Below are 56,656 nucleotides of genomic sequence, written 5' to 3'. Positions count from 1 at the left end.
GGGTCGAACATCTAAAGGGCATGAATGGTGTCCTTTTTTGGTGTTCTTAAATGGTTATTACTAATAAATGGTATACAAAAATAAAGTTGATGGCAAAATACCTATCAACTTTATTTATCGTACAGCCGCTTTATCTAATTTATAGAAGGTCAGTGTAATCAATTTTGGTTACACTGACCTTTTTTATCTTATTTTTAAATTAACAGAGTTATTGAAAACTGTTACAAAAAGTGCATACTTATTTTGAATTAGAATTATATGAGGAATAAGTTATTTTTTATCTATTTGATTCTTGAAAAATTCTAGAGGGAGATTTTTAAATGAGCAAAATAGATTATATTGTAGCTGGTTTATTTATTATTGTTGGTGCATGGCAGTTATTTGTTACTGTTGGCTATTTGAAAGAATTGAAGAAAAACGGAAATAAAAAGACCTCACCATTTGCTTTGATGGCGTTTTGGTCATCTCTTGTAATTGGAGTAACTTTAGTCATCTTAGGAATATCAGGTCTTCTTTAAAATAAAAAAAGAGATTCCACCCAGGTAGTTATTAAATGAAGCAATAGAAATTCATCTAACTATTTTGGAGGAATCTTTCTTTATTTATTCAGCACTTTTACGTTTGCAAGACTATTTTTACTTAAACAATAACTTTTGTCATTTCGCTAGTAGCCCCTTGAGTGTCAACATTGAGATGTTGAACATTCCAATCAGGATGAAGTGCTTTGATTTGGTCAACTATTTGCAATCCATTTTCAGTCTGGTCGACGATGCACATCATTGTTGAACCACTGCCACTGATGTACATAGTTCCGTCAAACGATTCACAAATTTCTTTAGTCGTCTGATAATCAGGGATTAAAGTACTACGATAAGGCTCGTGCATTTTATCAACGATACTCTTATGAATCAAAGCTAGATTGCCATCTTCAAGAGCTTTGGCTAAGGCTAATGCGTGTCCGACTTGATAGGTTGCTGTTTGATAAGACATTTCAGAAGGCAAGATTGAGCGTGCTTGATTAGTTGAAACAGCATAGTTAGGAATAATCGTGATAAATTGAAGTTCATCATTAATGTCGAAATGGACGCTTTCGATATTATCATCTGAATCAACAAATGATGAAACCATTTTTCCATAAATAGCAGGGGCAACATTATCGGGATGTCCTTCCATTTTTGTGGCTAGGCTCAACAGTTCTTCTTTTGAAAGTCCAGACTGAAACCACGCATCAGCACCTTTTAGGCCACCAACGATACAAAAAGCGGAGCTGCCTAAGCCTCTAGAGATAGGGATATTATTTTTAATAGTTATTTTTAAATTTGGGACGGGTTGATTAAGGTATTGGCAACCTCTAACAAAGGCTTGATAGATTAAGTTGTTCTCATTTTGAAATTTTTCTGGACAACCGCTGATTGTCAATTTTTGTGAGTTTTCTTCAAAGTAGACTGAGGAATACAACGAAATTGCCAAGCCTAAGCAATCAAAACCAACGCCGATATTAGCGCTAGTTGCTGGCACTTTGATTCTTATCATAAAATTTTTCCTCAACTTTTGCTTTAATGTAGTTTTCCATATTGTTAGTTTCGATAATATCGTGATGCAAAATTGGCAAATCGAACAAATTTTTTAAATTTCTAGGAATTGGAACTTGAGAAATTTCTTCTAGTTGTTGCATAGCTTCTTGATCGTCTTTTGCAGGATGTTTTAGGATTGCTTCACTAACAGCATGAACGAATTTATAAGGACTAGCAGTACTCAATAAAATATTGGGAGTTTGGTCATGAATCTTTTGATAATCACGCATGGCTTTGTAGCCGACTGCTGTATGAGGGTCCATTAAGTAATTGCTCTTTTTAAATAATGAATTGATTGAAGTCTTGATTTCTTCATCAGTACTATAAGCACAGAAAAAATCTTCTTTAATTGCAGAGAGAACTTTATCACAAACCCGATAGCGACCAGTTTGTTCAAGCTCTGTCATTAATTTTTGAACATAAGCAGTATCCTCACCACTTTTGTAATATAGTAGTCGTTCAAAATTGCTAGAGATTTGGATGTCCATACTAGGGGCAATCGTTTGATAAAACGGCATGTTGCGGTCATAAATCCCAGTTTTAAAGAATTTCGTTAAAACGTTATTTTCATTGCTGGCAACGATGAATTTATTGACAGGTAGACCCATTTGTTTGGCATAATAACCAGCCAGAACATCGCCAAAATTACCAGTAGGAACTGTAAAGTTGACTTTTTGTCCTAATTTAAGAGTTTTTTTGTTAACCAACTGAATATAAGAAGCAAAGTAATAAACGACTTGCGGAATCAAGCGACCAATATTGATTGAGTTGGCAGAAGACAAGCTAATTTTGTCACCCAAACTTTTTTTAAATGCTTGATCGTTAAAAATTTGTTTGACGTTTGTTTGAGCATCGTCAAAGTTTCCTTTGATGGCGGTAATGTCAGTATTGTTGCCATCAGTCGTTTCCATTTGTAATTGCTGAATTGGGCTGACTCCTTGATAAGGATAGAAGACCGTGATGCCAGTTTGTTCAACATTTTTAAATCCTACTAAGGCAGCTTTACCAGTATCGCCACTAGTAGCAGTTAAAATCATTACTTTCGTATCGTCGTCTAGAACTCTTTGCATCAATTGGGGCAACATTTGTAGGCCGATATCTTTAAAGGCGCTGGTTGGTCCATGGAATAGTTCTAAAACATGGAAATCATCAACATCAACAACTGGAGTGATGTTTTTGTTGTCAAAGTTATTGCCATATGCATTTAAAATGCTGGAGTGAATCTCAACTTTGGTGAAATCTGGCAACAATTTTTCCAGAATCACCTGTGCAATAGATTGATAACCCATCGTTACAAGTGATTTTAAATCGACTTTAAGCTGGTTTAGTTGCGGATAGACGAAAAGTCCGCCATCATCAGCAAAGCCTTTTTTTATTGCATCCTTAGCTGAAATCTTAATTTTGTCGTCTCTTGTACTTGTATAATTCTTTTCCATAAACGTAGCCCCTTGTTTTTAGAATGTCTATATGGTAACCTGTTTCTCTATAAAAGACAAGTGTTCATGTATCGTGAACACAAAAAAGAAAACGGGAGGTTAAAACCATGAAAATTGCATTATTAGGATTTGGAACAGTTGGAAAAGGCGTTTATGAAATAGTTAAGAAGGTTAATATGCAAACCCAAAACCTCTCAGTAAGTAGAATTCTGATTCGAAAAGGCAAAGAAAGCATTTTACCAGAAATGACAGATAGTGTTGAAGAAATTGTTAATGATCCTGAAGTTGACGTGGTAGTTGAGGTTATGGGAGGAATTGAACCTGCTCATACTTATATTTTGGAAGCCCTAAAGCATCAAAAGCACGTGATTACAGCTAATAAAGCAGTTATTGCAAAATATTTGAAAGAATTTAACGAAACGGCTCAACAAAATAAAGTTAAATTTTATTTTGAAGCTTCAGTCGGAGGTGGGATTCCATGGATTCAAGGATTGGAAAAGGCCTTACGAATCGACAAAGTTAATTCCATTTCAGGCATTTTTAATGGAACTAGCAATTATATCCTCGACCAAATGACAAAGAGTAACGACTCATTCAATAAAGTATTAGAAAATGCTCAAAAATTGGGCTATGCGGAAGCTGATCCTAAAGCTGATATCGATGGTCTCGATGTGGCGAATAAGCTTTGTATCAGCGCTGACATTGCTTATGACATCAATATTTCTAATCGAGATGAGTTGCCAATTTTTGGAATTAGAAATATTGAATTAAAGGATATTAAATACTTTGAAAAGAAAGGCTACGCTGTTAAATTGATGGGCTTTACACACCAGTTTGGCAATCAATATGATTACGTCGTAGAACCAGCGCTAGTAGAAAAGCATACGTTAGAAGCCAACATAGCCGATAACTACAATTTGATTTCGCTCAATGGAGATACAATTGGACGTCTAGACTTCTTTGGTCAAGGTGCAGGGATGTTCCCAACAGCAAATGCGGTCGTTCAAGATGTATTGGATATCAAAGAAGGTAAAGGACATCTTGAACGGGATTTTGATCAAGCTTTGGAATACGATGCTAATCTTTATAAAAAAGATTATATGATTCGAGCTGCTTTTGATTGTAAGGCCTTATTTAAAGATTACGCACCAACTGATAAGGGCGATTTTCTTTATATTCTTCAAATTGCTTCAGGTGAAATGCACCGTTTGATGAAATTGATTTTGAAAAAAGATTCAAAAACTTTTATGGTTGGTTTGCCAGATTCGATTCAAAAAAATGGAATCAGCAGGGTTGTTTCTTCTAGTCAGGAGGCAATTGCCTAATGAAAGTTGCTAAATTCGGTGGAAGTTCAGTTGCTAATGCGCAACAATTCAAAAAAGTTAAAGAAATTGTTTTAGCGGATAAGAAGCGAGAAGTAATCGTTGTCAGTGCGGTCGGGAAGAGTTCAAATGAACCGATAAAAGTTACCGATATGCTATTAGATTTGGAAAAAGCTCGTAATTCAGATCAAGCGACAAGTTTTTTGTTTAAAAAAATCAGCGACAGATTATTGCAAATCAGGGATGATTTAAAAATTGATTTACGCCTAGAAAATGATTTGTTAGAAATCAAGCAAAATTTAGTTGTTTGTTCACATGATTATTTAATCTCTCGAGGAGAATACTTAACTGCAAAATTATTGGCAAAGTACTTGGGTTATCAATTTATTGATGCAAGTTCCATCTTGATTTTTGATGGAGCTGATTTAGATTATCAAGCCTCTAAAAAAGCTTTGATGAAAGTTCGTCAGAAATTTAAAAATATTGTCGTGCCAGGATTTTATGGCAGCAAAAAAGATAATGCAATTCATTTAATGCCAAGAGGTGGCAGTGATATTTCCGGCGCCATTTTGGCTAGTCTATTAAATGCCGAATTGTATGAGAATTGGACAGATGTCTCAGGAATTTTGATGGCAGATCCAAACATTGTTAATCATTCAAAAAGAATCGACTTCTTGTCTTATGAAGAATTACAAGAGCTATCTTATATGGGCTTTGGTATCTTCCAAGAAGAAGCTATCTTGCCAGTTAGAGAAAAGCAGATTCCTACTAAAATTTTGAATACGAATCACCCAGAAGAAGGTGGAACTTTAGTAGGTGATTTTTTGAATCGAAATATTGAAAATAAATTAATTACAGGAATTGCTGGTAAAAAGAATTATACGGTCATTACGATAAAAAAATATCAACTCAATCAGCATATTGAAGTTTTGCAACAAGTTTTAGCAGTCCTGCAAAAATATCAAATTGTTGCTAACTATGTTCCATCTGGAAATGACAGTTTTATTTTCTTATGTCAACAAAATCCTTCAAATACTAATTTAGATGTGGCTATTCATGATTTAAAAGTAAATAAGACTTTGGACGAAGTAAAAGTCGTTCAAGACATTGCCCTAGTTGTGGCAGTTTCTTGGCAATTAAGCAAACGTCCTTCATTGGCTGGTAAAATTCTTGAGTTCCTCGATAATAGTCGAATCAATGTTAAGATGGTTATCCAAGAAGGAAGTAATATGAAAGTTGTTTTTGGCGTTAATAATGGAGATTATGAAAAGACAATAGCCAAAATATATCAGGAAGCGAGTTTTTATAAAATGAAAGTTTCAGCGTAAATCAATAATGTCACAGAGTCTTTAATTTAAGGCTTTGTGACATTATCTTTTTGAAATTAACTGATGTAAAATTTAAAGTTTATTTTCTTTGTTTTATTAATATGTTCACCTTTAAAGAAAAAAATTAAAACATTTTAATTTTCTAACTACATTTTTTGATTAGTCTAATGTTATACTGTTTTTATAAAATCCTTGATGAAAGAATAATTTTGCAAAGCTACAAATAGAAAAGCGGTACCATTAATATTTATTTAAATAGGGTCAATAATTCAAGTTTTTATCAAGAAGGATTTCTTTTATCAATGAATTTAGGGGGAATGCGATGGAAGAAGTGGTTTTTCTTAAATGAATATGTAAGTTTTGACAGAAATGGCAAGGGGGAACTATGAATTTAAGAAATAAAATGCTATTTGCGACTCTTTTAGCATCAAGTGGCTTAATATTAACGACTCAAGGTGTTAAAGCAGAAACAACAAAGACAGATTCACAAATAAATCAATCGATTACACAAAGTTCCAATCAATCGATTCAAGAAAATCCAACGACTCTAAATGGCGTTTCAAGAACTAATAGCGATGTTTCTCAAGAAAGATCACAAACCATTAATTCAGCCGAAGTTTCAACACAAAATCCTCGTCAACAAGAATCTGACGAAAAAAATTAAAATTCACAAAATATGTCTTCTAATGCTGAATCTGCAATACAAAATAATGCAGTAGAAGCTAATAATTCATCGACACAAGCAACACAAAGTCAACCAAAACAAAATCAGCAGACTATTCAAACTCCGCAAACGGTTAAATCAGAACAGTTAGACGGGGTTTATACAGTTGGCGACACTGTTACTTATCTTTATTACGCCGATGGGTCACAAGTTAAAAATAGAGCACTAGCTCCAAAGTCAGCTTGGTATACTGATACTTGCAATACTAAAAATGATGGTTCGACTTATTATCGTGTTTCTACTTTAGAGTTTGCCAGAGGCGATGGTGGAACTTATCAATCATATGTTCAGCCATTTCAAGGGGATGCAACTGTCGTCTATCGAACTGGGTCAAGTATCCATTCATTTACTGGTTACGGGAATAGGGCTGTGTATCAGGGGACTGATTTGCCAACCGGTAGCAATTGGAAAGTGAACAATCATGCCAAAATTGGTGGTAAAGAATGGTATCAAATTGGCAATAATGTTTGGATACCTCAAGACAACGTGGTCATCAATAATGGCCAGTATCAAGATGCAGACTGGGTATATGGAGTACCTTTAATTTCGCAACGACCAGAATTGCCTAATGGTTGCGAAATTACGGCGGTAACAATGATGTTGCATTATGCAGGGGCAAATGTTAATAAGATGCAACTAGCACAAGAAATGCCCAGAAATAGTGATCCTAATTATGGTTATATCGGGCAACCTTGGGATGCAACAGGCATCACGATTTTCCCTTCAGCCTTAATGGGATTAGTTGAGAAATACGCTGGTACGGCCAAAAATCTGACTGGGCAAGGACTTGATGCCATCAAATATCAAATCAACTTGGGACACCCAGTGGTAACTTGGAATACTTTGCATGGTTTTCCATATCATGCCCTAGTTGTTACAGGATATGATAAGAATTATATTTACTACAACGATTGCTGGACTAATCAATCAACACGGATGGGGATTAATCAATTTATCAGCAATTGGAACACGCAAAATAGACGTGCAATAAGTTATTAGGGGAGAAAAAGATGAATAAAAAATCTAAATTAATCTTTGCTTGTGGTTTTACATTATTGATGTTGACAGTTTCAACGCAACAAAATGTTAAAGCTGATACAACTAACGATGCACAAACTAGTACCAATGTTCAATCTAGTGATAATCAGACTGTTACTGGAACAACCAGTAAACAACAGCCAATTTCAGAAGCAACTCAAGAATCTACATCGCAAATAAAACCATCGACTTATCAAGAACAATCAGTTCAATCGAGAACTAATACCCAAACTGATAATCAACCAGATGCATCTAGTGAACAATCTAATGAAAACAATTCTAATGTTCAACAAAATGGTCAAGTAAACGATCAAAATACTATTCAAAAACAAACAAATAATCAAAATAATAATCCGGTAGTTTCAGCTGGAACAGACCAACCAACTGATAATCAAACTTCTGATTCACAGGGAACGATTACGCCAATTAAAGGGGTCGTAACCACTAACAACAATCAGATTACTTATCTTTATCGTCAAGATGGTTCTAGAATTTCTAATCGTGGTTTAGGAGCAAACTCACCTTGGTACACTGATCAAAAATTAGATAATGATGGCGAAACTTATTATCGTGTGGCTACTGGAGAATTCGCAAATGGCAAAGATGTCGTTTTGTCGTTTGGTAGTGCAGCTAATGGAACTGTGCGGGTTCAAAAAAATGGTGCCACTGGCTATGAACGTCAAGAAAGTGGTTTTTCCAAATTAAATAATAGCGTCTTTGATGCTAATTCAACTTGGAAATATAATCGTACAGATTATGTGGATGGCTTAACATATTATCAAATTGCTTCTAATGTTTGGATTAATAGTATTGATGCCACAACTAGTGCTGTTTATCAAAACCCAAGTGGCTGGATTCAAATCCAAAATACTCAAATAAAACCTAATGGCGGCGTTGGTTATTACTTATATAATGGCGTTGAAGGTATCAAGACTTGGTTAGTAAGAAGATACTTCGGTTATTCAAATGCTCACACGATTTATGATGGATCTGTTGCTAATAGTGTCAGAGGAGTTCAAAGAAATGCTGGTTTGCCTGTCACAGGAGTCGTTGATTTGGCTACTTGGCAAGCAATGGGCTTTTCTGAGAGTTCATGGTATGGAATCGACTCTTACATTGCACCGCTTAGAACAAGCATCACAAGTACCAGAGCAGATCACATAGAAGCAATGATCAGTGAAGCATACAAGTATATTGGTAAACCTTGGATTTCAGGAGCATCTAGTTCACCTAATTATGGTGTTGACTGTTCAGGATTAGTCACACAATCGCTTTATGCTTCCGGAATTGATTCAAGTCCAGTTACCTCGATTCAACATGCTCAACCTGGTAACGAATGGAATTGTCAATTATATTGGAGCGATAGTAGGATTCACCAAGTTAACTATGGCAATCGTCAACGTGGAGATTTGATTTTCTTCTCAAATCCTGCAAATGGTTCAATTTGGCATATGGGAATTTTACTTGATGCTAATACGATGATTGAATCATGGCCCTTTGCAGTTCAAGTTCACTCAATTTATTCCGGTCGTGGAAATATTGTTGGTGTAAAACGTGTTTTTGCATAATTAAAATTTAGATATAATTATTCATGTGGGATGAGGATTAAACTTATTCCACTTTTTCTTTTGATTTAAAATATTTTGACTTACTTGTTTAAAAAATAAACTTGTATTAACATAAGAACGTATAATTTAACAGCGTCACGGAATCCTTAGTCCATACCTAGGTCAAGGGATTCGTGACGCTTTTTTTCTAGGAAGTGAATCATGTGTTTCGAATCGTAATGCAACATCTTCAAAATAAAGCTCGCTTGAGTTTCTTTTTGGCACCTTTAATTATGCTCGGCGAAGTCTTTTGCGATTTACAACAGCCAACTTTAATGTCAAAAATCATTGATCAAGGATTAGCTAAAGGGGATTTGAGCTTTGTGTTTCAGCATGCATTATTGATGCTGATGTTTGCCGTGTTAGGCTTAATTTTTGGTGGCAGCTGTGGCGCTTTAGGAAGTTTCGCCTCTTTAAAGATGGGTGAATCTTTAAGAAGCAAAATGTTAAAGATTGCTTTGGACAATCGTGACCCTAATGGGTTAGCACCAGCAACTTTAATTACGCGGACAACTAATGACGTTACGCAGATGCAAAATTTGGTAATGATGGTTACCAGAGGTTTAGTCAGATCACCAATGCTATTATTTGGTGGTATTGTTATGTCAATTATTGTTTGTCCAGATTTGGCACCAATTTTATTAGTAATAATGCCTATTTTAGTTGTTTTCTTATTAATAGTTGTTAAAAGAAGTATTCCAAAATATACTAAAATGCAAAAATCTGTTGACCAAATCAATCAAGTCATGCGTGAAAATCTTCAAGGAGCAAAGACAATTAAGTCGTATGTTCTAGAAAACCATCAACTGGGTCAATTTAGTGGTCAAAATAAAGAATTGCAAAAAAATAGTCAAACTGCTGCGATGGCAACAGTAATTTTATCTCCGATTATTCAATTAATGCTTAATTTTGGGGTAATTATTGCTTTAGGCTATGGTGGAAGTTTAGCTATCAGCAACACTATCAGTGACGGGCAAATCATTGCTTTTGTGAATTATATGATTCAAATCACAACAGCAATGATTCAAACGGTTAATATTATTACAGCTTTTTCAAGAGCTATTACTAGTTCAAAACGGGTGCAAGAAGTATTAGATGAAGAAACATCTGAGAAGCTTACTGCACCAGCAAAAGAAGAACCAGCAGAAAGTGACCTTGTTTTTGAAAATGTCAGTTTTGGTTATCAAAGCAGCAAGCCAATTTTAGATGATATCAATTTTAGAGTACCAGATGGACAGTGGCTAGGAATTATCGGAGCAACTGGTTCAGGTAAGAGTTCTTTGATTAATTTATTGACTCGTCAATTTGACCAATATTCTGGAAAAATAAAAATTGGTGGGACCGATATTCAAGACTTGAGTTTAAAAGACGCTCATCAAAAAGTAGCAGTGGCCTTTCAAGATTCATTATTATTTTCAGGTACGATTCAAAGCAATTTGAAATATGGCAATGATAAGGCTGATGTTGCTTTATTAGATGAAGCAACTAAAACAGCCAATGCTTATAATTTTATCCAAAAAATACCGAAAAAATATTTGTCTCCAGTTGAACAAGCTGGTAAAAATTTCTCCGGTGGTCAACGCCAACGCTTGAATATCAGTCGTGCTTTAGTTAGTCAGGCAGATATTTTAGTTTTAGATGATGCTACTAGTGCAGTCGACCAGACTACTAATGCTTTAATTAAGGATAATCTAGAGAAATTACGATATGATAAAACAACTTTGATCATATCTCAAAGAGTGACGAATGTTATGGATTGTCAGCAAATAATAGTTTTGGACGATGGGCATCTAGAAGCCTGCGGAACTCACGAACAATTGTTAAAAGAATCAAAATTTTATCATGACTTGGTAAAGACACAGTTAGGTGGTGGCAGAAGTTGATGAGAAGACATGGTCCCAGAAATATTCATCCAGAAAAGGTTTCCTTGACCGATTGGAAAGCCACTGTTAAACGAGTTGGTCATTATTTAGAGCAATATCGTCTGAAATTGGCAATTGTTTTTGGACTGACTATTTTTACGACTTTAGCAACAGTTATCGGAAATCGGGTCAATGGTATCGTTATCGATAAATACATCAGTAAAAATAGACTGCACGCGTTAATCGTGGTTTGTCTATTATTAGGTGGAATGTATTTAATTTCGAGTGTCTTTACGTATTTTCAAAATTCTATCATTATTAAAGTTGCTCAAGCTACTAGTACAAAAATTAGACAAGATGTTTTTACTAATATGCAACGTCTGCCAATGCGTTATTTCGATACCCACGACAATGGGGATGTGATGAGTCGTTTAACTAATGATGTCGATAATATCAATACCGCTTTGATGCAAACCTTTGTCCAGCTATTTACCGGTGTTATCAGCGTCATCGGTATGGGTTTAGCAATGATTATCTTGTCGCCCTTGTTAACAGTCATCACGCTTTTGAGTACGGTTATGACTTATTTATTCTCTAAAGGAATCGCCAAATTAACTCAAAAAGCCTTTTTAACGCAACAATCGACGTTAGGAAAATTAAATTCACAAATTGAAGAGTCAATTACTGGTAAACAACTAGTGCAGCTGTTTAATCATACCGATATGACTATGGCTGATTTTAATGATGTCAATGCTCAATACACCAAAGCAGCTTTTAAAGCTCAAGCGTTGTCATCAGTTATCGGTCCTTTCAATAATATGACCAATAACATTGCTTATGTTTTAATCACTGCTATCGGAGCAATTTCGATTATTGGCGGCTATGGCAATATCACGGTGGGAATTATCTTTACTTTTCTGATTTATTTACGTAATTTCACTGGTCCAATCAATAACGTATTGAATTTGATCAATACGTTGCAACTATCATTGGCTAGTGCCGAACGTGTTTTTGAATTGATTGATGAAAAACCAGAAATTGATGCAGCAGATGCCATTTCTTTGCCAAAAGCAAAAGGACAAGTGCAATTTGAACATGTTTCTTTTGCCTATGATAAGCCAACGATTCTTCAAGACATTAATTTGACCGCTAAACCTGGCGAGGTGGTAGCTTTAGTTGGACCTACTGGAGCAGGTAAAACAACTACCATGAATCTATTGACTAATCTTTATCCATTAAAGGAAGGTCGAGTTTTGCTAGATGGTCATGATGTTACTAAAATTAAACGTCACGATTTAAGACGTTTGGTAACCGTTGTGCAACAAGAATCATTTTTATTTAATATGTCGATTAGAGAAAATATCAGATTGGGAAGACCAAAAGCTTCTGATCAAGATGTCGTTGAAGCGGCAAAAGAAGCTAATGCTGATAGTTTTATCAGACAATTACCTGATGGCTATGACACGATTTTATCTGAGAATGCTAGTCAATTATCACAAGGTCAAAGACAACTTTTGAGTATTGCTCGAGCATTTATTGCTAAATCACCTGTGCTAGTCTTGGATGAAGCTACAGCTTCAATCGATAGTCAAACGGAAGCTGATATTCAAAATGCCATGACAGCATTGATGAAACAAAAGACAAGCTTTGTTATTGCGCATCGACTTTCGACTATTAAAAGTGCAAATCAAATTCTCGTGATCAATCATGGACAAGTAATTGAACAGGGGACACACAAGAGCTTATTAGCCAAAGGCGGATTTTACGCACAATTGTATAACAGCCAATTTGAATAGATTTAAATTACTGTTTAAAAAAATATTTTACTATGAGATAATCTAAATGCTTTTACAATAAAGGAGAGTAATTAATTATGCCATTAGTACACATTGATTTAATCGCCGGTCGTTCCGAAGATCAATTAAGAGGGATGGTCAAAGATGTTACTGCAGCTATCGTAAAAAATACTGGTGCACCTGCAGAACATGTCCATGTTGTTTTAAATGAAATGGAAAAAGAACATTATGCTGTTGGTGGCGTCTTGAAAAGCGACGAAAAATAACAGTTACAGTTAGTGAAGAAAGAGTCTGGTATTAGTGGACGCTTTCTTTTTTTATTGTTCATAGCAATTTTGTAATGATAAATGTTTTACGAAAACATAAAACTCAAAAAACTCTGTTACAATAGACCCATTTATAAAAGATTTGGAGAATTAAAATGTTAGAATCAGTTTTTCCCGATAAAGAACTTACCAAAGAACAACAAAAAGTTTTTGAAAGAATTGAAACATTTATTAAAGATAATTTGAACGGTTCAAAAAAGGCCATTTTTCAATTGAATGGCGATGCTGGTACAGGCAAAAGTATTATTTTGACGAAACTATTTTTAGCAATAGAAAAACGTGCTAAGGAAAATAAAACTAATAATTATTTTTTAGTCAATCATCCAGAACTTCTCAAAGTTTATCAAGAAAATGCTGGCGAATTTTCGGAATTACGTAAAAATCGCTTTTTACGTCCGACGACCTTTATCAATCAAAGTCATAAAAAGCAAACAAAAGCTGATGTAGTAGTGATTGATGAAGCACATTTACTTTTGAGCGAGAGCGACAACTATAATAATTTCACGCAAAAGAATCAATTAGAAGAAATAATCAAATTGAGCAAAGTAGTTATTCTTGTGTTCGATGAACATCAAGTTTTGAAATTGAAAAGTTATTGGTCAAAAAATTTAGTCGATCAAGTCATAAAAAAATTTCAAGCAAAATTTGAAGAAGCAACTTTGATGACACAAATGCGAATGCAAGCACCAAGAAAAGTTGTTCGTTGGATTGATGATTTAACGGATAAATTGCAATTAGATCAGGATTTAGTTTCAAAAAAAGATTATTTAACGATGTCTTCAAATTATGACTTTCGAGTTTATTCTAATGCCGAAAAAATGTATCAAGCTTTGAAAAAGAAGAATTCAGAAGTAGGCGAGTCCCGAATTGTCGCTACAGCAGACTATCCATCAACTTTGGATGGAAAAAAACACTATGTTAATGAAGGCCAGTTTCATTTACCATGGGATCAATATAATTATTCTAAAGTAACTTGGGCTCAAAAACCGGAAACAATCGATGAAATTGGGTCAATTTATACAGTGCAAGGGTTTGATTTACAATATGTTGCCGTGATTATTGGGCCATCAGTATCACTTTCAAAGGATTCGATAGTGGTCGATCCAGATAAGTATGAGGATCAGGAGGCTTTTAAAAAGCGTCACGAGGATGATTTGAGTGATTTACATACCGCCAAAAAGAGCATTATTTTAAATTCGATTAATGTTTTACTAAAACGAGGAGTTCAAGGCTGCTTTATTTATTTTCATGATAGAGATATTTATGATTTTTTGAATAATCAAAGATAGCGTTACATAACATTACAGCAACGAAGTTATTAACGGCAATGGTTTGAATATATGTGTTACGAAAACATATATCAATAAAAACAAAAAAAAGACGACCCATCGGGTCGTCAAAACAGGGTAAACTACAAATACTACATTATTGATGCAATTTGATATATTCTTTTACAGTCTTAATTTCATCTGCAGTTGGTTCATAATCTCCTGATTTTAGATTGTGCACACGTTCTACTGATAAGTGACTTTCAAAAGCAAATTGTGTATCAGTCATATCTTTATCTTTCTCATACTGAAGAATCATTTCAGCAATATTTGGTTTATCCATATAAATACCTCCAATGTGTTATCAAAAACTCAAACCTTAAAAGATGGCCCATCTATTCAATGGCCAATAGCGCCATTTGACTTCACCAATAACACTATTCTTATTAATGAAACCAATTATACGACTGTCCTTGGAAACCGTTCTGTGATCTCCCATAACAAAGTAGGTACCAGCAGGAACTTTGTTATTCTTCTTAATCTTGTTTAGATAAGAATTGCTATAACGTTCTTGCCATTCAGGCGAATTCTTAGCTAAAGAGCTTAAAGTGAAATTATACGTATAGCTATAAGGCTTACCCGCATAAAGACTAGTGTCGGGTTCCTTTACTTTGTTACCTGCTTTGAGGAAGTCCTCTTTATATAGTTTACCATTAACATAGATTTTATTGTTTTTAGAAACAACAGTATCTCCAGGTAAACCGATAACTCTCTTAATATAAAATGAACCAGGTTCATCAGGAGCCTTTAAAACGATAACGTCGCCACGCGAAATCTTTGAATGTCTTGTTTCAATAACTTTATCTCCATTTTCAAAGGTCGGCTGCATGGAAGGTCCAGAAACTTTATCATTCGAGAGAATGAACTTAAACCCAAGGAAGAAAACTGCATAAATTGCAATGGTTAAAGCAATGGTTTGTAACCAGAACTTCCAGCCGCTTTCTTCATCCTTTTTAGGCTTCGTTCTTCTATTATTTTCTGCCATATTTCACCTCGTACATGTACTAACTAAGATATTACACTTTTTCCAGATTATTGGAAATATTTGTCATATGTTAGTTAAAAAAATTTAATATAATATCAATCTTTGACTTGAGGTCTAATGACTTTATGTTTTTTGTACATTCTAGTAAGATAAATCTTATTAAATTAAGTTTCTTTGGGGGAAAGTATGAATTACATAGATGGATTAAGAGAAGATGTCAGTCGATTGCCGAATGGAATGGTTTTTAACGCTCGTATAAAGTTCATGGAACGTATCTGTCAAGCACTGCTAAATAATGAATTGCCTAAATATCATTTTCCGCAATTGCAATTGAGTGAAGATGAAATCAAGAGTTATATGAGAGGCAACATCAATTTAGATGAAATTGAATTTCAAGAAATGTCAGCATATTTGGAGGAATTCGATCACGACTTAGGCGATTTCAGAACCTATCTTCAAACCCGCTTTGGTTATTGGGCCACGATTACACAAGATTTTGTTGCGGAAATAAAAAATAATTTCCCAGATCAAAGTTTTTTGGAACTAATGGCTGGAAATGGCTATCTCTCTAAGGGATTACGTGACCTCGGAGTAAAAACTTATTGTACTGATGATTCCAGTTGGGCTCAACATGATCAAACTGGAAATTTGAAGGTTACTGATGTTGAATCTTTAGATGCTTTAGCTGCTCTTGATAAATATGGTTCTAAAGTTGATAATGTTATTTTAGCTTGGAGTCCTGATCGGGAGGACATCGACTTGAAGGTGTTAGAAAAAGTCCGCAAGTTAGATGTGAATTTCCTTCTAATCGGTGAGAAGAACGGGGCAACTGACAGTCATGAATTCTGGCAAGAAGCTGAGTTAATTGAAGATGATAAAATTAAACGTATTAATGAAAAATATTCACGTTATGATTTAGTTCATGATCAACTATATCTTGTAAAATAATTACTAAGGCTGAGGCAATTTGAAAATTGTTTCGGCCTTAGTTGTCGTTTAGTGTAAAATGAGATATCAGTAAGACAAACTTTATAGGTGAATTTTTATGAAAAAGATAATTTCGAGTATTGTTATTTTTTTGATTGTTCTATTAACAGGAGTTGCTATCTCCAAAAGCGATTCAATCAAATATAACAATACGATGAATCGTTTAGGTATGAGCGATGAAGCAGTAGTTTTACATACCAAATCAAAAAAGAATTTGATTACTGCTGTTAAGGACTTAGACAAGCAAAAAAAAATGTCTAGTTATCAATTGATATTTTTTGATAAAGGTAATAGCGATATGGGCTACATGTATAGCCATGGCAAAATTAGCAAACTGCCAATTACGTCTGGACGTTATTTCTCTTTAGACGATTTTACATCGCAGATTCCATTTGCTGTCCAAGGGAAGAATTCTGAAATTGAATCTTATAAGCCCCAAAGCCAATCGTATATCAAAGTTAATAACCGATATATTTCAGTCATTGGCAATGTAGGTTTTGATGGTGCTGAGATTTTGAATTCGCAAACTTTAGTATCGCTGTCGCCAAATCAGCCCAAATCCAAATTTCATTTGAATCAAGTAACAACTGTTTTGGACGGTAAGGCGTTAACAAATAAAGATAGTTTGAATAAAATCAAAAGTATTCTTCACGTAAAATCGACGCATAAATACGTCCCACAAAGCGATGATTTTACCAATGTAGAAACAAGCAATAATGGCGAGCTATACATGGTGGGGATTGTTTTACTATTCTTCTTGATCGTAGCAGTAAACTTTTATATTTTGGTACCTTTGAAATATGACCTTTCGAGATCGCATTTAACAGGTGATTTAAAAAATAATTATCGAAACGGTTTAATGATTCGATATTTACTTTATACTTTGGTCCCCAATATTTTAGGGTTCATTATTGTTCATTGGAGAATCGTAATTATTAGTCACAATACCTTTAACCTGTTCATGACAGTTTCAATTCTTTGCACGATTTTGATTGGACTATCGCAAATATTCTTTATTAAACGGAGTGAATGATTTAATGAAAGTCAATTTGAGTGATGACTTTAAAACAAAATATCGTAATTTATTAGGAAAAAGAGCTGAGGATTTGTTTGAGGCGATTCAACAAGATAGTCAAGAGGCGTTTCGTTTGAATCCTTTGAAACCAGATTATCAAAATGTTTCTTATTCGTTGGATAAACCGATTGAATATAGCAATATTGGTTATTTTGGCGATATTGATGGCAATTCAATCGACCATTTATCTGGTTATGTTTACAGTCAAGAACCCAGTGCCATGTATGTTACAGAAATCTTAGATCCTAAAGAAAATGATAAGATTTTGGATCTTTGTGCGGCACCGGGAAGCAAAACTACGTATGTAGCTTCAAAAATGGCTTCTCAAGGCCTTTTAGTTAGTAATGAAATAAACGACAAGCGAGCTAAAGTTCTCTCGTCTAACATTGAAAGAATGGGTATTTCTAATACAGTAGTCACTAACAATTCTCCCAAAGATTTTGAAAAGAAATTTGGTGATTTCTTCGATAAAATATTGGTCGATGCACCTTGTTCTGGTGAAGGAATGTTTCGCAAAGACCCCGAATCAGTCAAGTATTGGTCATTAGATTACGTAGAGCAATGTGCCAATCGTCAAAGACACATCCTGGATTCTGCGTATAAGTTATTAAATGCTGGTGGAAGTTTGGTTTATTCTACTTGTACTTTTTCTCCAGAAGAAAATGAAGAAAATATCTCCTGGTTGTTAGACAAATATCCTGATATGCACTTAGTTGATGTTAAAAAATATCACGGCATGGAAGACGGCCATCCAGAGTGGGACAATGGCAATCCTGAATTGAAAAAAGCTTTACGAATGTTTCCAGACCAATTCAATGGCGAAGGGCATTTCATGTGTCGTTTAGTTAAAGATGGCGAGCCCAAAACTATCAAAGAAAGAGCAATTAACGATGGTTTGAAAAAAGAAGATCGTCAATTCTTTAATAAGTTTGCTAAAGCTAATTTGAATGGTTTATCTGACGTCAACTGGTTAAGAATCAGTGATTTCTTATACCAAGCAGCTAGTTTGGATAATCGTTTTAAAGGCTTGCATATTCTTCGTAATGGCTTAAAATTGGGCGAATTCAAAAAAAATAGGTTCGAGCCCGATATCGCGTGGATATTAGCACTCAAACCTAGTGAATTGAAGACGGTTTATCATTTCGATGAACCACAATTTAAAAAGTATTTGCATGGTGAATCAGTGATTCTAGAAGATCGACCTAATTTTAATAAATGGATTGGCTTATCTTATCAAAATAAACTATTCAGTTGGGGACGTTTTAGCAATGCCCAAATAAAAAACGTCTATCCAAAAGGACTAAGACGTTAATTTGATTTTACGTTGTTTAGCATAACTGATTAAGCTCTCATCAAAAACGATGGGGGCTTTTTTGATGTCAGCAATTGACTTGGCACCAATACTTGCCATGATTAAGCGTAATTGTTTAATAAATTCTCTAAAAAATACTTCTGTTTCTTCTAATGATGATTTTTGCAAATGATGTAAAACAAGACCTGACATACCAACTGAACTAGCACCTAAACGGATTGCTTTAATAACGTCCATTGGCGTTCTGATGCCACCTGAAGCCAAAATCGTCATTCTATCTTGATAGAGCTTTGATTCAATCAAGGATTCTACGATCGAAAGCGATAATTGATCAAGATAAGTTAAATCTGCTTCATGATTTCTTTGGCTTTCGATTTTTGCAAAGTCAGTCCCACCAAAACCGGAAATATCAACGTTTCTAACGCCAACACGCCATAATTTATCTAAATCGACTTGAGACATTCCAAAGCCAACTTCTTTAACTATCACTGGCACATCAACTTGTTCGACAATTTGTTTAATATTATGGAGCCAATAAAATTCTTGGTCGCCTTCAGGCATTGCCAATTCTTGAATAGCATTTAAATGAATCTGCAAAGCATCGGCTTTTAATAAGTCAACTGCTTGTTTAGCTTGTTTGGCATTGGCTTTAGCAGAGACATTAGCAATTACGAAACCTGTAGGATTATTTTCTCGTAAAGTTGTAAATGACTCTTTTGTTTCAGGTAGACGAAAAAATACGCCCATTGAGCCACTAGAAACGGGTATTCCTAGCTTTTTTGCTAACTGGGACAATTCACTGTTGAATTCTTTAGATTGCTTAGAACCGCCGGTAATAGCATTAAAATAAATTGGTGCGTCTATTTGAGTTCCCAAGAAATCAGTTTTTAAATCGATATCTGTTAAATTAAGCTCAGGTAAGGCAGAATGCAACAAGCGAACTTTATCAAAATCAGCCAAGGATTCTTCAGTGAAGAATTTTTCGGCCAAAAAAAGATGCTCGACTTTACGCTGCATCTGTGGGTCTTGTTTAGGCATGGGCAATTGTTTCTCCAATTTTTAGAGTTAGTGGGGTAATACCAACTTTCTTCCATTCCTTTTTTAATTCAGACACGTTTAATGACTTGTCACTCAAAACGATTCCACAGTCACCGCCACCGGCACCGGAAGTTTTTGCGGAACCACCTAATTTCTCGGCAATATCGCAAAGTTTTGTTAACAAGTCAGTTTCGATATGAACGTCGCTGAATTCAGCTAAATCGTCTAGCAAAGCACGATACTTCGTGAACATTTCTTTGATTAAAGCTGTATTATTATTTTTAAATCCTTCAATCAAGTGTTCAACATTTTGACGACTAGCATGAAGAAAGTTTTGATACTTTTCGACTTTTTGTGCTTTAGTTAAAGCAATCCGATCAACCAAAATTGAAGTTGAAGCTGGTGATCCTGTCCAACCGACCGTTAATTCAAGATCATTAGGCAAACTCAAACTTTGAATTTTCAATTGAGGCCAATCAAGTGAAAGAATTTCAGTAATGCTATGATTTCTAATCATATTAAAAATCCAGTTCCGGTCTGGCGAGTAATAGGCGACGATACCACCAAAAGCACTCGCAGCAATATCGCCAAGACTTCCATTGCCTTGAACGGAAAGATGCGAAATAGCAGAGATTTTATAAATATCCATTGCACTAAGTTCTAGATGATAAAAATCTCCTAGAGTTTTGACAACGGCAACTGTCACAGCTGCAGATGAACCGAGACCATATTTTTTTCCATCTTCTGAATCTAATTCGCTAGTAACTAATAAATCATAGTAGTTTAACTTGACGTTTCTTTCTAGAGCATATTTCTCAACAAATTTAATTGCTGCCAAAATATACTGCAATTGACTTTCGGTATCGTCAAAGACTAATTGAGTTCCTTGACGATTCCAATGAATCAATTCCTTATTTAAATTCTTTGACTGGATCGTTCCACCATTTTGCGACTTATTAACCGTAACAGTCACATACTTATTAACTGAAGTAAGAACAGCGGGAAAGCCGGTTTCAACGACCGCATACTCTCCAGCCAAATATAATTTTCCAGGTGCTTTTCCTGTAGACAAAAATATCATACCTTTCAATTTATATCAGACGTATTGAATACCTGAGCCAATATTTGCAATGACGGTATTTACATTTGATAGTTGTTGTTCGATGTATGTCTGAACCTTTTCAAGCGATTCTTTCGTACATATTATTTTAACATTAGGTCCGGCATCAATTGTAGCATACGCAAAAATACCTTTTTGCCGCAATTCTTTGACGATTTGAATAATCCTAATGGTTTCAGGTGCAAAATATGTGAATGAAGGATTAGCAGAAAGTGTCAGGGCATGCATAGACATTGCATTGTGCTCAGCAATTTCACCAATTTTTTGAAGATCTTTTTTTGCAATTGCTTGCTTAATTTCTTGAAGCTCTGAAGCCACTAGTGTAACCCAATTTGGATAAAAAGGGGAGGTTTTTACGCTATTTTCCATACCATTGGTAGAAGAAATTTTCTTTGATTGCTGATTAATTACTACTGACAGTAAGACCAAATCAATTTTTGGCGTTTCATCGATTGGTTTGGCAAAAGATGTTTCATTACTGTCTCCAGCAATCCATTCAACGAAACCTCCATAGATTGAGCGACTGGCAGAACCAGATCCATTGCGAGCTAAAATCGAAAGTTCCTGACGATTCAAATTCAATTGTTTTGTTTCATTGATGGCACCAGCTAAAGCCGCAAAACCTGAAGCTGAAGAAGCAAATCCAGCTGAGGTTGGAACATGATTAACGGTGTCTACTTGAAAATGGTCTTCAAATGAATAGAGTTTTCGAACGGTATCAAGATAATTTAAAATACGTTTATTCTCTTGGTCATTTAAAATTTTATGATTTAAAGAAACGATATCTTTGTCTGAATCGATAATCGTTAATTTAGTATCTGTATAAAAACGGTCCAAAGTTAAAGACAGACTGTTTGTATAGGGCAATTTCCATTGCTTATTTTTTTTGCCCCAATATTTAATTAGAGCAATATTTGTGAAGGCACGTGCCGTTCTAGTCAATGTCTGAATCCTCCGCATAAATTGAGAGTGGCTGAATCCAAGTTTGTTCTGCGCCAGCTTTAGTTAAAGCCTTTTGAATCATCTGAGCGTTAGTTAAGTTGTGGGCCAAACAAATAATACAGCCTCCACGACCGCCACCGGTGATTTTACTTCCAAGGGCTCCAGCGTGGTTAGCAGCTTCAATCAATTTATCAGTTTTAGGAATCGATAGATTCAATTTAGTTAAAGCTTCATTAGCTAATGTGAAAGTTAGACCAAGTTTTTTAAGATTGCCCTTAATCAAAAGCTGGGTAGCTTCTGCTGCATAGTCACCTAATTGTTTCAAATAAGCGCCAGTTTTTGCTTGGTCTGCTTCATACATTTTTCTCACATCAGCGACCGTTTCCTTAGTTTTGCCTTTGACCCCTGAATCAGCGATGACGATAAAGCCTTCAGAATTAAAGCTAAAAGCTTTTGGTGCTTCATTTTTACTGAATTTAATGGGATATTCTGAACAAACTGTTAAAGCATCTAAACCACTAGCTTTGCCATGGGTGACAGTTTCTGACTTATTGACATAATCTAATAATTTCTCATGAGTCAGTTCTTGATTGAAGAAATCAAAGAAGGCGCGAGTAATTGCTGCAGCAATAGCAGCTGACGACCCCATCCCGCGTTCAATAGGCAGGCCACTGTCGATACTTATCGTGTAATTGACCTTCTCCTGATTTAAATGCGAATTGAGCAGGTTGATCAAATATTTTACTCCTGCTAAAGAATCAGGTATTTGCTCGATTTTTCCAGCATAATACTTGGAAATCAATGAGTTTTCTTTACTCTGTTTTATTTTTACGATTACAGGCGTACTAAGTAGGGGAATGGCAAATGCAGGGTAGCCATAAACTACCGCATGTTCTCCCATAATAATAGTTTTGCCGTGACTTTTTCCTATTCCTTTAAGCACATGCTCACCTCAGTTTCTCTAAGACTATATTTTATACATCTATTGTAAGGATTTCCACTTTATGACCATCAAACTATGATAGAATTTTTGCGGGTGAAGAAAAATGACATTAAATTTTGTATTAGGAAAGATCCAATTTGATCATCATCAAAAAATGATGGAGTTGTTCGATTCAGATTATCAAAAAGATAAAAACGGACAATTCTTCTTTTTAGTACCTAACCACATTAAGTTTGAGTCAGAAATCAATATTCTTAAACATTTTGTAAAAGGCGACGACAAAGACGAAGTGACAGCAACTCATAACGTCCAGACATTTTCCTTTTCACGTTTAGCTTGGTATTTCTTACGTAGCAACAGCGATTATAATTTAGCAACCTTAACGCAAACTAAAGCAGCTATGCTGTTGAAAGAAATTATCCAATCACACAAGTCGGATTTGAAGATATTTCGAGGCATGGTCGACAAACCCGGTTTTATTGACCAAATGATCTCTCAATTTGACGAGTTCTTAAATGGACAAGTCCAACCTGACGACATTGCTGAAGTTCTGGATAAAAATGGCGATGGCATCTTTGCTGACAAAATCAAAGAATTAAACCTAATTTATACAGATTATCTTCAAAAAATTCAAAATTATAATACGAATGACTTTCAGCTAAATTCATTAGCCGATTTTTTAAATCAAAAAATCAAAACATCACAGTATCATTTTTATTTAGAAGGTTTTTCAACTTTTACCGCTACGGAAATGAATTTAGTTAAAACGATGCTATTAAATAGTGCCAATTTAAATATTTCTTTAGTATTAGAAAAACCTATTTTGGAACCAAACGATATATCAGAATTTTTTTATCGGCCTACTTCAACTTATCAACAACTGCATAATTTTGCAAAGTCTCAACAAATAATTACACGAAATTATTTTGCTGATCAACCTAGGATTAGCTCCGATTTAGCAAAATTAGAAGATTATTGGATTCAATCAAGCGACGGCGGACATATTAAGGCAAGCGGATTAGACAGCCAAACTTCAGTCCAAATCTGGAAATGTACCGATAAGCAAACTGAAATCTCAGCTGTCAGCACCTATATCCGTCAAATGGTGGCACGGCAAGGTTATCGTTACAAAGATTTCCTTATTCTAGCTCGAGATTTATCAGAATATGGTTCCTTTGTCGAATCCTTCATGGAAAATAATGAAGTGCCATACTTTATCGATTTACAAAAAAAGATGGCGAACCATCCCTTTAAACGTCTCATCGACTTGCTATTTGCGATTTATAACAAGGGCATGCAAGAAGATGACGTCATTAGTTTGTTGCGGACTGAACTTTTGTTGCCAGAACAATTTCAAGACGATATCGAAGGCTTCCGTCAGGCAGTCGATTTAACGGAAAACTATATTCTAGCCAATGGCACGACCAAACGTAATTGGCTTGGAGATGATTTCAAGCCGAACGTTACATTGGATAAAAAAATTGATAGTTTCAAGATTGAAGCCTTTGACCAAATCAATGTAATCAAGAATTTTATTGAAGAAATTTATCAAGAATTAGACCAATTCCTCAACTCCAATCACACTTCCTTAGAAAGTGCTAGCTTTTTATACAGCTTTTTAGATAAACATCAAGTTTTCGAGACGCTTCTAAAATGGCAAAATCAAGCCACCGAACAAAAGAACTTGAGTCTTGCTAATCAGCCGGAACAAATCGTCAATCTCTTCAATCAAGTTTTAGATGAGTATGTCGAAGTCTTTGGTGACGCCAAATTTCAATCGAAAGATTTTATTGAGATTTTGGATGCAGCGTTTGAAAGTGCTACTTATTCGCAGATTCCTTCAACTTTAGATGCTGTCAGTATTTCTGAAATCGGAATGATTCAACCAACTGACCGCAAAATCACTTTTATCTTAGGATCTACAACCAACAATATGCCTGCAGCAACCGTTACCAACAATATCGTAACTGACGATGAACGGGTTTTTTTAAATGATGAATTGACTGATGGCAAATATCTCCAAGAATCGGATGAGGCCGTCAATAACTCAGAACCTTTCTTGCACGACATTATCTTTACAACTCCAAGTCAAAGACTAGTTTTCACGTATCCTAATTTGACTGAGGACAATAAAAAGCAAGACTTGTCTAGTTATGTTAAACGAATCAAAGAACATTTCCGACTCGACGAGCAATTAGTTTTATTGAATCCTTCAATTGATGATACAGACGAAAATGATATCTTACGCTACATGGGGTCCAAGGCTTCTAGTCTTAATTATTTGATACGCGTGTCACGCTCTGCTTTAGATAATCAGACTGATTTGCCAGATGCCTGGAAATATGTTCGTCAGCAATTATTAAACGATGAACCAGATAAGTCGAGTTTCGCCTTAAGTTCTTTAGATTATCAAAATATTCCTCACGATTTGGATATTGAAACTGTCGATGCCTTATATGGCAAAAATATCAACGTCTCAATCTCACAATTAGAGACTTTCTACCAAAATCAATATGAATATTTCTTGCAATATGGCTTAAGGCTACGTCCAAGGCAATTATTTGAAATCACGCCTGCTCAAACAGGTTCGATTTTCCATGCTGTTTTAGATGGTTTGGTCAAATACCTGAACGCACACCAACAACGATTGACTAACTTCGATGACCAAGAGATAAAACAATTAGTTGCTGATTTATTTGCCGAACAAGTTGAATTGCCAGAAAATAAAATTTTTAAGTCATCAGCTCGGATGAATTATATTGCTTCTAAATTGCAAAGTACCTTAGTTCAATTGATTACGAACATGAAACAACAGTACAAACGGAATAAATTCGTTCCCAGAGCTTCAGAAGTGACCTTTGGCCGAATCGACAATGAACAAGACTTAAAAGGCTTGTCATATGAAATACCTGGTGGTCACAAAATCAATGTTCGTGGAAAAATCGATCGAATTGATGAAATGATTTTAAATGACATTACTTATTTAGCAATCATCGATTATAAATCAGGCGATAAGAAGTTCAACTTCCCAGAATTTTTAGATGGAATCACTATGCAAATGCCAACTTATATTCAAAGTTTGACTAATAACTTACCTGATTTGGGTTCTAACTTAAAAGTTGGTGGAGCTTTGTATGAGCACATCAGTAATCCATTCGTTAAGATAACTAAATCAGCTTTAAATAATCTGGATACGCAAATTTTGCGTCAATTTAAACTTCAAGGATTGTTGCTTGATGATGAGGATTTATTGGAAAACTTTGACGTCGATGCCAGAACAAAAGCTAACAAGAGAAGCAAAACATCACCGGTCGTCAGTGCCTCTGATAAAGATGTCGTCAGTGACGATGATTTATTCAAAATATTAAACTACAATAAACGTTTGATTAAACAAGCAGGAGAAACGATTTATTCTGGTAAATTGAAATTGAATCCTTATCGTTATCAAACCACGACTGGCTTGCAATATAGCGATTATCGACCAATTTTTGAATTTGATGCAATGTTGCCAGAAAATGACTACCACGACGTAATCAATTACAACAAAGAAAACGTTATTAAAGAAATACAAACGATTTTAGAGGATGGTGAAGATAATGCCTGAGTGGACAGAAGATCAAAAAAAGGCCATCTATCATCGTGGCCACGATATTTTAGTTTCAGCGGCTGCAGGGTCCGGGAAAACGACTATCTTAATCAAGCGCATCATTGAAATGCTTAAAAATGATGGCGAAGATATCGATAATTTATTAGTTGCAACCTTTACTGAAGCAGCTGCTCAAGAAATGAAGGACCGTCTTTTAAGCAGTCTGAAAGATGAATTGAATTCAGAAACGGATGCCAAGATGCGTCAGCACCTTCAGAAACAAATCTTTCATATTCCCATGTCAAATATCAGTACATTGCACGCTTTTTGTTTGAGCGTTATCAAAAAATTCTATTACGTTATCGAACTCGATCCTAATTTTAGGTTGCTAAGCGACGATACTGAGAAGTCCATTATTCAAGAACAAGCCTATGACAATGTGCGTGACAGTTATTATAGTAGTGGCGATATTGATTTTTTACGATTGACCGATAATTTCACTAATGACCGTTCCGATGACGGCTTGAAAGATATTATTTTCAAGCTATACGACTTTGCAATCACCAACGCCGATACTAATGAGTGGCTCGAAAATTTAATTACGGCTTATCAATTCAAAACAACTTTTTCTGAATCGCAATTTTATCAAACTGACTTTTTACCTCAAGTGAAAGCTCGTCTGGAACAAATTAGAGAAGAGGTCCTTCGCGGGATTGAATTAGCTAATGAAGATGAACTGGCTAACTCTTATCTCAAGGTGTTCCAAGAAATCAATGAGTGGCTGTTATCTCTAGAAGAACAATCGCCTACTAAAAACTATGATGAAATTAGAACTTTGTTGGCTAATTTTAAGCCTAAAGCTAAAAAAGACACCATCAAAAAAGCTGATAAAGAAGGCAAGGATTTATCATTCTTAAATGATGCTTCAAAAATCAGAGCAGACATAACGAAACAAGTTACGTCTTTATATGACGAATACTTTGTTAAAGCAGAAACTGATGTCAACGATTCTTTGAGGATTGCTCAAGGCTTGATTGAAAAATTGGTTGAAGTTGAGCACAGTTTTATTAAAGAATTCGACCGCTTGAAGCAAAACAATCATGTTTTAGATTTCAATGATTTGGAGCATAAAGCAGTGGCAATTTTGACTGGAGAAGTCGATGGTCACAAGATTGCTCTAGAATACTATCAAAATAAATTTCATGAATTAATGATTGACGAATACCAAGATGTCAACGCTATGCAAGAAAAAATCATTAGTTTATTGTCGTGTGAAAATAATCATCGTTTCATGGTCGGGGACATCAAACAATCAATTTATGGTTTCAGACAAGCTGCACCTTATATCTTTACGGATAAGTATGCCAAATATCAAAAAGACGACAATCCCAATGAATTGATTCAACTGTCCAAAAACTTTCGTTCTTCAGTGGCAGTCGATGATTTTGTTAATCAAATCTTTACGAGAATCTTTGATCAAAAGATTGGCGATATCGATTATGATGAAAGTTCTAAATTGGTTGTGGGAACTAATTTCCCCAAATCAGTCGATATGACTAATGAATTCAATGTGCTGATTAAAAATGAAGATGATGAGACTGCTAAACGTCAATTGCTGATTACACAAGCGGCTAAACGGATTCAAAAACTAATGAATAATAATTTCCAAATCTATGACAGCAAGATTAAAGCTGATACGGATGAAGAAAAAGTTCGCCCTTTGAAATATTCCGATATTGCTATTTTGTCGCGAACTAAGGAAAACAATACTGATTTGATTTCGTATTTCTCAAAAGCTAATATCCCTATAATGGTGACTGATGCTCAAAACTATTTCCAAACGACGGAATTGCAAATCATGATGTCGATGCTTGATATTATCGATAATCCTTATCAAGATATTCCGCTAGTGGCAGTTTTACGTTCGCCAATCGTTGGTATGGATGAAGAAATGTTGAGCAAAATTCGTTTAGTCGATAAAAGAGAAACTTACTTCACGGCGATGAATGAATACTTGAATTTTGAAAATGCTGACCAACATATCAAAAACAGTTTGGAATCATTTTTGATGCAGTTGAACAATTATCGTGACTTTGCTAATAAGAATAGTATTGCTCGATTGATTTGGAAAATTTATCAAGAAACTGGTTTATTGGAGTACGTTTCAGGGGTGCCTGGTGGAAAACAAAGAGCAGCTAATTTACACGCTTTGTACCAAAGAGCCAATTCTTATGAAGAAAATAATTATAAAGGTCTCCATCAATTCATTGGTTTCATTGATCGAATGCAAAAACTTGATAAGGACCTTTCACAACCTAACAGTATTGAAGCAACGGAAGATACAGTTAAGGTCATGACTGTTCATGCCTCGAAAGGTTTGGAATTTCCAGTAGTTATCTATTTAGATATGGCTAAGCAATTCAATATGCAAGATGTTAATGCTAATACCGTTTTTGATGCTCATAAGGGCATCGGGATTACTTTAAGCGACAACGATTCGCGTTTGCAATATCGGACTATGCAGCGTGGCATCATTAGCAATCAAAAGAAAATTTCAACCGTTTCTGAAGAGATGCGCTTACTTTATGTAGCTTTAACTAGAGCCAAGCAAAAATTGATTATGTTTGGTTTTACCAAGAGTCCCGACGATTTATTAAAGACTTGGGATGATATTCATCCAAACGGTCATTTAATCAATGAATCAGCTCGTTTAAAAGCTAACAGTTTCCAAAATCTAGTTGGAATCAGTACTTTATCTGGCGATGATAGAAATGAGGTTGATGAGAATCACTTTGAAGATTCAACTTGTCAGCTTGATTTCCATCTTATTTCAACTGAAAAAGCCGTTGACAATCAAGCAAAAATCATTATTCCTAAAAAAGCTCCCGTTGAGCCAAGCAGTCTGTTTAAGCAATCGGTCGACGATATTTTAAATATGGATTATCAACATCAAGAAGCAGTTAATACTACAGCCTATCAATCCGTTTCAGAGATCAAAGGGTTATTCGCTGATCCAGATGATGAACAGATGTCGACAAATCTATTTAATCAGGATAAAAAAAATAATGATGCCCGATATAATTTGGGTTCGTTTGCTAAACCAAGCTTTTTAACGAAGACCAAACAAGTTACAGCAGCTGATATAGGGAGCGCAACTCACTTAGTCTTGCAAAAAATTGATATTGAAAAGGAGCCGCAAATAAACGATTTTGAAAGTCTGATTGCGCAAATGGTCAATGAGAAGCAGTTAACTAAAGAATTAGCTGATAAAATCGATTGCGAAAGTCTTGTTAAATTTTATCAAAGCGATTTGGGTAAATTAATTGTCGAAAATCATGAAAATGTTAGTCGCGAATATACTTGTTCAATCTTGATGTCAGCTCAAAAGTTGTTTAAAAACAGTTCAAATAATGATTCCACTAACGATAAAATATTAGTTCATGGTATTATTGATGGAGTGATTGAATTAGACCAGGGAATCGTAATTTTTGACTACAAGACCGATAACGTCACGAGTCAAAATTTACATGAACTTATTTCTAAGTATTCTGGGCAAGTCAATTTATATGCAGAAGCCATTTCTGCTATTAAAACTAAACCCGTCGTGGGTAAATATCTTTATTTCTTGAAGATTAATCAAGCGGTTAATTTAGAGGAAACTAAAAGATGAGAGGTGAATGATTTGAAAAATACTTACGCTGTTGTTGATTTGGAAACTACCAATTCTAATTGGCATGACAACGGGCGTATAATTCAATTCGGCTGTGCCCTTATCGAAAATGGTGAAATTACGCACCTTTATGATCAAAAGATCAATCCAAAAGTCCCCATTCCAGCAAGAATCACGGCTCTAACGGGACTAAGCGACGAAGATGTCAAAGATTCGCCAACATTTGAAGAAGTTGCACCTGATATTTTTAAACTTTTAAAAAATCGAGTTTTTATTGCACATAACGTGAATTTTGATTTGACCTTTTTAAATCGAGAACTTAAACGTATCGGAATGAATCAACTCAATGTCAAAGCTATCGATACTGTTGAATTAGCGCAGATTTTATTTCCAACTATTAGTAGTTATAAACTACAAGATTTAACGCATTATTTAAGCATCGTTCACAAAAATCCACACAGTGCTAACAGCGATGCTCATGTTACCGGCGAACTGTTTTTAGTTCTACTCAAAAGAATTCAACAGTTACCGCTTGAAACACTGCGTATGTTAGCCAAGTTTGGCAAGAATACGATTCGCGAGACCAATCTAGTTTTTAAAACGATTCTCGAAGAACGGGAGAAAAACTCGCGGACCGAAGTGTTGCCAGCATATCTTTTTGAACGAAATGGTTTGATTTTACGTAAAAAGGATTTTCATGTTAGTGAACAAATTGATCACACTAATAAATATCCGCAAACGCGTGAAGCCAAAAAGGAACTATTAGATGGCATCTTAGACTATCGTGTCAATCAGTCCAATTTAATGGACAACATCTATAAAACAAGTCAACATCGTGACAAAGTAAAAAAATGGAATTTAATTGAAGCTCCAACTGGAGCAGGGAAGACTTTAGGCTATCTTTTGCCACTGTCATATCTGATCAATCCTAATCAAAAATTAGTGATTGCTACAACAACGAAGGTTTTGCAGCAACAAATTTTAGAACAATCGATTCCACTATTGAACCAAGTTACGAGAAATAATTATCATGCTGAAATCGTCAAGAGCAGTTACAATTTTATTGACTTAGACCGTTTCTCTGAAGCGCTAGATAATTATCGTTTGCATAGTCATACCGCAATTTTGAAGATGAAGATTATCGTTTGGTTGACAATGACGACGACAGGGGACTTGAGTGAATTACATTTAACTAATTACAACAGTCCGCTGTTTAGCATTATTCGACACCGTGGCGAATCTAAAGAGAACACCGTTTTTTGCAACGATGACTTTTGGTTGTATCAACAAAATCGATATTTAGAATCGAAAATTTTGGTCACCAATCAAGCTTTCTTATCGCGTCATTTAGAAAGCAAGTATTGGGGCGACAATTCTTATTTGGTCATCGATGAAGCGAACCACTTTGCTGGCAGTCTACGTGCTGCCAGTTCACCAACGATTGATTTCTTACAATTGAATGAATATGTCAAAAAAATCAGCGATATCTTGTATCAAAACCGGGTAACTTTACGTTATGCCTTTACCGAAGTAACGACACAATTGTGGAATTACCAAGACTTGCAAAACATGGAGATTCATTTTCAAGCAGTCGATGAATTGATGGAACGATTGGAATATAATATTTTTGGTCGCTATGTCAGAAATAAAGTAGCTTTTAAGGATCGAGAAGAGTACGTTTCAATTCTTGACAGCAGCAATAAATTCGGTAAAAATAATAACAAATTAGTTGAGTTATTATCCGATTTGATTGTTGAACTATCTTTGATTTCTAATCGAGTTGAAACATTATTCGACCAATATAATTTCCAAAAGAACTTTATTTCCGTTGAATTATCAAAAGTTATTTCTAATCTAACAATTGAAAATAGCAAACTAGAAAAAGTTATCAAAAATCTGGATGAGTTGTTGCAAGCTCTCCAAAGTTCCGATAACCAATTTGGAATTCAAATCGATATGCGCGATTATTATGACCCTAAAACTTTGAAGTTAAGTTGGCGTCAGTATAATATTCAAACTTTAATCGATGAAACGACTGATCGATTCAGCCAAATCTTCGCTATCGGAGCGGCTATTACGATTCAAAAGGATTTCTCGCACTTTATTTTAGATACACAATTGAATCAAAACCAAATCAATCAAATGGTTATTTTGCCGGATATGAACAGTATTTCCAAAAACAGCAAAATTTACTTGCCAGCTGATTTGCCAGATATTCAATCGCTTAATAGTGAAGAATATTATGACATGGTCACAAAATATATTGTTGATGTTTTAGATAATCTAGATCATCAAACAATGATTCTTTTCAATTCATTGAATACTTTGAGTAAAGTTTATCAGCGTCTGATGGAAACTGACGTCAAAGGTAAATGGGAGATTTTAGCTCAGGGTGTCACTGGTTCAAACGAAAAAATCAAAAAACGTTTTGCCATTGGCCAGCGCTCCGTGTTATTAGGAGCTAACTCATTTTGGGAAGGCGTCGATTTTCCTAAGAAAGTCTTGGAGATTTTAATCGTTACGAGGATTCCATTTGAATCGCCAGAGCAACCTGATGTTAAAATCAAACAAGACATCCTTAAGCGTCAAGATATGAATATCTTCAAAGTTGATTCGTTGCCAAATGCTATCTTGCAATTAAGACAGGGTTTAGGACGTCTGATTCGAACACCAACCGATCGTGGCGTGATTTTGATGTTAGACAATCGAATTTTAACCAAGAGTTACGGCAAAACGATTCTAGAATCCTTGCCGAAGGGGCTACCAATTGTCAATGAGGATATGAGTTCGATTAAAAAAGATATAAATGAATTTCTGAATTAGACAATTTACTGCTATACTATTTTTGTTAGTTTAAAAAAGGACGTATTATGAGTAGAAGCACAAAAATCTTATTGACTATCTCTTTAATTGCATTAGCAATTGTTTCAGCTTTAACATACTTGAACCTTTCCTCCGCTCCTTATTCGAGTGCCAAGTCACAGGCTAAGGATATTGCCGAAGAAAAAGCTGGGATAGTTGAAGCTGATTATTTTGGAAATTACACCCGCCAAAAGCAGTATTATGCAGTTGGCGGTTTAACGAAGAATGAAAAGTATCGTTATATTATTATTAATGCAAAAAGTGGTAAAACAGAAGTTGTTAATAAAAATAATGCTCCTGTTCGTCAAACAGTTATCGATGGTGTAGCACAAAGATATAATGCTAAAAAGATTTTGCATATCAATTTAGGTATTTATAAAGATAAACCTACTTGGGAAGTTGCTTTCCAAAAGAAAAATGGGTCTATTGGCTATAACTTGGTTGATTTCCGTAGCGGCAAGAGTATTCAAATTATCAATAACATTTAAAAAATTCTAAAAAAAGTCGAGATTAATAGATTTCTCGGGCTTTTTTTATTCATTGGAGTAATTAATATGGATGATGAATTATTCAATACCTTTGTTGACAGCGGCAATACGACTATCAACAATTTAATCATCAAAAATTTTCATAAATTGGGCATGACTGAAAAAGATTTGATTGTCTATTTAGCTTTGTCGATGTACGCACAAAAGGGCAATACTTTTCCCATGGCAAAAAATTTGGCAGAAGATACGGGAATGGATGAAGCCACTATTTATACGATTATTCAAGGAATGATCAAACTTGGAATCATCGAATTGAAAACAGTGATGGATCACCATCAACAACGAGACCTTTATTCGTTAACGCCGATTTATTATCGGATTCAAAATCTTTTAAAACAAGAAAAGCAATCCAACAAAAAAGACAAATTAATGTCAGATACTGAAGAATTATTTAAAAAGATTGAAGTTGAATTTGGACGTCCTTTATCACCAATTGAACAAGAACAAATCCACCAATGGATTGATGATGATCATTATAGTGTCGAGTTGATTGATTTAGCTTTACGAGAAGCAGTTTTGAATCAAGCTTATTCATTGAAATACATGGACCGAATCCTTATCAGTTGGGAAAAGAGTAATATTAAGACAGCAGAACAATTGGAAGAACGTCGAAAGAAATTGGGGTATTAATATGTTAAAAGATGAACAGATTGTTTGGGCCATCCATCAAATGGAAGACGACATTGGACCAATTGGACGGACATTAGATTCAAGAACGCCATTTCAATATTTAGTTTCAGTTATTTTGAGTGCTCAGGCGACTGATATATCAGTCAATAAAGTGACGCCAGAATTGTTTGGCAAATATCCAGAACCAAAGGATTTGATGAAAGCTAATGTATTAGACGTTGAACAAATAATCAAAAGCGTTGGACTATTTCATAACAAAGCAAAAAACATCATTAAAACTGCCCAAATCGTTCATGAACAATTAAATGATGTTGTCCCAACGACAAGAAAGGGAATTATGGCTTTGCCTGGTGCTGGTCGAAAAACTGCCAATGTCGTTTTGAGCGATGTTTTTGACCAGCCAACTTTTGCTGTCGATACGCACGTGTCAGCTATTTCAAAACGGTTGCACTTTGTTGATGAAAAAGCTAATCCTCTTCAAGTAGAGAAGAAAATCGTCAGTGTTATGAAGCCAGAAGAATTGCATCGAGCTCATCATACAATGATCGAATATGGCCGTAAGTATTCGATGAAATTGGACCCCTCAAAAGAGACGAATCAATTGATTATTGAATGCGACCAATTAAATTCTGAAAATGATAAGAACAATAATAAAAATACAAATGATTAAACACAAAAAAAGCCTTAGAAACGTTTAAAATTTCGTTTCCAAGGCTTTTTTGCTTGTAATTTATAATTTATTGTTCGCTGGTTGACTGAACAGTAGAACTGTTGCTCGATGAACCATTAGTAGTAGCACCACTATTAGTAGTACTGCCACCACCAGTGCTGTCTGTACCACCCGTATTGGTTGATCCTGTGTCGCCACTTGAACCGGTATCTCCAGTTGTCGTGCCGCCACCGTTACTACCAGTATTGCCGGTATTTCCAGTATTACCTGTGTTAGTATTTCCACCAGTGCTACCAGTATTAGTATTACCGCCAGTATTGGTATTGGAATTTGTACTTGAGCCGTTAGAGTCTGTTGATGATGAAGTACCGTTGGAATCAGTCGTTGTGTCAGTTGAATCATCACTGCCATTTGATTGAGTTCCAGTTTCATTATTACTATCGGTATCATCATTTTCATTATCACTTGATTCTGAAGAACTGCTTGATTGCTGGTTAGTAGTTACTTGATTGCTGCTTGAGCCAGAGGCACTGCTTGTTGAGTAATCTGAACTCTTGTAAGGATTTGATGGAGCGTGTCCTTTAACAAACAATTCTTTTGTGTAACTTGATGAACTTGAACTTGGCGATGCTACTACTGGAGTAGTTGAACCATCATTCTTGATCATCCTTGATACAACGGTGTCAGGTTTCTTCCAATTAGGATTGCTGTCTGATTTATTAGCTAAGTAACTCATTTCAGCTTTATAAATCTTACCAGCAATACTTTGATAGGTTGAGGAAATACCGTTTTGATTTGGTGAATCATAACCTGTCCAAACACTGATTGAATAATTTGGCGTATAGCCGTTGTACCATGAATCTTGAGCTGTACCACTTAAAGCGGAATTACTTGCAATCGCTGAATCGCTGTAATTTGTTGTACCGGTTTTACCAGCTTGATGCAATCCAGAAATTTTAGCATATGTGGCATAAGTTGAAGGAACACCCTTGAGCATATCGGTAATCATGTAGGCAGTTGAAGTCTTCATGACCCGCTTACCAGATTTGCCATAGTTATGGGTCAATCCATCAGCCGTTTCAATTTTAGAAACATAATATGGTTTGTAGTACGTTCCACCATTTGAAAAGGCTGCATAAGCTGAAGCACCTTGTAATGTTGAAACATCGCTACCGATACCAGCTGACAAGCCTTGATTCTTTTTAATATCGATTCCTAATTTGGAAGCAAATTTCTTTGCTTTGGTAAAACCAACTGCGGAAAGAGTACGTATAGCTGGAATATTTCTAGAATTTACTAAAGCCTTACGCATACTCATTTGACCATCGTATTGCTCATCCCAATCTTTCAATTCGATACTAGTTCCGGGATAAGTATAGGCAGTATCTTCTACTTGATGATAAGTAGACCAATTGAGATATTCAATAGCTGGTCCATAATCTAGGATTGGTTTCATTGTTGAACCATTACTTCTAGAAGTTTGAACCGCACGATTCAATCCAAATTGAACATCGCCGAGATTTCTACCACCAATCATCGCTACGACTTTACCATTGTTAGGGTTAACGATAGTTGATCCAACTTGCATCTTTTGGTCAGGGAATGAAACGTAATTAGAACTATTAACGATATTATAAAGTTTCTTTTGAGCATCATAATCCATATTGACCGTTATCTTGAGGTTATCACGATAAGGATCGAAGCCTTTTTTCTTAACTTCGGAAATTGCTTCCTTTATATAAGGGTCAGAGATGATTCTCTTAGTATTATTACTATTAGTTACTTTCTTATATGGCTGCAAACCTGAACTGATTGGCGTGTTGATAGCTTTTTCAGCCTGAGATTTAGTAATCTTATTATTGTTATACATTGATCTAATAACTAAATCACGACGATTCTTTGAAGCCTCAGGGTGAGTGTAAGGATCGTAATTACTTGGTGCATTAGGCAATCCCGCTAACATGGCCATCTGTGCAAGAGACAATTGTTTCAATGTCTTGCCATAATAGTATTTGGCACCAGTTTGCATCCCATAAATACCATTATTCAGATAAACTTTATTCATATAGAATTCCAAAATCTGTTGCTTAGAAAATTTTTGACTGACACGCATGGCAAGCCAAGCTTCTTGCATTTTACGTTTAAAAGTTTGGTCCTTGGTATCAGTCGAGAAGACCGTCAACTTAACTAATTGTTGCGTTAAAGTACTCCCACCTTGGAGAGTTCCTTTCGTAACGTTATTAAAAGCTGATTTAGCAATACGAACCGGATCGATTCCTAGAGGTTCGTTATAAAAGTTCTTATCCTCAATGGAAACGACAGCATCTTCCATTTGTTGAGGAACTTTATCGATGGTGACATAATTTCTCTTATTGTCTCCAAGCGAGGCAATTTGTTTACCAGTGGAATCAACGATTGTTGAAGAGCCACCGCTTTGCAGATTTTCCTGACTGATTGCCGGGGCACTGAAAGCGTAATATACAAAGACAAATAAAAATATTCCCACTAAAACAGCTAGAATAGATAAAACCCATTTAAAAATATTTTTAAATGTCAAAATATTATTATTCTTTTTATTCATTATTTCTCCTTCCCACTTTCGATGAGTTGTTGAATCGCATCAACATACGGTAAAGTAGGATCATAGTTAGCCTTGATCTCAATTGAGCTATCAATTATATCTTGAAGCTGAATTGACTTTGCGCCATCGTGTTTTTGAGCATCCCAGTGCAAAAATAAGGTATCGGCTGGCATTACAAAATATCGTTTTAATGTAACGTATTTTATAATAACAAAGCAAATGCCACCTTGTTTTTGACACATCCGCAAATGATCAATCTGATGTTGATGGAAGTTCTTTAAAGGAAAGATATTTTTGTTCTTAGTTTCCTTAGCTTCAAAATCAACATAATAACCATTATAAACACCATTGTAATCAGTTGTCGAAGCCTGTCTGAAATATGCCTCCTTAATAACGGCACGGCTACGTTTAGGATAGTCGACTTTAACAATTTGAATCGGCGTTGGTTTTTTATAAATTACTGCGATATCATGACTGCGATAGTACTTGTTACTTTCATTAATCTCTTCTTCCAGAGTCATACCGCGATCGCCAAAAATAAGTTTTTTCTTGGCACTAGAAGCGTGGAGAGAAGAGTGTGATGGATTATTAAAACTTCTTCCATCTGGGTAGTTTATTTTCAAAATATCAACTCCTACGTTGCAAATTATACCATGACAGCAAAAATATTATTTAAGGAGGTTCTTGATGATAAAAAATTTATGGATCACAGGGTACCGTTCATATGAACTGGGCATTTTTAAAGATAATGACCCAAAAGCCAAAGTAATTCAAGACTTTTTTGAACAAAGAATTACTAATTACGTAGAAGACGGAACTCAATGGGTCATCACTGGCGCTCAACTTGGCACAGAACAAATTATCGGAAAGGCCATACAAGAAGTTAAGAAAAAAGGCTATAATATAAGACATGCAGTGATATTACCTTTTAACGAGTTTGGTAAAAAATGGAATGAAAATAATCAGCTATTGTTAAATGTTTTTTTAAGAAATGCCGACTATGTCAATAAAATTTCTAATAAGAGTTATTATAGTGGTAAGCAACTGCGAGTTTGGCAAGATTTTATGCTTAAACACACAGATGGCGCTTTGATTTTTTATGATACTGACAGTGGTGGCAAACCTAAATTTGATTATGAAGCAATCAAAGCTTATCAAAATCGTGGTATCGACTACCAATTAGAGCTGATTGATTTTGATTCTATGCAGGACTTTGCTAATATGTTATATGATAGTTAGGATAAGTTAAATCGACAATAATTAACACTGGGGTGTTTAATAATGAATAATATGAACGGAATGAACCAACAACAACCAAATGGCAATGACAATTCAAATGAAACTTCATTAAATTATCAACCAAATGATATTTTGCAAAAAGAATTTAAGACAAAAATGCGTGGCTATGATCCCACAGAGGTTGACCAATTCTTAGATGGTATTATTAAAGATTACGAAACATTTGCTAATGAAATCAGTCAATTAAAGTCGGAAAATGACCGTTTAGCTCAAGCACGCCCAACAAATCCACAAAATAACTTTCAACAAAGACAAAAAAATAATCGATTGAGACAAAAGCCAGCTATGACGGCTACGGCTGAAGCTTCAACTAATTATGATATTTTAAAACGTGTTTCTAATTTGGAAAAACGTGTCTTTGGTCATGATTTTGCTAATGGCGTTCCAGAAAATAACGAGTCGAAACAATTTGCTTCAGCAGTTGTTCCTAATAATATGAACAACCATAGTGGAGTAGAGAGTGGACACACTGAAGTTAATCCACGGATGAATCAAGGCTCAATGAACAATAACTTTAATAATCCTAGTCAAAACTCAAATAATTTTCAACCAAATAGCCCTACAAATGGGGCTTCTGGCCAAAATCAAAATAATTTTAATGGAAATTTGAATAATAATAACCATTTTAATCAATTTTAGTGTATACTATTCAAGTCGGTAAATTACGAGTAATCGCGGTCTAGTTATCTAGGCTGAGGAAAGTCCACGCCCGCGCGAGCTGAGATGCTTGCAGTGTTTGTGCTTGGTCCAATAAACCAAGGTGCCTTTTATAAAGGTAATGGCAGTGAACGCACTAAAGTCTTTGACCATGTGTTACTAGCTTGAAAGTGCCACAGAGACGTATTATTGTGAGAAATTGCAATGGTGGAACGAGGTAAACCCCGCAAGCGGGCAACCCAAACTTTGGTAGGGGCGCTTCATAACGAGAAATGAATCTACTGTGAAGGCTTAATTGTAGATAGATGATTACTAACTGTATTAGGGTGCCGTCCTGATACATGAACAAAACGTGGCTTATAGGAGTTTATCGAGGCAGAGGGACGACTTGTTCGTCCTTTTTTTATACAAAAAATTAAACTAAGAGGGGCAATATGAAATTAATTGCGACTATGTCAAGCGGCTTTGAATCTGTAACCGCAAAGGAATTACAAAATTTGGGATACGATACAAAGACCGAGAATGGTAAGGTCTATTTTGACGGCGAGTATGAAGATATTGCTAGAGCTAACTTGTGGCTAAGAAGTGCTGACCGTGTCAAAATTCTGATTGGAACGTTCAAGGCAACCACTTTTGATGAACTTTTTAATAAAGTTTATGCAATTGCTTGGGATGATTGGTTGCCATTGAATGCGGCTTTTCCAATTAAAGCAAGAACAGTTAAATCAAAATTGCATTCAGAACGTGATATTCAAGCCATAACAAAAAAAGCCATCGTAAATAAAATGGCTGATGTTTTCATGCGTCGTGGACGTTTACCAGAGACTGGCGCAACATTTCAAATTGAAACTAGAATCCATAAAGATGCTGTTGAAGTAACACTTGATACTACTGGTGAATCGCTTTATAAGCGTGGTTACAGAATCGAGCATGGTGCTGCTCCTTTGAAGGAGAACTTCGCTGCTGCAATGATTCTTTTGACTGTCTGGCATCCAGAAGAAGATCCATTCTTAGATCCAACCACAGGTTCCGGTACGATTGCAATCGAAGCAGCACGAATGGCTAAAAATATTGCTCCAGGAATAAAGCGTCATTTCTTATTTGAAAACTTCGATTGGTTCGATAATAAGATTCTTGAGAATCTCAAAGAAGAAGCTGAAGCTGGCGTCAAAGATGTCGATTTAGATATTCGTGCTTCAGATATCGATGGTTCAATGATCGATATTGCTAAATTAAATGCACATGACGCTGGCGTTTTGCATGATATTCAATTTAAACAAGTCGCTATCAAAGATTTAAAGATTGAAGGGGAGTACGGAACCATTATTACTAACCCACCTTACGGTCAACGAATGAGCGACATGGCAGGAGTTAGAAAACTTTATAAAGAAATGGGAGAAGTCTTTGCGACTGCTCCCACTTGGAATAAATATATTTTAACTAGTGATGTCGAATTTGAAAAATACTTCGGTTCCTTAGCCACTAAAAAACGTAAATTATATAATGGTTCATTAAAGACCGATCTTTACCAATATTGGGCTAAAAAACATTAGAGCGTATCGCGCCTGTGTAGGTCCCAAAGAATTACTAAAATAATAATAATCGTGATGATTAATGAAAAGACCCAAGACCAGCCCTTATCGGCAATTGGTAATTTCATGTTCATTCCGTAAAACCCTGATACGATCGTGGGGATACTGAGAATAATCGTGTAGATTGTCAGTATCTTCATGGTCGTATTTGTTCGATTATTCAAAATATTGTTATAAGTGTTTGAAATTCGATCAATGATGTCTGAACTGAGATCCGCCTGATTCTTTATCTGTTCAATTTCAATCATGGAATCATGCAAATGTTCATGGGCAGATTTAGTTAGATGTAAATCTTGAACATTGCCCGACGAAATGAGTTCTAGTTGTTTCAAGACTCCTAAATTTCCGTTGATGGCAGTATTCAGATAAGTGGTCAAATCTTGTAAGTTGGCTAATTCTAGAATTTGCTTTTCAGAAGAATGATGACGCTTGATCAAATGTTGAATGTTGTTTCGTATACTGTCGGTTTCACTGATTTGGTCACTAAAGTCACTCGTTATTTGGTCAAAAGTATTGAAAATATATTCCCAAAGTTTATCCTTGATATTTGTTTTAATTCGCTGTTTGGCCTTTAATAAGTAATCTTTGATGTAATGCGTAGCATCGTTTGTAAAAAGAAACAATTGATTATCTTTAATGGTAAATGAAATAGGCAGGGTACGTTGCGACAAATCAGTTGTTTGATTATTTTCATTTTGAACGTTATAGACCAGCAAGTAAGTTTTAGAAATATCGTCATATTCAAAACGAGCGCGTTCATTTTCATCATCAGCGTAATCTAAAATTTCATTAGTCAGACCATATTTTTCAATTAACTGGGTACGATCATCGTCGTTGAGTGTTTTAGTGGAATGAACATCTATTAATTTTACATCTTGGTTCAATATGGTTTCATTAATCATTTTTTATCCTCTCATTAAAAACAATCATACCAAAAAATAAAAAACGGATTGAGAATTATTTTCTCAACCCGTTTTTTTGTAGTTAAAATTTCTAAATTAATAGTTAGGGAGTAAATAGTTTACTCAATTGATCGTTAGGGATGCCCTTGAAATAATCATCAAGATTAAATTGGTTGAGCACATTTAGTATCTCTTCACGATCATATTTAAGATTCAAAAGTTTTTCTTTAATGTCATTAACATCTTTCATACCAAAGAAATCACCATAAATCTCAACATGCTCTATCTTACCATTTTCGATATTGTAACGAACATCAACTGTTCCCATATCGAAGTGTTTTCTTTGTTTAGCTGTAAAGGCAGGAGATTTACCATAGACCCAGTCCCAGTTGTAATAATATTGTTCTTTGATTTTGTCGATTTCTTTTTGATCAGCATCAGTTACGACATATTCGTGATCTTTAATTTCATCTAAATTATCGGCATGGAATAATTCTAATAATAAGCGGTCGCGGAATTGCTCTGTTGTTAAATCTTGGTACTCAGGAGCTAAGTATGGACGTAAGTTAGTAACTCTTGAGCGAATTGACTTAATTCCCTTAGAAGCTATTTTATCCTTGGAAACGTGCAAAGCTTTTGTTAGAACGTCTAAATCGACATCTAAGGATAAAGTTCCATGAGAGAATGTCTTATTGTTTCTAGAATACATAGCATTGCCAGAGAATTTCTTGCCATCGACTAAGAGATCATTGCGACCGGACACTTCGGCAGTTGTGGCTCCCATTTGATGCAAAGCGTCTATAATTGGTTGCGTAAATGATTTGAAATCACCGAAGTTTTTATCATCTGAATCAACCACGAAACTGAAGCAAAGGTTGCCGAGGTCTTGGTAAACTGCTCCACCACCAGAGATGCGGCGTGTTACAGTGATATTGTTATCTTTGATGTAATCGCTATTGATTTCTTCAATTGTGTTTTGATTACGTCCTACAATAATACATGGTTTTTCAATATAGAACAGTACTAATGGTTCATCGAATTTGACGTTATTCATTAGGTATTGTTCCGTAGCTAAGTTATCACGAATATCGCGATCTTTCATTACAACATAGTACATGGGAAAACCTCCTCTTATTTGAAAGCGTTTTAATAGTAGCATACTTTACAATTTGCAGAAACAAATTATCAGCTATTTATCAGAATGTGTCCTAATTTTTAGCATTTCTTGATGGACGAGCGTATGTGCAGCACGATTATCCTTGTCAGCAATGTGCTTGGCAAAATATTCAGGAAAGTTTTCAAGCTCAGACAAAATGTCATCGAGTATCGGTTGATAATTTTTGGAATAATTCTTGTCCAAACTATCGATGACGATTTGACTGTCGGAATGGATTAAAACTATCTCATCATTCCAATGATTTTCTATAATTTTTTGCAAAGCAATTTTTAAGGCTAAGAATTCGAGATAATGATTATCTTGATTATCTTGGTGAAGTGCATCTTGATAAATTTTGTTATTTCGTTTTATTACGTAAGAGACGACGCCTAGATTTAAATTAGTATTTAATCCGGCATCGGTGTACAATTTAATCATATTATTTAGAACCTTTCAGGAGAAATTATGTCAAAGAAACATTTTGTTCAACCAGCTGGTGCATGGGGAATCATCATGTGGTCGATTGCTTTAAGTCTTGCATGTTTAGGGTCTATTTTACAGTTGGAAATTATGGCGCTAAGCTTTATTCCGTTTTTAGTTTGGATTATTGATGGAATTTACGTCTTCTACATTATAGCTAACTCTTGGGTTAGAATAACAGACGATGAAGTAGTCATCAAAGAGCCTTACTACAAAACCCGCAGTTTTAAACATGCGGAGGTTGGTTTAAAGATAGATAATAAATGGACGATTGAGTTTGATTTTAATAATCACGATTTCTTTCCATTTAGGGTAACTTCTACTAGGGGAATTTTAAATCTAATTAGAAAAGAAGCAGGTGAAAGCAATGTCATTTCCAAGTGATATCGAAATCGCTCAAATCAATGAGCACGATAAAATGAAAAATATTAACGAAATTGCTAACAAGGTCGGTTTAACTGCCGACGATATTGAACCTTACGGTCATTACAAGGCCAAATTTTCTGCTCGCAGCATCGGCAAAGCAATGGAAAAAGATGACGGTAAATTAATTTTAGTTACTTCGATCAATCCTACTCCTGCCGGTGAAGGTAAATCGACGGTTGCCATCGGTTTGGCTGATTCGTTGCAATCATTAGGCAAGAAAACTGTTTTGGCTTTACGTGAACCATCTCTTGGACCAGTTATGGGGATGAAAGGCGGCGCTACTGGTGGTGGATTTGCTCAAGTAGTACCGATGGAAGATATCAATCTTCACTTTACAGGCGATATGCATGCTTTAACAAGTGCTGTTAACACTTTAGCAGCCTTAATCGATAATCATATCCATCAAGGAAATAGTTTGAACATTGATCCAAGAAGAATCGTTTGGAAGAGAGCCTTAGACATTAACGATCGTGCTTTAAGAAATACTGTAGTTGGTTTAGGTGGTCCATTCAATTCCATGCCTCGAGAAGAACATTTTGAAATCACCGTTGCTAGCGAATTAATGGCTGTACTTTGTTTAGCTCAAGACATTGACGATTTAAAAGAAAGAATTTCAAGTATCTTGATTGCTTACACTTTTGACAAGAAACCCGTTTTCGTCAGAGATCTTCATGTTGAAGGTGCCATTACTGTTCTCTTAAAAGATGCATTGAAGCCTAATTTAGTTCAAACACTGGAAAATACTCCAGCTATCATTCACGGTGGTCCATTCGCTAACATTGCCCATGGTTGCAATAGTATCTTAGCTACAAAGTTAGCTATGAAACTTGGCGACTATGCGGTCACAGAAGCTGGCTTTGGAGCCGATCTTGGTGGCGAGAAGTTCCTTGATATCGTGACACCAAAACTCAATCATGCTCCAAATGCAATTGTCATCGTGGCAACTGTGAGAGCTTTGAAATATAATGGCGGTCAAAAATTAGCTGATATCAAAGATGAAGATTTGAACGCATTGAACTTAGGTTTTAAGAATTTGAAACGTCACATCCACAACATGCGTTACTATCACATTCCTGTGGTTGTCGCTATCAATAAATTTGAAACTGATACTGCTAATGAAATTAAACTTTTGACATCCCTTTGTGATGAAGTCGGTGTAGAAGTTGAATTGGCAGAGATTCACCACAATGGTAGTAAAGGTGGTCAAGCTCTTGCAAAAGCAGTTGTTCGTGCTACCGAAAAAGAAGCCAACTATACTCGTCTTTATGAAGACGGCGAAACTACTGAAGCTAAGATTGCTACAATTGCTTCCGAAGTATATGGAGCTAATAATGTTGCTTACAGCAAGAAAGCTTCAAACCAATTGCAAGTTCTAAAAGACAATGCTTGGGACGATTTACCTGTCTGTGTTGCCAAAACTCAATATTCATTGAGTGACGATCCTAAAAAACTGGGTTCACCTAAAGACTTTACGCTTCATGTAACTGATATTGTACCGAAGTTAGGTGCAGGCTTTGTCGTTGTCTTAACTGGTAATGTTATGACAATGCCAGGTCTTCCCAAGAAACCAGCCGCTTTAGGGATGGATGTCGACAATGAAGGAACAATCGGAGGACTATTCTAGTGCAGTTGGTTTATTGGCTGCTATTTGCAGTTTTAATAGTTGGTGATCAAACGCTGAAATATTACGTTACGACCAATATTGCAACAATGAGCGTCCATGATTTTATTCCAGGTATCGTTTCAATTACGCATATCACTAATACTGGTGCTGCTTGGAGCATGCTTGAAGGTAAAATGTTATTCTTTTACATTGTGACTATCATTGCTGTGGTAGTTTTAGTATATTTATTTATAAAAGCTGATAAAAAAGATTATCTTTATCGATTTTCTTTGATATTCTTATTAGCGGGAACAATGGGTAATGCAATTGATCGTTTTACCAGACATTATGTGGTCGACATGTTCAATTTAGACTTTATCAATTTTCCAATTTTTAATCTGGCCGATACCTACATCACGATTGGTGTAATCTTCATTATCGCGTCATTGATTATCCAATTAGCAGGTGAGAAAAATAATAAGTAAGTCTTTAAATTTAGAGTACAACGAAACAAAAAAAGGTCGCTTAGATACATTTTTAAGTACTGAAATCAGTGATTTTACAAGATCTCAACTTCAAAAATTCATCAAAGATGGCAACGTTTTGGTCAATGATAAAGAAATAACTAAAACGGGGGCCAAATTGACGACTGGTGATAAAATCATTGTTAACATTCCTAAAGAAAAACCTTTAGAGGCTATTCCCGAAAACATCCCGTTAGACATCGTTTACGAAGACGAAGATGTGATTGTGGTCAATAAACCTCAAGGGATGGTCGTTCATCCGGCTGCTGGTCATCCGGATAAAACTTTGGTCAATGCTATTTTGTATCATTGTCAAATCAACGACAGCGATGTCATTAGACCAGGTATCGTTCATCGAATCGATAAAGATACTTCTGGTCTATTGATGATTGCAAAAAATAATTTAGCAAAACAATCTTTGATGAAGCAATTGAAGGAGAAGAGTAATCTCCGTGAATATGTTGCCATCGTTCATGGCAACTTCCAAGAAAAGACTGGTCGAATCAATGCACCACTGGGGCGTTCCAAGACTGATCGTAAAAAACAAGCAGTTGTTGAAGATGGACGTCATGCAGTCACTCACTTTACAGTTTTAGAACAGTTTGAAAATTATTCACTGTTGAAATTGAAGTTAGAGACTGGTCGGACTCATCAAATCAGAGTTCATATGAAATACATTGGTCATCCCGTTGCTGGCGACCCATTGTATGGACCGAAAAATACCCTTGATGGTAAGGGACAATTCTTACACGCAAAGACCCTGGGCTTTGAACATCCTAGAACGCATAAGTGGATGGAATTTTCAGTTGAGCCTCCACAGATTTTTCTAGATACACTAGCACAATTGCGTCATCGACAATCTTAATCGTGCTATAATTTAGAAATAGAATTGTGTGTGATTATAAAAATAGTAAAGCACTCACTTAGTGAGTGCTTTTTTGAAAGTAGGGAATAAATATGGCTAAAGAAATTATTGATGGTCAAACAATGACACGTGCTTTGACTCGAATAACATATGAAATTATTGAACGAAATAAAGGAATCGATGATTTAGTACTAGTTGGTATTAAAACTCGTGGTGTTTTTGTGGCTCACCGGATCGAATCAAGATTAAAACAATTGGAAAACATCAAGATTCCAGTTGAAGAGCTAGATATTACTCCTTATCGTGATGACCAAACTCATGATGAAAAGGATCTTACTAAAGTAAAAACGGAACCATTAGATATTGATATAAATAATAAACATGTAATTTTAACAGATGACGTTTTATATACTGGTCGGACGATTCGGGCCGCTATGGATGCGTTAATGAATGCCGGACGTCCTAAGAAAATCTCTCTAGCTGTTTTAGTTGACCGTGGACACCGTGAACTACCAATTAGAGCTGACTTTGTAGGCAAAAATATTCCGACTTCTCAAAAGGAAAAAATCAAAGTATCAATGAAAGAAATTGATGGCGAAGACAAGATTGAAATTGAATAAGCTATCTTTAAAGGAGTTGCTATGGAATGAAACGTTATTTAATTTTAGAAGATGGAACCGTCTTTCCAGGTGAAGGATTTGGATCTTCTATAATCACTACTGGACAATTAGTGATTTCAAATAACCGGACTGGAATCGAACAATCAGTAACTGATCCTGATACTGAAGGTCAAATTATTGCGTTCACGATTCCTTCTGTTGGTAACTCAGGAATTAATCGAGATTTCTACGAATCAATCAATTCCCAATGCAAGGGAGTCGTTATTGGTTCATCCAGCCTTTTGACAGTCGATAAATCGATTTCTTTTGAAGATTGGATTACTAGTTTAAAAATTCCTGGGATTAAAAATGTTGATGTTAGAGCATTAGCAAAACATATTGCTGAACATGGAGAAATGAAGGCTAGCATTATGGATACGCACGATGAGCATGCCATTGATCAAATCAAGGCGCTAGTTTTGCCACCAGATTTAGTCAAACGCGTTTCGACGCGACAATCGTATCCTAATCCTAATATGGGCTTAAAAATCGTTATCGTCGATTTAGGACTTAAATATTCAATTTTACGGCAATTATCATATCGGGACTGTAATTCGGTAATCGTCAATTATAAATCAACGGTTGAAGAAATTGAGAATTTACATCCTGATGGGATTATTTATTCCAACGGACCAGGAGCACCAGAAGATTTACCTAAAACGATTGAAACTATTCAAATTTTGCAAAAGAACTACCCCATCCTCGGAATCGGCTTGGGGAACCTTTTGATTGCGATGGCTAATGATTGTCAGATTGAAAAATTGCCACAGCCGCACCACGAATCTTCTTTAGCAGTTAAAGAAGTTGCCAGTGGCAAAATTGATTTCGTCAATCACAATCATTCTTATACCCTTGATCCAAAATATATTAGTGCCTCTGATTTTATCGTTACTAACGTTTGCGTTTCTGATGGAACGATTGAAGGGATTCGTCACGAATATCTACCAATTATGGGTGTGCTCTTTGAACCCGAAGCAGCCCCAGGACCTACTGACGGATATTATGTCTTTGATGAATTCATCGATTTGATTGAATCAGTCAGACAGCAAGAGGGAGTTAGAAGTCAATGGAATTAGATGAAATACATAGCATATTAATTATTGGACCAACGAGTAGCGATGATAAGAACGTTGATTTGTCGACGGCACTTTACGATACAGTCGACATTTTGCACCAATTGGGTTATAAAATCTCAATCATTGTTGAGGATCCAACTTCACTGTTATCATCAGGTGATTTTTACGACAAGACCATCGTTGAAAAAGTTAGCGGCGAGAATGTTTTGAAGTATGTGCAAAAATATCATCCCGACGCTATCTTGCCAACAGTGGGGGACCGCAATGCTTTGGGAATAGTTGCTAGTTTGAATGGTAAGATTGGGAAAACTAGAGTTCTGGGTCCAAATTATGCAGCCTCATTAGCAACTTTCAAGCGTGAATTGTTTGTCAAACGTTTAACCAAAGCTAATTTACCCGTGATTAAATTTGTTTCTTCTGATGATGAAAAAGAAATATATAGTTTCATTCGTTCCATCGGCTTTCCAATTATCGCTCGCAGAAGATATTCGAACCGTCACTCCAGTGGCTGGACTAATATCAATAATCTATTTGAATTAGATAACTTCATGGCGATGGAAGATATCGACGATACTAAAATTGAAATTGAACGTAGTATTCGTGGATTCAGCGAATATTCATTTACTATTTTGCGAGACCGCTTCGATAATTCCGCTCTGATTGGCACAATTGAGGATATTGAACCAATTGGGATTCACCATTTGGATTCCAACTTGATTTCCCCAGCTGTTTCATTGAACGACTCGAAGCTTCAACGTTTACGAAATTTCTCGATTAAGTTAGCACGAGCTTTTAACGTTGTTGGTGTCTGCACAGTCCATTTCGCTTACAATCACGTTACCAATGAGTCTTATATTACGGAATTTATTCCTCGATTAAGTGAGGAGACTAAATTTTTGGAGTATGCTACTAGTTATCCTTTGGCAACTGCCGTGGCTGAATTATGTCTCGGGTATCACTTAGATAAATTGCAATTAGATGCTGGGAATTCCTTCAATGGAGCCACAGAACCATTTGTTGACCATATCACTTCGAGATTTCCTCAATGGAAAAATGACAAGCAAAGATACCTTGGACCAAGTAAAACTTCCAATTCAAGTATCGTCGTCAATGGTTTTAGTTTGGAGGAAGTTCTCAATAAGGGCGCTTTAAATGACAAACTGAACAATAATTTTGAACGATATAATGAATTGAAAAAATTAGATGACGATGAATTATTTGAAAAAATCATTCATCCCACTAATTGGATGCTGGATGTTTTGTTAGAGGCTTTGCGTAGAAATTTTGAAAAGCCTGTTCTATCAGAAATTACGGGGATAAATTTACCGTACTTAGCTGCTTTACAAAACATTATCGATAACAGCTTGATTATTCGTGAAGGCGAGATTGATGGCGGAAATGTTGAAAGAATGGTCGAAATGGGAGTTAAGGGTGTTGGACATAGCAAACTATTGCTCGACAGTCCTGACATTGTCACAAAAACTGTTGTTAAAAATAAGCGTGCCGTCTCTGTAGCTAACAATCAATATATCAACCATAATTATTTTGTAACTAGCGGTATCAGTAACGAGTTGGAATTAAGCGATCGAAAGAAGATTATCGTTCGTACGCCGATTATTACTTCAAAAACTGATATCATGATTCGACAATTCGTTTTATTCCAACTTGCTAAATCAATTGACCAAAACGGTTTGGAACCAATTATCATTGGTCGCGAGCCTTGGAATTCGCCTTTGAGAACGAGACGAAAAGTTGTCGAGATTGACGATCCTCACATGGAAATCAAAAGTTTAGACTTAATCGATAGCGACAGTATCTTAAATATTATTGATTTATCGAAAAATATGGTCGATACAGACGATGACCGAGTATTTCAGTTCAGTGCCCAAGAAATTAAAAATATTGATTTAACGGGCAATACTACTGTTAAAATCATGGTCATCAGCGATGGCCAAAATTATCTTGCTCCATCGGTAATTTATCGTGGCAAGCGTGATGGCCATACTTATGAAATTAGCTCGGTCAATAATTTCATGACGGTCGAAGATCGGGCTGATTTTGCCGGTTTGATTTCTCAAGAATTAGAAAAAGACAATCATGTTGATATATATAACTTTGAATTAGTCAAAAGTAACGGTCATTGGCTGGTAACTAAGAAGTATCGAGGAATGACCAACGATATTATCAGACATGAATTAGCTAGTTCGGTCCATGTAATCGATACTTTAGTCAAATTATTGCTTGGTAATAAGATTGGTTCAGATTTGTCACTCGAAGATATTTTCAATAACTTTGATACGAAGTATCTTTTAACAATAGATAAAAAACGTTATAAATTATTGGATAAAGATGAAATTCAAACTAAATTGCATGAATTACGTAAAAAAGAATAAAGTAAAATGCCCTAAAGTCGTCAAGTTATACTTAACGCTTTAGGGCATTTTGATTTTTCTATTCTTTTAAGTCAGCGACTAATTTACGATCTGGATCAACCAAAACCGTCTTTTGTCCTTCAAAAATCACAAATCCAGGTTTAGCACCATTAGGTTTACGAATATGTTTGATTTGAACATAATCGACGGGAACTTTGCTGGAATCACGAGCTTTAGAATAATATGCTGCAATCGTAGCTGCCTGAACGATTGATTCTTCATCTGGCGTGCTAGTCTTTAAAATAACATGAGAGCCAGGGATATCTTTGACGTGGAACCAATAATGATTCTTTTGGGAAAGTTTCATTGTCAATTGGTCGTTTTCCAAGTTATTCTTACCAACGGTGATTTCAATTCCATTAGTTGTTTGGAAATTCTCGCCGACTTTCTTCTTGCGTTTTCTGCGAGCATTCTTTTTCTTCTTTTTGATGTAGCCTGATTGAATCAATTCATCAACGATCCCATCAACATCTTCAATATCAACATACTCAAGGGAAGCTAAAACTGAATCTAAATAATTGATTTCGTTAGTTGTTAATTCGAGCTGTTGCTTAATATGAGGGATTGAATTTTGCAACTTCCGATACTTCTTATAGTAACTTTGCGCATTTAATGAAGGAGAATACTCAGGATTCAACTTAATCGTAACGTCTTCATTATTATAATAATTCGTCAAGGTGATAGAACTGGAACCATGTTGAATTTTCGACATATAAGTCGTCAAAAGTTCGCCATAAAGATTATATTTATTCATCACATCAGTTTTATCTAGTTGCTTGTGTAGTTTTTTGACCTTTGATTTATCCTTTTTAAGGATGATATCCAAGCGTCTAGTAATATTTTTGGTTTGTTGCTCAATCCGGTCAACTCGAGCTTTATCCAGATAAAAATTATCTAGCAATTCACTTAAAGTTGCATAGGACTTCACCTCAGTCGTCGTATTGGAAAAGGCAATTGGGAAGAAACCTAACTTATGCTTGCTTTGAGAATTAGCAGTATTAGGATGAAGATTGTTTTGATAAAGATTGATGAAGTCATCAAAAGTTTTCCCATTAGCAATGAACTTTTCTAATTCAGCTGACGTATCCAGGCCGATTCCTTCGTATTTCTTACGAATATCGGAAGCAGATAAATTCGATAAATTTTCATCTTTCGTTGAAAATGGATTGATTTTATTTTGTGCTGGCGGTAACTTATAATCGTCCCCTGGAAGGAGTCCACGGAAACTATTATTCTCGGGAGAGACACGTTTGATCAGGTCAATTATTCGACCATTTTCTTTATTAATTAAGAAAATATTACTGTGGCGTGCCATAATCTCGATGATAAGTGTATAATCGTGAATATCGCCCAATTCATTTTTGGCCGAAAGATCGACCATGACAACACGATCGTTATTTAGTTGATGAAAATCTTTAACGATAGCACTGGTGATGTATTTTCGTAATGACATCACGAATGTTGAAGGTTTGGCAGGATTAGCAAAGGGTTGATCAGTTATCTGAACTCTTGCATATGAGGGATGAGCTGACAACAGGAGTTGACGATTCTTACGATTACTTCTAATTGTAAGAATCAATTCGTTAGCAAATGGTTGTTGAATCTTACTGATTCGACCACCGCTAAGGTTTTGATTTAATTCGTTTACCATCACATGGGTAAACATTCCGTCGAAAGACATATTTTGCTTCCTTTCTAATATTGCTCAATAATTTCTGAAACTTTTATTCTGTAACAAATATAATATCGTATGAATATGATATAATCTAAGGGTTATACAATCATTATACGTAACCAAACAAGGAATTGATAAATTTATGAAAATAGCCATTGTAACTGACAGTACATCTTATTTGCCACAAGAAATAGTCAATAAATATAATATAACAGTTGTTCCAATAGAAGTAGTCTTTGATAACAAAACTTATCGTGAAGATATCGATATTACAACTTCACAATTCTATGAATTATTACAAGATTCACCTGAACTACCTTCAACGGCTCAACCTTCAATTGGCGAAATGATGAACGTATACGATAAACTGGCTAAAGAAGGCTATGATACCGTAATATCGATTCATTTGGCAAGTACTATCTCTGGATTTGTAAATAATCTAAAAAGTGCTGCTCAACTAATTGATAATATTAATGTTATTGTTTATGATTCTCAAATTACTGTACGCTTAATGGGATATTTAGCACAAGAAGCTGCTAAAATGGCTCATGAAGGCAAAGATGTCGATGAAATTATCGGGCGTCTTGATACCTTAAGAGATTCGATGGGTGAATCCTTCGTCGTTGACGACTTGAAGAATTTAGTCAAAGGTGGAAGATTATCAAATACTTCCGCTGTAATAGGCACCGTATTAAATATTAAACCTTTATTAGAATTTGACAATGATTCTCATAAAATTGTGGCTTATGATAAGGTCCGTTCCATGAAGAAAGCCAAATTAAAGGCTGAAGATAAACTTGCGACTGCTATGGAAAACGCTACGCATCCCTTAAGACTTTTAGTAATCGATGCCGATGATCCAAGTGCTGGAGACAGTTGGGCAAAGGATCTTCAAGAAAAATATCCAGAAACAACGCTTGATCGTTCTTACTTTGGACCTGCTATTGGAGTTCATCTGGGCAAGGGTGATTTAGCTATTGCTTGGATTAGGGATTTCGATAAATCTTAAAATAAAGCCGTAAGGCTTTTTTATTTTATCAGAATAATATAAAATAATTATTAGAATAAGTTCTTTATTAATATGTCTAATGAGTTAAAATAAATATAACCATTATTTCCATAATGAAAAGGGGAGTATCATGTTTTCTAAAACTAAGAGAGCGGCTATGTTACTAGCCGCAAGCGCACTTCTTGCAACGAGTTTAGGAGGGAATGTCGCTTATGCTGATGCAGCGACTGCTAATAATGCAATCAATACTTCAGAACAAACCACCACTGATAATTCTGATGGTGTCTCAACGGCGACAAATGATGACAGTGATACGACTAATCAAGTTGTTCAACCATCTACATCTAGTCAATCTGGTGAAACTAATCAAACTAGTCAGTCACAATCAAAGGAAAATGACAATGTAGCAACAACTCAATCAGCTTATCAAAGTATTGATGTTGCTGCTGTTAAGGCAGCAATGTTCACTGAATTGAATCGATTACGTGCTCAAAATGGTTTATCTGCACTCAAGATGGTCAATCCATTGAATGTTTACGCTCAATCAAGAACTGATAGCTTTATTAATACTGGTAGCGTAGATAATCATGTGGGTTGGAATTCAGCTGACATGTATCCATATAATTTGAATGCTGAAGAGAATATTGCTCAAATGCCTTATTCAATGATTGGTTCAATTGATCCAACAACAATCGCACAAAAGATTACGCATGAATTTTATAGTGAAACTTATGATCCAGAACCAAATTATGGTCACAGAAAGAACATGTTGAATCCATACATCGACTATGTTGGTATTGGTGTTAGCATTTCTCCAAATGGTATGATTTATTTTTCACAAGAAATGGGTAATGATAAAGCATCTAATAGTAAATATGACGCAAACGATGTTTACTCTTATTATTTAACTAATGAAAATGATTATGCCAATGTTTCACAATATGACCTGGCCAAAAAAGATGGTGCTGATTATCAAACACGGGATAATTACCAAACTGCTGATCTTCGTGGTGGGGTAACCACAAAGAATCAAGTAACAACTGTTTATGACCGCGATGGTAACAAACGGACTGACATTGCCTTGGCACCAAATTCTTCTTGGATTTCTGACATGATTGCTATTATTGATGGCGGCTTCTATTATCACGTCAGCACCAATGGTTTCGTATCAGCTAATGATGCCTTGCCTTGGGCCAGTTTCTTAGCCGGTTCATCTGTTACAGCAACTACCAATGCTACTATCTATGATGATAACGGTAACCCAACTGGACTCACAGTTGCACCAGGTACTGATTGGATTGTTGACAGAAGAGCGGTTAACCCTAAGACAAACGTGAAGATGTATCGTATCGGTACTAACGCTTGGATTCAACAAAATCAATTGTCACAAAATTAATAGTAGAATATTTTCCAATTAAATAGACTATCAATTCTTAAATGAGTTGATAGTCTATTTTTTTATCCAAAGTCTACTTGATCTAACATCTGTTCTCGTGATTCTTGATCTAATCCTAAATAAGCTAAAGTCATTTGTTGACTACTGTGATTCAACAAGCGCATTACTAAAGCAATATTATAATTCGACTGCAAGTAAACTCGATAGGCACCAGTCTTTCTCATCGTATGTGTACCCAAATAATTAATATTTAAGAGGTCGCCAACTTTTGCCATTACTTTATAAAATTGTTTTTCAGAAATATGGCGTTCGGGACGTTCCATAGATGGGAATAACCACTCTGATTGGATATGATTTTCTAAAAGCCATTTTTGATAAATCAATAAATCTCTAGTTATTGGTCTTAAATATAAAGTATTTGGTTTGCCAGTTTTCTTATCGTGAATATAAGCGTTCTTTTTTATCTCGTCATAATCATCAAAGACATCGTGATATTTTAAAGACATGACATCAGAGACTCGCAAAAGAGTTGCCTTGCCAGTTTGAAAAATTGTGTAGTTGCGTCGTCCATATTTAAAATTCCTTAAAAGAGTATTTTTAACCTCATTGAGGACATTTGTATCTTTTATTGGTAAAACTAGCTGTTTCATAGCACCCTCCATGGTAGGGGCTATTATTTCGTTTTATTAATAAATAACCCCTAGGTATTTATTGTAATTTTTCTAGGTTGATACGTCAAGGTTTTATGGGGTCTATTTCTTACAATAGACCCCGTTTTGAGTATAAAAAGAGTATTTTTGAGAATCTTAATTCTATGAACAAGTTCATCTTCAATGTGACCATCTCTACGTTTGAAATTCATAGAATGAACGTGTCAGACATATCAAAAATCACAAAAATAAAAGCTCATACTAATTAATTAGCATGAGCTTTTTCGAAGATTTGTAATTATCTCGTATCCTGATGTAAAGAATTTTTGATTCGTTTAACAAATAATTGTGCCACTTTCGATAAAATAGCATTTTTCTTCCAAACAATAGTAATTGGTTCAATCATCGGTGGATTAAGAGGGCGGAATATTAATTGTTCTTGATAAGTTTTATTAATTAGATGGTTAAAAGTCATCATATAGGCATTACCATTTTCTACCAACATCTCGGCATTAAAAACCAAGGTAAAGGTTCCAATAATGTTTATCTTAGATTCTAAGTTTCCACATCAATTTTTAAAACGACTTTTGGAAACTTCTTGAGATGATATTAATAATGGTAAACCACTCAAATCTTTTGGAATGATAAATTACTTTTTCAAAATCTGACATCTGACAACTGTTTTGAAAGGATAGGTTGTAATATCAATAACTTTTTGTTGCTTTAGTAATAATTTTTTGTGCTACAACTAAAAAATAACGTGAAATCTTTAGTTCCATTAATATTCCAACTTTCATAATTAATAGTTATACTTGTCCATATTTTAAAAGTATTTAACACGAAAATTACAAGAACAAGTTAGCCACTTGTCCAAAAATAAATACGAAATATATCAGTACCAGAAAAGTACATTTCTAAACTCCACAGAAACTAGTGAATAGTTCCCGTGGAGTTTTGTAGTTTAA

Annotated in this window: 46 protein-coding genes, 1 other RNA gene and 1 pseudogene; 32 read left to right on the top strand and 16 right to left on the bottom strand. The window is 35.4% G+C overall.

Annotated elements, in window-relative coordinates:
- Nucleotides 1-320 precede the first annotated feature (320 nt).
- On the top strand, nucleotides 321-518 hold the full coding sequence (locus tag FHL06_RS08605) for a hypothetical protein (protein WP_153385812.1): 198 nt from the start codon (nucleotides 321-323) through the stop codon (nucleotides 516-518).
- 121 nt (nucleotides 519-639) lie between these two features.
- Here FHL06_RS08605 and thrB read toward each other — a convergent pair whose 3' ends face one another.
- Nucleotides 640-1,533, bottom strand: coding sequence for a homoserine kinase (thrB, locus tag FHL06_RS08600; RefSeq protein ID WP_153385811.1), 894 nt, complete (start codon nucleotides 1,531-1,533; stop codon nucleotides 640-642).
- Nucleotides 1,505-3,010: a threonine synthase gene (gene thrC, locus FHL06_RS08595; protein ID WP_153385810.1), complete on the bottom strand. Its 1,506-nt coding sequence runs from the start codon at nucleotides 3,008-3,010 to the stop codon at nucleotides 1,505-1,507. The genes thrB and thrC overlap by 29 nt, the downstream gene beginning before the upstream one ends.
- 107 nt (nucleotides 3,011-3,117) lie before the next feature.
- On the opposite strand from thrC, the gene FHL06_RS08590 reads away from it, so the two are divergent.
- The 9 genes from FHL06_RS08590 to FHL06_RS08550 all read left to right on the top strand — a co-directional run bounded on the left by FHL06_RS08590 (nucleotide 3,118) and on the right by FHL06_RS08550 (nucleotide 14,302).
- Complete coding sequence (locus FHL06_RS08590; RefSeq protein ID WP_153385809.1) at nucleotides 3,118-4,335, top strand: homoserine dehydrogenase; 1,218 nt, start codon at nucleotides 3,118-3,120, stop codon at nucleotides 4,333-4,335.
- The gene (locus FHL06_RS08585) at nucleotides 4,335-5,660 is read left to right on the top strand and encodes an aspartate kinase (protein ID WP_153385808.1); all 1,326 of its coding nucleotides are present in this window, start codon (nucleotides 4,335-4,337) and stop codon (nucleotides 5,658-5,660) included. Before FHL06_RS08590 ends, FHL06_RS08585 begins: the two co-directional genes overlap by 1 nt.
- 385 nt (nucleotides 5,661-6,045) lie before the next feature.
- Nucleotides 6,046-6,324 (top strand): hypothetical protein, encoded by a 279-nt coding sequence (locus FHL06_RS08580; protein ID WP_153385807.1) that lies wholly within the window; start codon nucleotides 6,046-6,048, stop codon nucleotides 6,322-6,324.
- Nucleotides 6,325-6,336: 12 nt separating this feature from the next.
- Entirely contained in the window at nucleotides 6,337-7,383 is a 1,047-nt protein-coding gene (locus FHL06_RS08575; RefSeq protein ID WP_153385806.1) for a C39 family peptidase, read from the top strand.
- An 11-nt stretch (nucleotides 7,384-7,394) separates the two neighbouring features.
- Nucleotides 7,395-8,990 carry a peptidoglycan-binding protein gene (locus tag FHL06_RS08570; protein WP_153385805.1) on the top strand — a complete coding sequence of 532 codons (1,596 nt, stop codon included), beginning with the start codon at nucleotides 7,395-7,397 and terminating at the stop codon, nucleotides 8,988-8,990.
- A gap of 203 nt (nucleotides 8,991-9,193) precedes the next feature.
- Nucleotides 9,194-10,912: an ABC transporter ATP-binding protein gene (locus tag FHL06_RS08565; RefSeq protein ID WP_337692545.1), complete on the top strand. Its 1,719-nt coding sequence runs from the start codon at nucleotides 9,194-9,196 to the stop codon at nucleotides 10,910-10,912.
- Nucleotides 10,912-12,687: an ABC transporter ATP-binding protein gene (locus tag FHL06_RS08560; protein WP_153385816.1), complete on the top strand. Its 1,776-nt coding sequence runs from the start codon at nucleotides 10,912-10,914 to the stop codon at nucleotides 12,685-12,687. The genes FHL06_RS08565 and FHL06_RS08560 overlap by 1 nt, the downstream gene beginning before the upstream one ends.
- A 77-nt stretch (nucleotides 12,688-12,764) precedes the next feature.
- A complete protein-coding gene (locus FHL06_RS08555; protein WP_153385804.1) occupies nucleotides 12,765-12,953 on the top strand; it encodes a 2-hydroxymuconate tautomerase in 189 nt (62 codons plus the stop codon).
- A 155-nt stretch (nucleotides 12,954-13,108) separates the two neighbouring features.
- The gene (locus FHL06_RS08550; RefSeq protein WP_153385803.1) at nucleotides 13,109-14,302 is read left to right on the top strand and encodes a DUF2075 domain-containing protein; all 1,194 of its coding nucleotides are present in this window, start codon (nucleotides 13,109-13,111) and stop codon (nucleotides 14,300-14,302) included.
- A 136-nt stretch (nucleotides 14,303-14,438) separates the two neighbouring features.
- On the opposite strand, the gene FHL06_RS08545 is transcribed toward FHL06_RS08550, so the two are convergent.
- Both FHL06_RS08545 and lepB read right to left on the bottom strand, forming a co-directional pair.
- On the bottom strand, nucleotides 14,439-14,624 hold the full coding sequence (locus FHL06_RS08545; protein WP_153385802.1) for an LBP_cg2779 family protein: 186 nt from the start codon (nucleotides 14,622-14,624) through the stop codon (nucleotides 14,439-14,441).
- A 36-nt stretch (nucleotides 14,625-14,660) separates the two neighbouring features.
- Complete coding sequence (gene lepB, locus FHL06_RS08540) at nucleotides 14,661-15,326, bottom strand: signal peptidase I (protein WP_153385801.1); 666 nt, start codon at nucleotides 15,324-15,326, stop codon at nucleotides 14,661-14,663.
- A 186-nt stretch (nucleotides 15,327-15,512) separates the two neighbouring features.
- On the opposite strand from lepB, the gene FHL06_RS08535 reads away from it, so the two are divergent.
- The 3 genes from FHL06_RS08535 to FHL06_RS08525 all read left to right on the top strand — a co-directional run bounded on the left by FHL06_RS08535 (nucleotide 15,513) and on the right by FHL06_RS08525 (nucleotide 18,700).
- Nucleotides 15,513-16,274 carry a hypothetical protein gene (locus FHL06_RS08535; protein ID WP_153385800.1) on the top strand — a complete coding sequence of 254 codons (762 nt, stop codon included), beginning with the start codon at nucleotides 15,513-15,515 and terminating at the stop codon, nucleotides 16,272-16,274.
- 97 nt (nucleotides 16,275-16,371) lie between these two features.
- Nucleotides 16,372-17,346: a hypothetical protein gene (locus FHL06_RS08530; RefSeq protein ID WP_153385799.1), complete on the top strand. Its 975-nt coding sequence runs from the start codon at nucleotides 16,372-16,374 to the stop codon at nucleotides 17,344-17,346.
- Between the two features lie 4 nt (nucleotides 17,347-17,350).
- The gene (locus tag FHL06_RS08525; protein ID WP_153385798.1) at nucleotides 17,351-18,700 is read left to right on the top strand and encodes an RsmF rRNA methyltransferase first C-terminal domain-containing protein; all 1,350 of its coding nucleotides are present in this window, start codon (nucleotides 17,351-17,353) and stop codon (nucleotides 18,698-18,700) included.
- Here the strand turns inward: FHL06_RS08525 and fni are convergent.
- The 4 genes from fni to mvk are packed head-to-tail and all read right to left on the bottom strand — an operon-like array spanning nucleotide 18,689 to nucleotide 22,743.
- Nucleotides 18,689-19,738 (bottom strand): type 2 isopentenyl-diphosphate Delta-isomerase, encoded by a 1,050-nt coding sequence (gene fni, locus FHL06_RS08520; RefSeq protein ID WP_153385797.1) that lies wholly within the window; start codon nucleotides 19,736-19,738, stop codon nucleotides 18,689-18,691. The genes FHL06_RS08525 and fni overlap by 12 nt on opposite strands.
- Nucleotides 19,731-20,810 (bottom strand): phosphomevalonate kinase, encoded by a 1,080-nt coding sequence (locus FHL06_RS08515; RefSeq protein ID WP_162000179.1) that lies wholly within the window; start codon nucleotides 20,808-20,810, stop codon nucleotides 19,731-19,733. Before FHL06_RS08515 ends, fni begins: the two co-directional genes overlap by 8 nt.
- Before the next feature lie 24 nt (nucleotides 20,811-20,834).
- Nucleotides 20,835-21,800: a diphosphomevalonate decarboxylase gene (gene mvaD, locus FHL06_RS08510; protein ID WP_153385795.1), complete on the bottom strand. Its 966-nt coding sequence runs from the start codon at nucleotides 21,798-21,800 to the stop codon at nucleotides 20,835-20,837.
- The gene (mvk, locus tag FHL06_RS08505) at nucleotides 21,793-22,743 is read right to left on the bottom strand and encodes a mevalonate kinase (RefSeq protein ID WP_162000178.1); all 951 of its coding nucleotides are present in this window, start codon (nucleotides 22,741-22,743) and stop codon (nucleotides 21,793-21,795) included. Before mvk ends, mvaD begins: the two co-directional genes overlap by 8 nt.
- Nucleotides 22,744-22,846: 103 nt before the next feature.
- Here mvk and FHL06_RS08500 point away from each other — a divergent pair, with 103 nt between their 5' ends.
- The 6 genes from FHL06_RS08500 to FHL06_RS08475 all read left to right on the top strand — a co-directional run bounded on the left by FHL06_RS08500 (nucleotide 22,847) and on the right by FHL06_RS08475 (nucleotide 34,709).
- Entirely contained in the window at nucleotides 22,847-26,347 is a 3,501-nt protein-coding gene (locus FHL06_RS08500; protein ID WP_153385794.1) for a PD-(D/E)XK nuclease family protein, read from the top strand.
- On the top strand, nucleotides 26,340-29,999 hold the full coding sequence (addA, locus tag FHL06_RS08495; protein WP_153385793.1) for a helicase-exonuclease AddAB subunit AddA: 3,660 nt from the start codon (nucleotides 26,340-26,342) through the stop codon (nucleotides 29,997-29,999). The genes FHL06_RS08500 and addA overlap by 8 nt, the downstream gene beginning before the upstream one ends.
- A 12-nt stretch (nucleotides 30,000-30,011) precedes the next feature.
- Nucleotides 30,012-32,822 carry a helicase C-terminal domain-containing protein gene (locus tag FHL06_RS08490; protein ID WP_153385792.1) on the top strand — a complete coding sequence of 937 codons (2,811 nt, stop codon included), beginning with the start codon at nucleotides 30,012-30,014 and terminating at the stop codon, nucleotides 32,820-32,822.
- Nucleotides 32,823-32,869: 47 nt separating this feature from the next.
- On the top strand, nucleotides 32,870-33,349 hold the full coding sequence (locus FHL06_RS08485) for a cell wall elongation regulator TseB-like domain-containing protein (RefSeq protein WP_153385791.1): 480 nt from the start codon (nucleotides 32,870-32,872) through the stop codon (nucleotides 33,347-33,349).
- A 66-nt stretch (nucleotides 33,350-33,415) separates the two neighbouring features.
- Nucleotides 33,416-34,039, top strand: coding sequence for a DnaD domain protein (locus FHL06_RS08480; RefSeq protein WP_153385790.1), 624 nt, complete (start codon nucleotides 33,416-33,418; stop codon nucleotides 34,037-34,039).
- Nucleotide 34,040: 1 nt separating this feature from the next.
- Nucleotides 34,041-34,709 (top strand): endonuclease III domain-containing protein, encoded by a 669-nt coding sequence (locus FHL06_RS08475; protein WP_153385789.1) that lies wholly within the window; start codon nucleotides 34,041-34,043, stop codon nucleotides 34,707-34,709.
- A gap of 67 nt (nucleotides 34,710-34,776) precedes the next feature.
- Here FHL06_RS08475 and FHL06_RS08470 read toward each other — a convergent pair whose 3' ends face one another.
- Nucleotides 34,777-37,290: a PBP1A family penicillin-binding protein gene (locus tag FHL06_RS08470; protein WP_153385788.1), complete on the bottom strand. Its 2,514-nt coding sequence runs from the start codon at nucleotides 37,288-37,290 to the stop codon at nucleotides 34,777-34,779.
- Nucleotides 37,290-37,913 (bottom strand): Holliday junction resolvase RecU, encoded by a 624-nt coding sequence (recU, locus tag FHL06_RS08465; protein ID WP_153385787.1) that lies wholly within the window; start codon nucleotides 37,911-37,913, stop codon nucleotides 37,290-37,292. The genes FHL06_RS08470 and recU overlap by 1 nt, the downstream gene beginning before the upstream one ends.
- 64 nt (nucleotides 37,914-37,977) lie before the next feature.
- Between recU and FHL06_RS08460 the strand changes: the two genes are divergently transcribed.
- From FHL06_RS08460 to FHL06_RS08445, 4 genes and pseudogenes are all read left to right on the top strand, one after another.
- A complete protein-coding gene (locus FHL06_RS08460; protein ID WP_153385786.1) occupies nucleotides 37,978-38,529 on the top strand; it encodes an SLOG family protein in 552 nt (183 codons plus the stop codon).
- A gap of 60 nt (nucleotides 38,530-38,589) precedes the next feature.
- Nucleotides 38,590-38,988 (top strand): annotated as a pseudogene (gene gpsB, locus FHL06_RS15120) (cell division regulator GpsB); the annotation flags it as partial.
- A 261-nt stretch (nucleotides 38,989-39,249) separates the two neighbouring features.
- An RNA gene (gene rnpB, locus FHL06_RS08450) (RNase P RNA component class B) lies at nucleotides 39,250-39,611 on the top strand.
- 69 nt (nucleotides 39,612-39,680) lie between these two features.
- Nucleotides 39,681-40,799 (top strand): THUMP domain-containing class I SAM-dependent RNA methyltransferase, encoded by a 1,119-nt coding sequence (locus FHL06_RS08445; protein ID WP_153385785.1) that lies wholly within the window; start codon nucleotides 39,681-39,683, stop codon nucleotides 40,797-40,799.
- Here FHL06_RS08445 and FHL06_RS08440 read toward each other — a convergent pair.
- The 3 genes from FHL06_RS08440 to FHL06_RS08430 form a co-directional block, all read right to left on the bottom strand.
- Nucleotides 40,796-41,740 carry a magnesium transporter CorA family protein gene (locus FHL06_RS08440; RefSeq protein WP_153385784.1) on the bottom strand — a complete coding sequence of 315 codons (945 nt, stop codon included), beginning with the start codon at nucleotides 41,738-41,740 and terminating at the stop codon, nucleotides 40,796-40,798. The genes FHL06_RS08445 and FHL06_RS08440 overlap by 4 nt on opposite strands.
- A 103-nt stretch (nucleotides 41,741-41,843) precedes the next feature.
- Complete coding sequence (locus FHL06_RS08435) at nucleotides 41,844-42,857, bottom strand: lipoate--protein ligase (protein WP_153385783.1); 1,014 nt, start codon at nucleotides 42,855-42,857, stop codon at nucleotides 41,844-41,846.
- A gap of 72 nt (nucleotides 42,858-42,929) precedes the next feature.
- Complete coding sequence (locus tag FHL06_RS08430) at nucleotides 42,930-43,334, bottom strand: reverse transcriptase-like protein (RefSeq protein ID WP_153385782.1); 405 nt, start codon at nucleotides 43,332-43,334, stop codon at nucleotides 42,930-42,932.
- 27 nt (nucleotides 43,335-43,361) lie between these two features.
- Between FHL06_RS08430 and FHL06_RS08425 the strand changes: the two genes are divergently transcribed.
- The 7 genes from FHL06_RS08425 to FHL06_RS08395 all read left to right on the top strand — a co-directional run bounded on the left by FHL06_RS08425 (nucleotide 43,362) and on the right by FHL06_RS08395 (nucleotide 50,922).
- Entirely contained in the window at nucleotides 43,362-43,760 is a 399-nt protein-coding gene (locus FHL06_RS08425; RefSeq protein WP_153385781.1) for an EbsA family protein, read from the top strand.
- Nucleotides 43,744-45,426: a formate--tetrahydrofolate ligase gene (locus tag FHL06_RS08420; RefSeq protein WP_153385780.1), complete on the top strand. Its 1,683-nt coding sequence runs from the start codon at nucleotides 43,744-43,746 to the stop codon at nucleotides 45,424-45,426. Before FHL06_RS08425 ends, FHL06_RS08420 begins: the two co-directional genes overlap by 17 nt.
- Nucleotides 45,426-45,890, top strand: a complete 465-nt coding sequence (gene lspA, locus FHL06_RS08415) for a signal peptidase II (RefSeq protein ID WP_162000177.1) — start codon at nucleotides 45,426-45,428, stop codon at nucleotides 45,888-45,890. Before FHL06_RS08420 ends, lspA begins: the two co-directional genes overlap by 1 nt.
- The gene (locus FHL06_RS08410; protein ID WP_162000181.1) at nucleotides 45,883-46,794 is read left to right on the top strand and encodes an RluA family pseudouridine synthase; all 912 of its coding nucleotides are present in this window, start codon (nucleotides 45,883-45,885) and stop codon (nucleotides 46,792-46,794) included. Before lspA ends, FHL06_RS08410 begins: the two co-directional genes overlap by 8 nt.
- Nucleotides 46,795-46,886: 92 nt before the next feature.
- Nucleotides 46,887-47,414 (top strand): bifunctional pyr operon transcriptional regulator/uracil phosphoribosyltransferase PyrR, encoded by a 528-nt coding sequence (gene pyrR, locus FHL06_RS08405; RefSeq protein WP_153385779.1) that lies wholly within the window; start codon nucleotides 46,887-46,889, stop codon nucleotides 47,412-47,414.
- A 26-nt stretch (nucleotides 47,415-47,440) separates the two neighbouring features.
- Nucleotides 47,441-48,529 carry a carbamoyl phosphate synthase small subunit gene (locus tag FHL06_RS08400; protein ID WP_153385778.1) on the top strand — a complete coding sequence of 363 codons (1,089 nt, stop codon included), beginning with the start codon at nucleotides 47,441-47,443 and terminating at the stop codon, nucleotides 48,527-48,529.
- The gene (locus FHL06_RS08395; RefSeq protein WP_153385777.1) at nucleotides 48,520-50,922 is read left to right on the top strand and encodes an ATP-binding protein; all 2,403 of its coding nucleotides are present in this window, start codon (nucleotides 48,520-48,522) and stop codon (nucleotides 50,920-50,922) included. Before FHL06_RS08400 ends, FHL06_RS08395 begins: the two co-directional genes overlap by 10 nt.
- A 58-nt stretch (nucleotides 50,923-50,980) precedes the next feature.
- On the opposite strand, the gene FHL06_RS08390 is transcribed toward FHL06_RS08395, so the two are convergent.
- The gene (locus FHL06_RS08390) at nucleotides 50,981-52,642 is read right to left on the bottom strand and encodes an Rqc2 family fibronectin-binding protein (protein ID WP_153385776.1); all 1,662 of its coding nucleotides are present in this window, start codon (nucleotides 52,640-52,642) and stop codon (nucleotides 50,981-50,983) included.
- Nucleotides 52,643-52,778: 136 nt separating this feature from the next.
- On the opposite strand from FHL06_RS08390, the gene FHL06_RS08385 reads away from it, so the two are divergent.
- Nucleotides 52,779-53,645, top strand: a complete 867-nt coding sequence (locus FHL06_RS08385; RefSeq protein ID WP_153385775.1) for a DegV family protein — start codon at nucleotides 52,779-52,781, stop codon at nucleotides 53,643-53,645.
- A 130-nt stretch (nucleotides 53,646-53,775) separates the two neighbouring features.
- On the top strand, nucleotides 53,776-55,041 hold the full coding sequence (locus FHL06_RS08380; protein WP_153385774.1) for a CAP domain-containing protein: 1,266 nt from the start codon (nucleotides 53,776-53,778) through the stop codon (nucleotides 55,039-55,041).
- A 62-nt stretch (nucleotides 55,042-55,103) separates the two neighbouring features.
- Here the strand turns inward: FHL06_RS08380 and FHL06_RS08375 are convergent, their stop codons facing one another.
- The gene (locus FHL06_RS08375) at nucleotides 55,104-55,691 is read right to left on the bottom strand and encodes a site-specific integrase (protein ID WP_153385773.1); all 588 of its coding nucleotides are present in this window, start codon (nucleotides 55,689-55,691) and stop codon (nucleotides 55,104-55,106) included.
- 298 nt (nucleotides 55,692-55,989) lie between these two features.
- On the bottom strand, nucleotides 55,990-56,214 hold the full coding sequence (locus tag FHL06_RS08370) for a hypothetical protein (protein WP_153385772.1): 225 nt from the start codon (nucleotides 56,212-56,214) through the stop codon (nucleotides 55,990-55,992).
- Between the last annotated feature and the right edge of the window lie 442 nt (nucleotides 56,215-56,656).

The organism is Companilactobacillus halodurans (genome assembly GCF_009600985.1).
GTDB classification, from domain to species: Bacteria; Bacillota; Bacilli; order Lactobacillales; family Lactobacillaceae; genus Companilactobacillus; species Companilactobacillus halodurans.
The sequence above is the reverse complement of the archived record's forward strand: the minus strand, read 5'-3'. Positions and strand labels throughout refer to the sequence as shown.

Bases quoted from the DNA above. Each gene is read 5' to 3' on its own strand.
- FHL06_RS08605 (WP_153385812.1), top strand. From the start codon at position 321: ATGAGCAAAATAGATTATATTGTAGCTGGTTTATTTATTATTGTTGGT.
- thrB (WP_153385811.1), bottom strand. From the start codon at position 1,533: ATGATAAGAATCAAAGTGCCAGCAACTAGCGCTAATATCGGCGTTGGT.
- thrC (WP_153385810.1), bottom strand. From the start codon at position 3,010: ATGGAAAAGAATTATACAAGTACAAGAGACGACAAAATTAAGATTTCA.
- FHL06_RS08590 (WP_153385809.1), top strand. From the start codon at position 3,118: ATGAAAATTGCATTATTAGGATTTGGAACAGTTGGAAAAGGCGTTTAT.
- FHL06_RS08585 (WP_153385808.1), top strand. From the start codon at position 4,335: ATGAAAGTTGCTAAATTCGGTGGAAGTTCAGTTGCTAATGCGCAACAA.
- FHL06_RS08580 (WP_153385807.1), top strand. From the start codon at position 6,046: ATGAATTTAAGAAATAAAATGCTATTTGCGACTCTTTTAGCATCAAGT.
- FHL06_RS08575 (WP_153385806.1), top strand. From the start codon at position 6,337: ATGTCTTCTAATGCTGAATCTGCAATACAAAATAATGCAGTAGAAGCT.
- FHL06_RS08570 (WP_153385805.1), top strand. From the start codon at position 7,395: ATGAATAAAAAATCTAAATTAATCTTTGCTTGTGGTTTTACATTATTG.
- FHL06_RS08560 (WP_153385816.1), top strand. From the start codon at position 10,912: ATGAGAAGACATGGTCCCAGAAATATTCATCCAGAAAAGGTTTCCTTG.
- FHL06_RS08555 (WP_153385804.1), top strand. From the start codon at position 12,765: ATGCCATTAGTACACATTGATTTAATCGCCGGTCGTTCCGAAGATCAA.
- FHL06_RS08550 (WP_153385803.1), top strand. From the start codon at position 13,109: ATGTTAGAATCAGTTTTTCCCGATAAAGAACTTACCAAAGAACAACAA.
- FHL06_RS08545 (WP_153385802.1), bottom strand. From the start codon at position 14,624: ATGGATAAACCAAATATTGCTGAAATGATTCTTCAGTATGAGAAAGAT.
- lepB (WP_153385801.1), bottom strand. From the start codon at position 15,326: ATGGCAGAAAATAATAGAAGAACGAAGCCTAAAAAGGATGAAGAAAGC.
- FHL06_RS08535 (WP_153385800.1), top strand. From the start codon at position 15,513: ATGAATTACATAGATGGATTAAGAGAAGATGTCAGTCGATTGCCGAAT.
- FHL06_RS08530 (WP_153385799.1), top strand. From the start codon at position 16,372: ATGAAAAAGATAATTTCGAGTATTGTTATTTTTTTGATTGTTCTATTA.
- FHL06_RS08525 (WP_153385798.1), top strand. From the start codon at position 17,351: ATGAAAGTCAATTTGAGTGATGACTTTAAAACAAAATATCGTAATTTA.
- fni (WP_153385797.1), bottom strand. From the start codon at position 19,738: ATGCCTAAACAAGACCCACAGATGCAGCGTAAAGTCGAGCATCTTTTT.
- FHL06_RS08500 (WP_153385794.1), top strand. From the start codon at position 22,847: ATGACATTAAATTTTGTATTAGGAAAGATCCAATTTGATCATCATCAA.
- addA (WP_153385793.1), top strand. From the start codon at position 26,340: ATGCCTGAGTGGACAGAAGATCAAAAAAAGGCCATCTATCATCGTGGC.
- FHL06_RS08485 (WP_153385791.1), top strand. From the start codon at position 32,870: ATGAGTAGAAGCACAAAAATCTTATTGACTATCTCTTTAATTGCATTA.
- FHL06_RS08480 (WP_153385790.1), top strand. From the start codon at position 33,416: ATGGATGATGAATTATTCAATACCTTTGTTGACAGCGGCAATACGACT.
- FHL06_RS08475 (WP_153385789.1), top strand. From the start codon at position 34,041: ATGTTAAAAGATGAACAGATTGTTTGGGCCATCCATCAAATGGAAGAC.
- FHL06_RS08470 (WP_153385788.1), bottom strand. From the start codon at position 37,290: ATGAATAAAAAGAATAATAATATTTTGACATTTAAAAATATTTTTAAA.
- FHL06_RS08460 (WP_153385786.1), top strand. From the start codon at position 37,978: ATGATAAAAAATTTATGGATCACAGGGTACCGTTCATATGAACTGGGC.
- FHL06_RS08445 (WP_153385785.1), top strand. From the start codon at position 39,681: ATGAAATTAATTGCGACTATGTCAAGCGGCTTTGAATCTGTAACCGCA.
- FHL06_RS08440 (WP_153385784.1), bottom strand. From the start codon at position 41,740: ATGATTAATGAAACCATATTGAACCAAGATGTAAAATTAATAGATGTT.
- FHL06_RS08435 (WP_153385783.1), bottom strand. From the start codon at position 42,857: ATGTACTATGTTGTAATGAAAGATCGCGATATTCGTGATAACTTAGCT.
- FHL06_RS08430 (WP_153385782.1), bottom strand. From the start codon at position 43,334: ATGATTAAATTGTACACCGATGCCGGATTAAATACTAATTTAAATCTA.
- FHL06_RS08425 (WP_153385781.1), top strand. From the start codon at position 43,362: ATGTCAAAGAAACATTTTGTTCAACCAGCTGGTGCATGGGGAATCATC.
- FHL06_RS08420 (WP_153385780.1), top strand. From the start codon at position 43,744: ATGTCATTTCCAAGTGATATCGAAATCGCTCAAATCAATGAGCACGAT.
- pyrR (WP_153385779.1), top strand. From the start codon at position 46,887: ATGGCTAAAGAAATTATTGATGGTCAAACAATGACACGTGCTTTGACT.
- FHL06_RS08400 (WP_153385778.1), top strand. From the start codon at position 47,441: ATGAAACGTTATTTAATTTTAGAAGATGGAACCGTCTTTCCAGGTGAA.
- FHL06_RS08395 (WP_153385777.1), top strand. From the start codon at position 48,520: ATGGAATTAGATGAAATACATAGCATATTAATTATTGGACCAACGAGT.
- FHL06_RS08390 (WP_153385776.1), bottom strand. From the start codon at position 52,642: ATGTCTTTCGACGGAATGTTTACCCATGTGATGGTAAACGAATTAAAT.
- FHL06_RS08385 (WP_153385775.1), top strand. From the start codon at position 52,779: ATGAAAATAGCCATTGTAACTGACAGTACATCTTATTTGCCACAAGAA.
- FHL06_RS08380 (WP_153385774.1), top strand. From the start codon at position 53,776: ATGTTTTCTAAAACTAAGAGAGCGGCTATGTTACTAGCCGCAAGCGCA.
- FHL06_RS08375 (WP_153385773.1), bottom strand. From the start codon at position 55,691: ATGAAACAGCTAGTTTTACCAATAAAAGATACAAATGTCCTCAATGAG.